Origin of the sequence: Phycicoccus sp. Root101 (genome assembly GCF_001426245.1) — a bacterium.
Classification (GTDB): Bacteria; Actinomycetota; Actinomycetes; order Actinomycetales; family Dermatophilaceae; genus Pedococcus.
In genome coordinates, this window is the sequence record NZ_LMCM01000005.1 from 168,312 (window position 1) to 225,508 (window position 57,197).

51 protein-coding genes (2 of these 51 cut by a window edge) are annotated in these 57,197 nt (G+C 71.3%); 28 read left to right on the forward strand and 23 right to left on the reverse strand.

Translation table 11 applies throughout. From position 1 onward, the window contains the following. The 4 genes in view from ASC58_RS05600 to ASC58_RS05615 are tightly spaced (at most 51 nt apart) and all read left to right on the forward strand, a layout consistent with a single transcriptional unit that may run on beyond the window. On the forward strand, positions 1–905 hold the 3' portion of the coding sequence (locus ASC58_RS05600; RefSeq protein ID WP_056918633.1) for an FdrA family protein. The gene continues 601 nt to the left of window position 1, outside the view; 905 of the gene's 1,506 nt are visible here — the last part of the coding sequence; its start codon lies off the left edge, out of view; its stop codon occupies positions 903–905. A 1-nt stretch (position 906) separates the two neighbouring features. Then, the gene (locus ASC58_RS05605) at positions 907–2,331 is read left to right on the forward strand and encodes a DUF1116 domain-containing protein (protein ID WP_056918634.1); all 1,425 of its coding nucleotides are present in this window, start codon (positions 907–909) and stop codon (positions 2,329–2,331) included. Positions 2,332–2,382: 51 nt separating this feature from the next. Then, positions 2,383–3,243: a bifunctional methylenetetrahydrofolate dehydrogenase/methenyltetrahydrofolate cyclohydrolase gene (locus ASC58_RS05610; RefSeq protein WP_056918635.1), complete on the forward strand. Its 861-nt coding sequence runs from the start codon at positions 2,383–2,385 to the stop codon at positions 3,241–3,243. A gap of 4 nt (positions 3,244–3,247) precedes the next feature. Then, positions 3,248–3,517, forward strand: a complete 270-nt coding sequence (locus ASC58_RS05615) for a DUF3017 domain-containing protein (RefSeq protein ID WP_200947742.1) — start codon at positions 3,248–3,250, stop codon at positions 3,515–3,517. Between the two features lie 111 nt (positions 3,518–3,628). Here ASC58_RS05615 and ASC58_RS05620 read toward each other — a convergent pair whose 3' ends face one another. Then, positions 3,629–4,621, reverse strand: coding sequence for a malate dehydrogenase (locus tag ASC58_RS05620; RefSeq protein ID WP_056916719.1), 993 nt, complete (start codon positions 4,619–4,621; stop codon positions 3,629–3,631). Positions 4,622–4,712: 91 nt separating this feature from the next. On the opposite strand from ASC58_RS05620, the gene ASC58_RS21930 reads away from it, so the two are divergent. Beyond that, positions 4,713–6,239: a DUF6855 family protein gene (locus ASC58_RS21930; RefSeq protein ID WP_369796208.1), complete on the forward strand. Its 1,527-nt coding sequence runs from the start codon at positions 4,713–4,715 to the stop codon at positions 6,237–6,239. Positions 6,240–6,278: 39 nt separating this feature from the next. Here the strand turns inward: ASC58_RS21930 and ASC58_RS05630 are convergent, their stop codons facing one another. Beyond that, positions 6,279–6,746, reverse strand: coding sequence for a DUF2867 domain-containing protein (locus ASC58_RS05630; protein WP_056918636.1), 468 nt, complete (start codon positions 6,744–6,746; stop codon positions 6,279–6,281). Positions 6,747–6,764: 18 nt separating this feature from the next. Here ASC58_RS05630 and ASC58_RS05635 point away from each other — a divergent pair, with 18 nt between their 5' ends. Next, a complete protein-coding gene (locus tag ASC58_RS05635; protein ID WP_235529115.1) occupies positions 6,765–8,327 on the forward strand; it encodes a cryptochrome/photolyase family protein in 1,563 nt (520 codons plus the stop codon). An 88-nt stretch (positions 8,328–8,415) separates the two neighbouring features. On the opposite strand, the gene ASC58_RS05640 is transcribed toward ASC58_RS05635, so the two are convergent. The 5 genes from ASC58_RS05640 to ASC58_RS05660 form a co-directional block, all read right to left on the reverse strand. Next, the gene (locus tag ASC58_RS05640; protein ID WP_056918637.1) at positions 8,416–10,632 is read right to left on the reverse strand and encodes an NADP-dependent isocitrate dehydrogenase; all 2,217 of its coding nucleotides are present in this window, start codon (positions 10,630–10,632) and stop codon (positions 8,416–8,418) included. Between the two features lie 124 nt (positions 10,633–10,756). Continuing rightward, entirely contained in the window at positions 10,757–11,548 is a 792-nt protein-coding gene (gene aqpZ / locus ASC58_RS05645; RefSeq protein WP_056916724.1) for an aquaporin Z, read from the reverse strand. A gap of 449 nt (positions 11,549–11,997) precedes the next feature. After that, positions 11,998–12,282 (reverse strand): PqqD family protein, encoded by a 285-nt coding sequence (locus ASC58_RS05650; RefSeq protein WP_056916725.1) that lies wholly within the window; start codon positions 12,280–12,282, stop codon positions 11,998–12,000. Further along, positions 12,279–13,073, reverse strand: coding sequence for a hypothetical protein (locus ASC58_RS05655; RefSeq protein WP_056918638.1), 795 nt, complete (start codon positions 13,071–13,073; stop codon positions 12,279–12,281). The genes ASC58_RS05650 and ASC58_RS05655 overlap by 4 nt, the downstream gene beginning before the upstream one ends. Before the next feature lie 7 nt (positions 13,074–13,080). Further along, on the reverse strand, positions 13,081–14,619 hold the full coding sequence (locus ASC58_RS05660) for a S10 family peptidase (RefSeq protein ID WP_082552996.1): 1,539 nt from the start codon (positions 14,617–14,619) through the stop codon (positions 13,081–13,083). A gap of 73 nt (positions 14,620–14,692) precedes the next feature. Here ASC58_RS05660 and ASC58_RS05665 point away from each other — a divergent pair, with 73 nt between their 5' ends. After that, entirely contained in the window at positions 14,693–15,496 is an 804-nt protein-coding gene (locus tag ASC58_RS05665) for an exodeoxyribonuclease III (RefSeq protein ID WP_056918639.1), read from the forward strand. A 195-nt stretch (positions 15,497–15,691) separates the two neighbouring features. Here the strand turns inward: ASC58_RS05665 and galK are convergent, their stop codons facing one another. From galK to ASC58_RS05685, 4 genes are read right to left on the reverse strand one after another with little or no spacing between them, the layout of a single operon-like run. Further along, complete coding sequence (gene galK / locus ASC58_RS05670; RefSeq protein WP_056918640.1) at positions 15,692–16,858, reverse strand: galactokinase; 1,167 nt, start codon at positions 16,856–16,858, stop codon at positions 15,692–15,694. Continuing rightward, complete coding sequence (galT, locus tag ASC58_RS05675) at positions 16,855–17,970, reverse strand: galactose-1-phosphate uridylyltransferase (protein WP_200947743.1); 1,116 nt, start codon at positions 17,968–17,970, stop codon at positions 16,855–16,857. The genes galK and galT overlap by 4 nt, the downstream gene beginning before the upstream one ends. Further along, positions 17,967–18,779: a DeoR/GlpR family DNA-binding transcription regulator gene (locus ASC58_RS05680; RefSeq protein ID WP_056916729.1), complete on the reverse strand. Its 813-nt coding sequence runs from the start codon at positions 18,777–18,779 to the stop codon at positions 17,967–17,969. Before ASC58_RS05680 ends, galT begins: the two co-directional genes overlap by 4 nt. Beyond that, positions 18,780–20,768: a beta-galactosidase gene (locus ASC58_RS05685; protein WP_056916730.1), complete on the reverse strand. Its 1,989-nt coding sequence runs from the start codon at positions 20,766–20,768 to the stop codon at positions 18,780–18,782. 372 nt (positions 20,769–21,140) lie between these two features. Between ASC58_RS05685 and ASC58_RS05690 the strand changes: the two genes are divergently transcribed. Genes ASC58_RS05690 through ASC58_RS05720 form a run of 7 tightly spaced genes read left to right on the forward strand, consistent with a single transcriptional unit; the run spans position 21,141 to position 29,170 of the window. Then, positions 21,141–22,499 (forward strand): ABC transporter substrate-binding protein, encoded by a 1,359-nt coding sequence (locus tag ASC58_RS05690; protein ID WP_056916731.1) that lies wholly within the window; start codon positions 21,141–21,143, stop codon positions 22,497–22,499. 55 nt (positions 22,500–22,554) lie between these two features. After that, entirely contained in the window at positions 22,555–23,445 is an 891-nt protein-coding gene (locus tag ASC58_RS05695; RefSeq protein ID WP_235529116.1) for a carbohydrate ABC transporter permease, read from the forward strand. Beyond that, the gene (locus tag ASC58_RS05700) at positions 23,442–24,377 is read left to right on the forward strand and encodes a carbohydrate ABC transporter permease (protein ID WP_082552997.1); all 936 of its coding nucleotides are present in this window, start codon (positions 23,442–23,444) and stop codon (positions 24,375–24,377) included. Before ASC58_RS05695 ends, ASC58_RS05700 begins: the two co-directional genes overlap by 4 nt. After that, on the forward strand, positions 24,374–26,530 hold the full coding sequence (locus ASC58_RS05705; RefSeq protein WP_056918641.1) for an alpha-galactosidase: 2,157 nt from the start codon (positions 24,374–24,376) through the stop codon (positions 26,528–26,530). The genes ASC58_RS05700 and ASC58_RS05705 overlap by 4 nt, the downstream gene beginning before the upstream one ends. A 4-nt stretch (positions 26,531–26,534) precedes the next feature. Continuing rightward, entirely contained in the window at positions 26,535–27,566 is a 1,032-nt protein-coding gene (trpS, locus tag ASC58_RS05710; protein WP_056916733.1) for a tryptophan--tRNA ligase, read from the forward strand. Between the two features lie 9 nt (positions 27,567–27,575). Next, complete coding sequence (locus ASC58_RS05715) at positions 27,576–28,088, forward strand: 2'-5' RNA ligase family protein (protein ID WP_056916734.1); 513 nt, start codon at positions 27,576–27,578, stop codon at positions 28,086–28,088. Between the two features lie 5 nt (positions 28,089–28,093). Next, positions 28,094–29,170: a YihY/virulence factor BrkB family protein gene (locus ASC58_RS05720; RefSeq protein ID WP_157598377.1), complete on the forward strand. Its 1,077-nt coding sequence runs from the start codon at positions 28,094–28,096 to the stop codon at positions 29,168–29,170. Between the two features lie 93 nt (positions 29,171–29,263). Here ASC58_RS05720 and ASC58_RS05725 read toward each other — a convergent pair whose 3' ends face one another. The 7 genes from ASC58_RS05725 to ASC58_RS05755 form a co-directional block, all read right to left on the reverse strand. Continuing rightward, positions 29,264–30,208 (reverse strand): DUF389 domain-containing protein, encoded by a 945-nt coding sequence (locus ASC58_RS05725; RefSeq protein ID WP_056916736.1) that lies wholly within the window; start codon positions 30,206–30,208, stop codon positions 29,264–29,266. A 1-nt stretch (position 30,209) separates the two neighbouring features. Next, positions 30,210–31,517 (reverse strand): D-alanyl-D-alanine carboxypeptidase family protein, encoded by a 1,308-nt coding sequence (locus ASC58_RS05730; RefSeq protein WP_056918643.1) that lies wholly within the window; start codon positions 31,515–31,517, stop codon positions 30,210–30,212. A gap of 14 nt (positions 31,518–31,531) precedes the next feature. Then, entirely contained in the window at positions 31,532–32,290 is a 759-nt protein-coding gene (locus ASC58_RS05735) for a succinate dehydrogenase iron-sulfur subunit (RefSeq protein WP_056916738.1), read from the reverse strand. Beyond that, positions 32,290–34,074 (reverse strand): succinate dehydrogenase flavoprotein subunit, encoded by a 1,785-nt coding sequence (gene sdhA, locus ASC58_RS05740; RefSeq protein WP_056916739.1) that lies wholly within the window; start codon positions 34,072–34,074, stop codon positions 32,290–32,292. The genes ASC58_RS05735 and sdhA overlap by 1 nt, the downstream gene beginning before the upstream one ends. Positions 34,075–34,102: 28 nt before the next feature. Then, entirely contained in the window at positions 34,103–34,570 is a 468-nt protein-coding gene (locus tag ASC58_RS05745) for a succinate dehydrogenase hydrophobic membrane anchor subunit (RefSeq protein ID WP_056916740.1), read from the reverse strand. 11 nt (positions 34,571–34,581) lie between these two features. Then, entirely contained in the window at positions 34,582–34,959 is a 378-nt protein-coding gene (sdhC, locus tag ASC58_RS05750; RefSeq protein WP_157598378.1) for a succinate dehydrogenase, cytochrome b556 subunit, read from the reverse strand. A gap of 179 nt (positions 34,960–35,138) precedes the next feature. Further along, positions 35,139–36,278: a glycosyltransferase family 1 protein gene (locus ASC58_RS05755; RefSeq protein ID WP_056918644.1), complete on the reverse strand. Its 1,140-nt coding sequence runs from the start codon at positions 36,276–36,278 to the stop codon at positions 35,139–35,141. 110 nt (positions 36,279–36,388) lie between these two features. Here ASC58_RS05755 and ASC58_RS05760 point away from each other — a divergent pair, with 110 nt between their 5' ends. Then, positions 36,389–37,468 (forward strand): mannose-1-phosphate guanylyltransferase, encoded by a 1,080-nt coding sequence (locus ASC58_RS05760; protein ID WP_056918645.1) that lies wholly within the window; start codon positions 36,389–36,391, stop codon positions 37,466–37,468. Between the two features lie 15 nt (positions 37,469–37,483). Here the strand turns inward: ASC58_RS05760 and ASC58_RS05765 are convergent, their stop codons facing one another. Both ASC58_RS05765 and ASC58_RS05770 read right to left on the reverse strand, forming a co-directional pair. After that, a complete protein-coding gene (locus ASC58_RS05765; protein ID WP_056916743.1) occupies positions 37,484–39,067 on the reverse strand; it encodes an ABC transporter permease in 1,584 nt (527 codons plus the stop codon). Then, the gene (locus ASC58_RS05770; protein ID WP_056918853.1) at positions 39,064–39,993 is read right to left on the reverse strand and encodes an ABC transporter ATP-binding protein; all 930 of its coding nucleotides are present in this window, start codon (positions 39,991–39,993) and stop codon (positions 39,064–39,066) included. Before ASC58_RS05770 ends, ASC58_RS05765 begins: the two co-directional genes overlap by 4 nt. A 53-nt stretch (positions 39,994–40,046) precedes the next feature. Here ASC58_RS05770 and ASC58_RS05775 point away from each other — a divergent pair, with 53 nt between their 5' ends. The 12 genes from ASC58_RS05775 to ASC58_RS05830 all read left to right on the forward strand — a co-directional run bounded on the left by ASC58_RS05775 (position 40,047) and on the right by ASC58_RS05830 (position 53,364). Continuing rightward, positions 40,047–40,565: a GbsR/MarR family transcriptional regulator gene (locus ASC58_RS05775; protein ID WP_056916744.1), complete on the forward strand. Its 519-nt coding sequence runs from the start codon at positions 40,047–40,049 to the stop codon at positions 40,563–40,565. Between the two features lie 99 nt (positions 40,566–40,664). Next, positions 40,665–42,260 (forward strand): methylmalonyl-CoA mutase, encoded by a 1,596-nt coding sequence (locus ASC58_RS05780; protein WP_056918646.1) that lies wholly within the window; start codon positions 40,665–40,667, stop codon positions 42,258–42,260. Between the two features lie 168 nt (positions 42,261–42,428). Next, positions 42,429–43,646, forward strand: coding sequence for an amidohydrolase (locus tag ASC58_RS05785; protein WP_056918647.1), 1,218 nt, complete (start codon positions 42,429–42,431; stop codon positions 43,644–43,646). Positions 43,647–43,772: 126 nt separating this feature from the next. Further along, entirely contained in the window at positions 43,773–44,825 is a 1,053-nt protein-coding gene (locus tag ASC58_RS05790; RefSeq protein ID WP_082552998.1) for a BMP family protein, read from the forward strand. 128 nt (positions 44,826–44,953) lie between these two features. Continuing rightward, entirely contained in the window at positions 44,954–46,561 is a 1,608-nt protein-coding gene (locus ASC58_RS05795; RefSeq protein WP_082552999.1) for an ABC transporter ATP-binding protein, read from the forward strand. After that, a complete protein-coding gene (locus ASC58_RS05800; RefSeq protein ID WP_056916748.1) occupies positions 46,558–47,676 on the forward strand; it encodes an ABC transporter permease in 1,119 nt (372 codons plus the stop codon). The genes ASC58_RS05795 and ASC58_RS05800 overlap by 4 nt, the downstream gene beginning before the upstream one ends. Beyond that, a complete protein-coding gene (locus ASC58_RS05805; RefSeq protein ID WP_056918648.1) occupies positions 47,673–48,941 on the forward strand; it encodes an ABC transporter permease in 1,269 nt (422 codons plus the stop codon). The genes ASC58_RS05800 and ASC58_RS05805 overlap by 4 nt, the downstream gene beginning before the upstream one ends. After that, positions 48,941–49,351 carry a cytidine deaminase gene (locus ASC58_RS05810; RefSeq protein ID WP_056916750.1) on the forward strand — a complete coding sequence of 137 codons (411 nt, stop codon included), beginning with the start codon at positions 48,941–48,943 and terminating at the stop codon, positions 49,349–49,351. Before ASC58_RS05805 ends, ASC58_RS05810 begins: the two co-directional genes overlap by 1 nt. 151 nt (positions 49,352–49,502) lie before the next feature. Then, entirely contained in the window at positions 49,503–50,408 is a 906-nt protein-coding gene (locus ASC58_RS05815) for an endonuclease domain-containing protein (RefSeq protein WP_056916751.1), read from the forward strand. A gap of 123 nt (positions 50,409–50,531) precedes the next feature. Further along, positions 50,532–51,821, forward strand: a complete 1,290-nt coding sequence (locus ASC58_RS05820) for a thymidine phosphorylase (RefSeq protein ID WP_056918649.1) — start codon at positions 50,532–50,534, stop codon at positions 51,819–51,821. 8 nt (positions 51,822–51,829) lie between these two features. Beyond that, positions 51,830–52,192 carry a cupin gene (locus ASC58_RS05825; protein WP_056916753.1) on the forward strand — a complete coding sequence of 121 codons (363 nt, stop codon included), beginning with the start codon at positions 51,830–51,832 and terminating at the stop codon, positions 52,190–52,192. Then, complete coding sequence (locus tag ASC58_RS05830; protein ID WP_056916754.1) at positions 52,189–53,364, forward strand: adenosine deaminase; 1,176 nt, start codon at positions 52,189–52,191, stop codon at positions 53,362–53,364. Before ASC58_RS05825 ends, ASC58_RS05830 begins: the two co-directional genes overlap by 4 nt. A gap of 18 nt (positions 53,365–53,382) precedes the next feature. Here the strand turns inward: ASC58_RS05830 and ASC58_RS05835 are convergent, their stop codons facing one another. Next, a complete protein-coding gene (locus ASC58_RS05835; protein WP_056916755.1) occupies positions 53,383–54,198 on the reverse strand; it encodes an RDD family protein in 816 nt (271 codons plus the stop codon). 41 nt (positions 54,199–54,239) lie between these two features. Between ASC58_RS05835 and ASC58_RS05840 the strand changes: the two genes are divergently transcribed. Then, positions 54,240–55,235: a stage II sporulation protein M gene (locus ASC58_RS05840; RefSeq protein WP_056916756.1), complete on the forward strand. Its 996-nt coding sequence runs from the start codon at positions 54,240–54,242 to the stop codon at positions 55,233–55,235. 94 nt (positions 55,236–55,329) lie between these two features. Here the strand turns inward: ASC58_RS05840 and ASC58_RS05845 are convergent, their stop codons facing one another. Both ASC58_RS05845 and ASC58_RS05850 read right to left on the reverse strand, forming a co-directional pair. After that, complete coding sequence (locus ASC58_RS05845) at positions 55,330–55,899, reverse strand: dihydrofolate reductase family protein (RefSeq protein ID WP_056918650.1); 570 nt, start codon at positions 55,897–55,899, stop codon at positions 55,330–55,332. Between the two features lie 80 nt (positions 55,900–55,979). Next, positions 55,980–57,197 carry the 3' portion of a DUF58 domain-containing protein gene (locus tag ASC58_RS05850; protein ID WP_056918651.1) on the reverse strand. Its footprint extends 75 nt past the window's final position, so the window shows 1,218 of its 1,293 coding nt (coding positions 76–1,293); its start codon lies off the right edge, out of view — the gene reads right to left on this strand; it ends in the stop codon at positions 55,980–55,982.

A 57,197-nucleotide genomic window follows, 5' to 3' on the forward strand; every position in this document is an offset into this window, starting at 1 on the left:
GGACAGGAGCCCAGCAGGTGATGGCCCTCCTCGACGCCGCCGGTGTCGGGGTGAGCCACTGCCTGGGCGTCGGAGGGCGCGACCTGTCGTCCCGCGTCGCCGGGCGGTCCACCCGGCAGGCGCTCGCCGCCCTCGCCGCCGACGAGGGGACGGACACCATCGTCGTCGTCTCCAAGCCGCCGGCCCCGGAGGTGCTCGCCGACCTCGAGGCGTATGCCGCCGGGCTCGGCACCCAGGTCCACTGGGCGACGCTGGGGGCCGGTCGGCCCGACCTCACCACCTCGGTCGAGAACGTGCTCGCCGCCCTTGGCAGGTCGGTACCCACGTGGCCGGTGTGGGACGTCCCGCAACAGCCCGTGGCCCGGGGGTCCCTGCGCGGGCTGTTCTGCGGCGGCACGCTCGCCGACGAGGCGATGCTCGTCGCGGGGGAGGAGCTGGGGGACGGCCGGGGCGACATCCGTTCCAACATCCCCCTGCGACCCGAGCTCGCGGTGGGTGACGACCTGCGCGCCGACGGGCACGTCGTGCTCGACTTCGGTGACGACGGGCTGACGCGCGGGCGCGCCCACCCGATGATCGATCCCAGCCTGCGGCTCGAACGCATCCACACCGAGGCCACTGACGCGGGTTGCGGCGTGCTGCTGCTCGACCTCGTCCTGGGTCACGGGGCCCACCCCGACCCTGCGGAGGAGCTCGCCGAGGCCGTGCGCTCGGCCCGCGCCTCGGCCGCAGCCTCGGGCCGCGACCTCCCGGTCGTCGTGTCGCTCACCGGCACCGACGGCGACCCGCAGGGGCTGACCCGCTGCGCCGAGGCGCTGCGGTCGGCCGGTGCGGCGGTGTTCCTCTCCAACGCGGCTGCCACGAGGCGCGCCGTGTCCCTCCTGCCGACCACCGAGGAGGCCTGACATGGCCGGGCACGTCGACCTGCACGGGTTGCTGACCACCGACCCGGTCGTCGCGACCGCCGGCGCGGGGTTGCTCAGCGACGCCTTGCGCGACCAGGCCGTCGTCGTGGGGGAGGCGCAGTGGCAGCCACCGCCGGACGGCTCCGTCGACCCCCTCGTCCGGGTGATGGCTGACCGCCGCCGACGTGATGCGAATGCCCTTGCCCTGCAACGGATGACCGCAGCGGGTGCCGACCTCGTCGACGTCCGACCGGCCCACGAGGTGCTCGGGCTGGAGCGCGGCACCTTCCTGCACGCCGGCCCGCCGCTGGAGTGGGAACGTGCCTCGGGCCCGATGCGCGGTGCCCTGATCGGGGCGATGCTCTTCGAGGGGATGGCCGACACCCCGGAAGCCGCGGAGACGGCCCTCGCCGCCAGCCACGTGGCGCTCGAGCCCTGCCACCACCGCGATGCGGTGGGCCCGATGGCCGGAGTCATCTCACCGTCGATGTGGCTGTACGAGCTGCGCGACGAGGTGCACGACCACACGTCCTGGTGCTCGCTCAACGAAGGCCTCGGCAAGGTCCTCCGGTACGGCGCGTACGGCCCGGAGGTCGTCGACCGCCTGCACTGGATGAACTCCGTCCTCGGCCCGCTGCTCCAGCAGGCCGTGCGGGCTGCCGGGCCGATCGACATCAAGGCGATCATCGCCCAGATGCTCCAGATGGGCGACGAGGGGCACAACCGCAACCGTGCCGGCTCGCTCATGCTGCTGCGTGAGCTCCTGCCGTCCCTCATCACGGCCGACGGGTCGTCCACCGACATCGCGGAGGCGGTGCGCTTCTCCGGTGCCAACGAGCACTTCTTCCTCAACCTCGGCATGCCGGCGTGCAAGCTGTCGGCCCTTGCGGCGGAAGGAATCCCGGGCTCCACCGTGGTGACGACGATGGCTCGCAACGGCACCGACTTCGGCATCCGCACGGCCGGGACCGGCGACCGCTGGTTCACCGGTCCGGCGAACACCCCGGAAGGGCTGTTCCTCGGCTCGTACGGCCCGGACGACGCCAACCCCGACATCGGCGACTCCGCGATCACCGAGACCGCGGGGATCGGGGGGTTCGCGATGGCGGCAGCCCCGGCCATCGTGAAGTTCGTGGGCGGCGACGTCCCGTTCGCCCTCCGGACCACGCGCACCATGTACGACATCACGGTCGGTGAGCACACGGCATACCAGGTGCCGATCCTGGAGTTCCGCGGAACTCCCACCGCCATCGACGTCACCGCGGTGGTGCGGACCGGGATCCTCCCGCAGATCAACACCGGTATGGCGGGCCGGGTCGCCGGGACGGGTCAGGTCGGGGCCGGGCTGGTCACCCCGCCCGCGCAGTGCTTCACGCAGGCGCTCGACGCCCTCGCCGACGCGCTGCCCACCCCGGCCGCGGGCTGAGCCGTGGGTGGTCCGGGGACCGCTCGGACCGGCGTGGCAGGATACGGGACCGTGAGCGCGCGCATCCTGGACGGCAAGGCAGTACTCGCGACAATCAAGGAGGAGCTGCGCGGCAGGGTGGACGTCCTGCGCGAGCACGGAGTGGTCCCCGGACTGGGCACCGTGCTCGTCGGCGACGACCCCGGCAGCCACTGGTACGTCAACGCCAAGCACAAGGACTGCGCCGAGATCGGCATCACGAGCATCCGTCGCGACCTCCCCGCCACCGCGACGCAGGTCGAGGTCGAGGCGGTCATCGACGAGCTCAACGCCGACCCCGACTGCACGGGGTTCCTCGTGCAGCAGCCCACGGGCCTGGACGAGATGGCCCTGCTGTCGCGGGTGTCCCCCGAGAAGGACGTGGACGGGCTGCACCCGACCAACCTCGGCTGGCTCGCCCTGGGCAAGGCGGCCCCGCTGCCCTGCACGCCGATGGGCTGCATCGAGCTGCTGCGCCGCCACGACGTGACCATCGCCGGTGCCAACGTCGTGGTCATCGGCCGCGGGCTCACCGTCGGGCGACCGCTCGGGCTCATCCTCACCCGCAAGAGCGAGAACGCCACCGTCACGCTCTGCCACACCGGCACCCGTGACCTCGCCGCCGAGGTCATCCGGGCCGACATCGTCATCGCCGCGGCCGGTGTGCCCGGAATCGTCACCAAGGACATGGTCAAGCCCGGTGCCGCGGTGCTCGACGTCGGCGTCAGCCGGGTCGACGGGAAGATCGCCGGGGACGTCGCCCCCGACGTCGCGGAGGTGGCCGGCTGGATCAGCCCCAACCCCGGTGGTGTCGGTCCGATGACGCGAGCCCTGCTGCTGTCCAACATCGTGGGTGCGGCCGAACGCCGGCTCGCGGCCACGGCCACGGCCTGACCTCGTGGTCATCCCCCGGTTGGGCTGGTGGTGGGTCGCCACGCCGGTCCTCGCGCTGGGGGTGGTGGCCTTCGCAGCGGGTCACGTCCGACTGGCCGGGTTCGTGCTCGCCGGGGGGCTGCTGATGGCTGCCCTGATCCGGGCGGTCCTGCCGACCGCGCTCAGCGGCGGCCTGGTCGTGCGCTCCCGCGTCGTCGACGTCGCGACGATGGCGCTGCTCGGGGTGACCCTGGCCGTGATCACGGCGAGCCTGGACCTTCGCCCCCGCGGCTGATCGGGCCGTGGCCGACCGGTCACCGTGTCCAGGTGCCGCGTGCGCAGACACGCAGCGGCCGGTCCCGGGTGACCCGGGACCGACCGTTCGCCGTGCTGTGAGGGGAGTGCGTCAGCCGATGAGGCCCAGGCCCTTGACGGCCTCGCGCTCCTCCTCGAGCTCCTTGACCGACGCATCGATCTTGCCGCGGGAGAACTCGTCGATCTCCAGGCCCTGGACGATCGACCACTGGCCGTCCTTGACGGTCACGGGGAACGAGGAGATCAGGCCCTCCGGGACCCCGTAGGAGCCGTCGGAGCAGACCGACATCGACACCCAGTCGCCGTCCGGGGTGCCGAGCGTCCAGTCGCGGGCGTGGTCGACGGTGGCGCTCGCGGCGGAGGCGGCCGAGGACGCGCCCCGGGCCTCGATGATCGCGGCGCCGCGCTTGGCGACGGTCGGGATGAACGTGCCGGCCAGCCACTCCTGGTCGCCCACGGCCTCGGCGGCGTTCCGGCCGGAGACCTCGGCGTGGAACAGGTCGGGGTACTGGGTCGCGGAGTGGTTGCCCCAGATCGTCATCTTCCTGATCTCGGTCACCGGCACGCCGAGCTTGGCCGACAGCTGCGAGATGGCGCGGTTGTGGTCCAGACGGGTCAGCGCGGAGAAGCGCTCCCTACCGATGTCGGGCGCGTTGCTCATCGCGATGAGGGCGTTGGTGTTGGCCGGGTTGCCGGTCACGGTGACACGGATGTCGTCCGCGGCCACCTTGTTCAGGGCCTTGCCCTGCGGGGCGAAGATGCCGCCGTTGGCCTCGAGGAGGTCACCACGCTCCATACCGGGGCCGCGCGGGCGGGCGCCGACGAGGAGGGCGTGGTTGACGCCGTCGAAGATCTTCTCGGCGTCGTCACCGATCTCGACCTTGGCGAGCGTCGGGAACGCGCAGTCGTCGAGCTCCATGACGACACCCTCGAGCGCCTTGAGCGCGGGGGTGATCTCGAGCAGTCGGAGCTCGACCGGGGTGTCCGGGCCGAACAGCGAGCCGCTCGCGATGCGGAAGAGGAGGCTGTAGCCGATCTGGCCTGCGGCGCCGGTGACGGCGACCTTGACGGGGGTAGTGCTCACGGTGGGCCCTTCACGTCGGTGGGGTGGGACAGCTGTGCACGACGCTAGCAGGGGTGCGGAGCACGGGTTCCCGGTGGTTAGGGTCGAGGCCATGCCCACCCCGGACTTCATCCTCGCCCTGCGCGACAAGGTCGGCACCGACCTCCTCTGGCTCACCGGCGTCACTGCCGTCGTGCGCAACGACCGCGGTGAGGTGCTCCTCGGCCGCCGCACCGACAACGGCCAGTGGGCCCTGGTGAGCGGCATCCTCGAGCCCGGCGAGCAGCCGGCGGTGGGCCTCGCCCGCGAGATCGAGGAGGAGACCGGTGTCATCGCCAGGATCGAGGCACTGACCTCGGTCTGGACGCTGCCGGAGCAGGGCTACCCCAACGGCGACCGAGCGCAGTACCTCGACCTGTGCTTCCTCGCCCGCCACCTCTCCGGCGAGGCGAGGGTCAACGACGACGAGTCGCTGGAGGTGGGCTGGTTCGCTGTGGACGCCCTGCCCGAGCCGCTCATGGACCGGGCCCGCGTCCGGCTCGAACGGGCCCTGGCCTTCGACGGCACCACGTGGTTCGACACCGACGAGGCAACGAGTGCCGCAGGGACGACCGGGGACCCGTATGCCGCCGTTCCCGGCCCGGGGGACCCAGCCCGGCGCCCGCTCGCGACGCTGCCCGCCGGCGCCGGCGAGGTGGTCCTGCGCCGAGCCGTCCGGACCGACGTTCCGGCCATCGTGAACCTCCTCGCCGACGACGAGATCGGCGCCGGTCGCGAGGACGGCCACGACCTCACGGGGTACCTCGCGGCCTTTGACGCGATCGACGCCGACCGGGGCCACCTGCTCGTCGTCCTGGAGTCGAAGGACACCGTGGTGGGGACGATGCAGCTGACGTTCCTGCCCGGGTTGTCGCGCGGGGGTGCGTGGCGCAGCCAGGTCGAGGCGGTGCGCGTCGCCGCCTCCCAGCGCGGCCATGGCCTCGGGGAGGCCATGCTGCGCTGGGGGATCGAGGAGTCCCGGCGACGGGGCTGTGCGGTCGTCCAGCTGACCACGGACAAGCGGCGCACCGACGCCCAGCGGTTCTACGTCGAGCGGCTGGGGTTCGCCAGGTCGCACGAGGGCCTCAAGCTCGCCCTGGGCGACCCCGGGAGCCCGGAGGGGAGTAGAACTGGACTGGTATCGGGTGGTCGACCGGGTGGACGATCACGTGCACGACCGAGGACGAAGGTGGACGTGATGGGTGCTGGCACCAAGGACGACCCGTGGACGCTCAGGACGCCACCGGGCAGCGGTGACTACACGATGTACCGCGACGACGACACCGACCCGCCCCAGCTGGTCTGCCAGGTCGGTTCGACGCGTCTGACCTACGACGCCCGTGTCATCGATGACCTGCACGCCTGGTTGCGGGAGCAGGGTGACTGGGTGCCGCTGGGTTCGGCCGACGAGCAGAAGCCGGCCAAGGACGGGACCGTCGAGGCCTGGGCCCGCTCGGAGGGCAACCCGCTGGGCGGGTGGTACGGCCTGCGCAAGGGCTATCGCGGCCGGGTCGGCATGTACCTGCCACCTCTGCTCGAGGAGCTGGGCCTCGCCGAGGTCGAGCACCAGCCGCGCAACAACCGGATGCGCGCGATCTGACCCGCGCTCGCCGGCCGAGGTCCTGGGTCGGCGGGACCGTCAGCCGGCGAGGTCCTCGGCAGCGAGGACCATCCGTCGGTGCATCCAGGCGTAGAGCGCGACGTCCCCGAGGCGGGTCGCCTCACCGTAGAGGCGACCGGCCAGCCCGTCGGGGACGAACCCGTGCCGCAGCGTGAGCCGGGAGCCGTCCCGGTCCGGCGCCACGTCCAGCTCGAGGAACGCGCTGCCCGGCAGCCGGGTGTCCGGTGACAGCACCAGGTGCCGGCCCGCCTCGATCGCCGTCACCGTCCAGAAGTCGACCTTGTCGCCGAGGCGCAACGGCCGGTCCGGCCGCTTCCGGCGGCGCCCGGGGCCGCCGAGGACCCGGTCCACCCCGCAGCGTGCCGCCCAGACGGCCTCGGGCGTGAACCAGCCGGTGTCCCCACCGACCGAGGTCACCACCTGCCACAGGACCTCGGGCGGTGCGTGGACGTGCGAGGTCTGGGTGCCGCCGATGACTGGGTCCACCCAGCCACCGTATGCGGCGTGGCACCGGACCGCCCGGCTCGCCGTGGCACGCGGGGTCGCCCAGACTGGCTGGGTGACGATGCCGGTGGGGAACCCGTGACGCGGCGCTGGCTGTTCGCCGACCAGCTCGGGCCGCACTTCGACGTGGGCCGCGGCGGGGTCCTGCTCGTCGAGAGCCGTGAGGCACTGGGCCGGCGCCGCTACCACCGTCAGAAGCTGCACCTCGTGCTGTCCGCCCTGCGCCACCGCGCCGCGGAGCTGGGCGACTCGGCCGTCCTCCTGCGGACCGCCACCTACGGCCAGGCCCTGCGCGAGCTCGACGAACCCGTCCGCGTCTACGAACCGACCTCGAGGAGGGCCGCCGACTTCGTCGCCCGTCAGCTCGAGACGGGCAGGGTGGAGGCCGTCGACCCGACACCGGGGTTCTCCCTGCCCCGCACCGACTTCCAGCGCTGGGCCGGCGACCGGCGACGGTTGCGGATGGAGGACTTCTACCGGTTCCAGCGCCAGCGGCTCGACCTGCTCGTCGAGGGGGACGGCCACCCCGTGGGTGGCCGGTGGTCGTTCGACGAGGACAACCGGGAGCCACCGCCCAAGGGGGCGGACCGCCTGGACGTGCCCGCGCCATACCGGCCGCGCGAGGACGACGTCGACGCGCAGGTGAGGGAGGACCTCGACCGGTGGGAGCGCGACGACGGGTTGGTGACCGTGGGGAGGGACGGTCCGCGGCTGTTCGCCGTGACCCGCCGCGAGGCGCTCGCGGCGCTCGACCGGTTCGTCACGCACCGGCTCGGGGCGTTCGGGCCGCACGAGGACGCCATGCTCCGCGGCGACTGGGCGATGGCCCACAGCCTCCTGTCGGTGCCCCTCAACCTCGGGCTGCTCGACCCCGTGGAGGTCGCCGAACGGGCGGTCCGCGCCTACCACGACGGTGACGCACCGCTGGCCTCGGTCGAGGGGTTCGTGCGGCAGGTCGTCGGGTGGCGCGAGTACGTCTGGCACCTCTACTGGCACTTCGGGGGCCAGTACCGCAGCCGCAACGCCCTCGCGGCCCGCGAGCCGCTGCCACGGTGGTTCGACGAGCTCGATGCCGACGCGGTGGAGGCCGCGTGCCTCAAGGACGTCCTCGCCGGTGTGCGCGACCGGGGGTGGGTGCACCACATCCCGCGGCTCATGGTGCTCGGCAACTGGGCGGCGGAGCGCGGGTACGACCCCGACGCGTTGACCGAGTGGTTCCAGACGCGGTTCGTGGACGGCTACGACTGGGTCATGCCCGCGAACGTCGTGGGCATGAGCCAGTACGCCGACGGTGGCGCCATGACCACCAAGCCCTACGTGTCCGGCGGCGCGTACCTGAACCGGATGTCGGACTACTGCGGCGGCTGCCGCTACCGCCCCACGGTCAGGGTCGGCGAGGACGCCTGCCCCTTCACCGCCGGCTACTGGGCCTACCTCGACCGCACCGCCGACCGCCTGGACGGCAACCCCCGTATGGCGCGTCCGCTCCAGCAGCGGCACCGTCTCACCGACCTCGAGGCGACCGTCGACCAGGAACGGGCCAGGGGAACAGACGCCCCCTGACTCGACCTGACGTGACGTGACCGGAAAGGCCGGTGCCGCAAGGGAATCCCTGCGGCACCGACCTCTCGGGCCCGTCAGCCCTTGTGGCTCAGCGCAGGGCGGCGAGCGCCTCGTTGAACGTGGCGCTCGGGCGCATGACGGCCGACGCCTTGGCCTCGTCCGGGCGGTAGTAGCCACCGATGTCCGCGGGGTGGCCCTGGACGGCGAGCAGCTCGGCGTTGATGGCGTCCTCCTGCTCGGTGAGGGTCTTGGAGACCTGGCCGAACGCCTCGGCCAGCGCGGCGTCCTCGGTCTGCTGCGCGAGCTCGTTCGCCCAGAACAGCGCGAGGTAGAAGTGGCTGCCGCGGTTGTCGATCTGGCCGACCTTGCGGGCCGGGCCCTTGTTCTCGTTGAGCAGCCGCTCGGTCGCCTTGTCGAGCGCCTCGCCCAGCAGCGCGGCGCGCGCGTTGTCGGTCGTCGTGGCCATGTGGCGCAGGCTCTCGGCCAGGGCCAGGAACTCGCCGAGGCTGTCCCAGCGCAGGTAGTTCTCCTGGAGCAGCTGCTGCACGTGCTTCGGGGCGGAGCCACCGGCGCCGGTCTCGAAGAGGCCGCCACCGTTCATCAGCGGCACCACCGAGAGCATCTTGGCGCTGGTACCGAGCTCGAGGATCGGGAAGAGGTCGGTGTTGTAGTCACGCAGCACGTTCCCGGTGACGGAGATGGTGTCCTCGCCCTTGCGGATGCGCTCGACGGAGAACTTGGCCGCCTCGACCGGCGAGAGCACCTGGAGGTCGAGCCCGTCGGTGTCGTGCTCGGGCAGGTAGGCCTCGACCTTCGCGATGAGGTTGCGGTCGTGCGCACGGGTCGCGTCGAGCCAGAAGACCGCGGGGGTCTTCGAGGCGCGGGCACGAGTGACGGCGAGCTTGACCCAGTCGCGGATCGGGGCGTCCTTGGTCTGGCAGGCGCGCCAGATGTCACCGGGCTGCACGTCGTGCGACATCAGCACCTCGCCGGAGCTGTCGACGACCTGGACGGTGCCCGCCTCGGCGATCTCGAACGTCTTGTCGTGGCTGCCGTACTCCTCGGCCTTCTGCGCCATCAGGCCGACGTTGGGGACCGAGCCCATCGTCGTGGGGTCGTAGGCGCCGTGCTCGCGGCAGTCGTCGATGACGGCCTGGTAGACGCCGGCGTAGGAGCTGTCGGGGATGACGGCGAGGGTGTCGGCCTCCTCGCCGTCCGGGCCCCACATGTGGCCGGAGGTGCGGATCATGGCCGGCATCGAGGCGTCCACGATGACGTCGCTCGGGACGTGGAGGTTCGTGATCCCCTTGTCGGAGTTGACCATCGCGAGCTTCGGGCCGTCGGCGAGACCCTGCTGGATCGCCGCACGGACCTCGTCGCGGGTGCCCTCGGGGAGGGCGTCGAGCCCGTCGAGGATCGAGCCGAGGCCGTTGTTCGCGGACAGGCCCGCAGCGGCGAGCTCGGCGCCATACCGGGAGAAGACGTCCGGGAGGAACGCCCGCACGACGTGGCCGAAGATGATCGGGTCGGAGACCTTCATCATCGTGGCCTTGAGGTGCACGGAGAAGAGCACGCCGTCAGCCTTGGCCCTGGCGATCTGCTCGGTGAGGAACGCGTCGAGGGCGGCGGCGCTCAGCACCGTGGCGTCGACGACCTCGCCCTCGAGGACCTTCAGGCCCTCCTTGAGGACCGTGGTGCCGGCGTCGGTGACCAGCTGGATGGTCAGGGTGTCAGCGGTGGGGAGGACGACCGACTGCTCGTTGGACCGGAAGTCGTCGGAGCCCATGGTGGCCACCGAGGTGCGCGAGTCGGGGCTCCAGGCGCCCATGGAGTGCGGGTGCTTGCGCGCGTAGTTCTTCACGGCGGCAGGCGCCCGGCGGTCGGAGTTGCCCTCGCGCAGGACGGGGTTGACTGCGCTGCCCTTGACGCCGTCGTACCGCGCACGGGCGTCCTTCTCCGCGTCGTTGCTCGGCTCGTCGGGGTAGGCGGGGAGGTCGTAGCCCTGCGACCGGAGCTCGGCGATGGCTGCCTTGAGCTGCGGCAGGGAGGCCGAGATGTTGGGGAGCTTGATGATGTTGGCCTCGGGCGTGGTCGCGAGCTGCCCGAGCTCGCCGAGGGCGTCGCCGATGCGCTGGTCCTCGGGGAGGAGGTCGTCGAAGGCCGCGATGATGCGCCCCGACAGGGAGATGTCACGGGTCTCGACGTCGACGCCCGCGGTGGACGCGAAGGCCTCGATCACCGGCAGGAAGGAGTAGGTCGCCAGCATCGGCGCCTCGTCGGTGAGGGTGTAGATGATCTTGGCCATGTCGGCGGCTCTCTCCCTGGGCTCGTCGTGCTCGCAGCGTTCGTGCGCAGCGTTGCTCAGGCTATCGAACCGTCCAGGACCCGATGGGGTGGGCCGTGGCCGTCTCGGGACGGCTGCGTCGGGATCAGGTGGGCGAGGGGGCGTCCTCGGGCTCCACCATGCCGGTGATGTCCTCGTCGCGACGGTCGATGCCGGTGACGAGGTGGTAGGTCGCCCCGGCGATCGCGGCGCCGACGATGGGCGCGACCCAGAACGCCCAGAGCTGTCCGGGCGCGCCGTTGCCGTTGAAGAAGGCCACGGCGGTGGAGCGGGCGGGGTTCACCGAAGTGTTGCTGATCGGGATGGAGATGAGGTGGATCAGCGTCAGGCCCAGGCCGATGGCGATGGGCGCGAACCCGACGGGCGCCCGCTCGTCGGTGGCTCCGAGGATGATGTAGAGGAAGAACGCGGTGAGGATGGCCTCGGCGACGAGGACCGCGACGAGGGTGTACCCGCCCGGGGAGTGGTCGCCATAACCGTTGGCGGCCAGGTTGCCGGTGACCTTGAACCCTGCCGAGCCCCGCGCGACGCCCCACAGGGCCAGCCCGGCGAGCAGGCCGCCCACCACCTGGGCCACGACGTAGGCCGGCACCTCGGCCCAGGGGAACCGCTTGGCCACGGCGACGCCGATGGTCACCGCGGGGTTGAAGTGCGCGCCGGACACGTGCCCGACGGCATACGCCATCGTCATCACGGTGAGCCCGAACGCCAGGGCCACGCCGAGGAAGCCGATGCCGAGCTGCACCGACTGGCCGGACGGGACGTCGGGGGCCAGGTACTTCGCCGCGAAGACGGCACTGCCACAGCCCCCGAAGACGAGCCAGAAGGTGCCGAGCGCCTCGGCGCCGAGCCGGGACGGGAGTGGGGGAGTGCGCATCGGACGCTCCTGGGTGCATGGGGGTGCGTCGGAGGCCCCCCGGGTCGTTCCATGGTGGAGGCACCGGGCAACCGGGGCAAGACCCGTCCGTGGGCGGTGGGGCGGCGGGATGGACGTGTTCTCATCCGTTCGGACGAGGTGGGACTCAGCCGTTCGACTGCACGAAAGCGGCAATGCTCACGACCCGGGAAACGCGCACCACCCGACTTGACCAAACACTGGTGCAAAACCTGTCGTTCCTTTACGTTTCAGGTGTGCAGAGCGGGCCGCAGGGGCTCGGGATCGCAAGTTGTCGAGGACTCCGCACTGGACGACCGTCCTCGGCCGCTGGGGGCGGCTGAGGACGGTCGGGGGGCCAGCTCAGGCGACGGCCGGGGGTGTCGGCACGACGGGTTCCACCCGGCGTGCGGCAGGCCGCGTCCTGGGCGGACCCACCGGGCGACGAGCCGTCACGCCAGCTCCAGCAGGCCTGCTCCGGCCAGCGTCTCCACCAGCGACCGCAGGGCCACGTCGGCGTCGCCGTCGGGGGCCCCGAACCGCGCGCGGAGCATCGCCGAGAGCTCTGCCGGGTCGGTCCACGTGTCGGCGCACCCGTCGAGGACGGCGACGGCGACGGCCGAGAGCCGCAGCACCGAGGTGCCGACCAGCGCGATCGCCTCACCGTCGCGGTCGAGCCGCTCCCTCGGCGGGACGGCCCGGACGCGGACCCCGGTATGGCGTGGGCCGCCGCTCACGTCGCAGCCTCCAGGAGGGGTGCGAGGTCGGCCGCCTCCGAGTAGCTCACCCGCGCGGCCCCGCCGATGCGTTCGAGCAGGGCGGCCAGCCGGTGCAGTGGTTCGTCGAGGTCGAGGAGGTGCGAGGTGTGGGGGACCAAGGCGTCGATGGCGTCCAGGGTCCCCAGCGGTGACACGTGGAGGTGGCCGGGCGGACCGTCCTCCCGCTCGAGCAGGAGGACCTGGGCCAGCGGGAGCCGAGCGGCGGCAGGGGCGGGGTCGAGCCCCAGCGACCGTGGTGAGGTCTCGTCCTTGTGGTCGCTCGCGGGGGACCGTCGCAGCGACAACGGCTTGGGGTAGGGCACCACGGTGCCGTCCGACCGCACGGCGACGGTCTCGTCGGTGACGTACCAGCGGCCCGGTCCGAGCGTCCGGGCGAGGGTGGTCTTGCCCGTCCCCCCGGAGGCTACCAACGCCGTCGCGCGGCCGGTGTCCCTGTCGGCGAGGCAGGCAGCGTGCAGCAGCACGTGGTCCCCGCCCATGGCGTCGATGGCGGCGACCGTCACCTCACGGGTGATGACCTGCAGCAGGTCGTCCAGGCGCGGTCGGCTCGCGAGCCCGTCAGCCTCGGCGGCCGCACCGACGGCAGGGTCGCTGTCGAGCACCGCCCCGACCCGCGCCACGACGTCGGTCCCGGGGGGAGCGACGCAGGGTGCCCATCGTCCGGCGAGGGCTGCGTGCAGCTCCTGGGCCCGGTCGCCGCCCACGTCGACGGTGACGCCGACACCGAGGGCCAGGACGGTGAGGGACACGCCGACGCTAGGACCGACCGCTGGCCCTGGTGACGAAGTCCGCGAGGTCCGCGCTCTGCTGCAGCCGGGACGGCTCGTGGACGTACATCATGTGACCGGCCTCGTAGTAGGCGTGCTCGAGGTTGTCGTGGAGCGAGGCGGGGACCTGCAGGTGCGCGACGACGTCCTGGGCGCCGTAGTAGGGCGTGGCTCCGTCGAAGTACCCGTAGGCCACGTGCACCTTGAGGTGCGGGTTGGCCCGCATCGCGCGCGCCAGCTGGGCGCTGACGTCGACCGGCTTGCCCTCGAACTCCTTGTAGGACCAGTCCTTCGAGGCCAGTGGCGAGAGCACCGTGTAGGGGAGGTCGCTGCTGTAGCCCAGCTCGTCGCGGACGTAGTGGTTCCATGCCGACGCGTAGGGCCCGAGGATCGCGTCCATGGAGGGGTCGGCGTCCCACGTCTCCGCGTTGCCCGCGGCCAGCGGGCCGGTGAACCGGCTGTCGAGCCTCCCGACGGAGAGCTGCTGGTCGCGCAGCAGCTCGGTGAAGAACCGCACGTGCTCGATCCGCAGGTCCGCCCTGTCGACGTACGCCTCGGAGAGGCCGGTCAGCGCGGCGAGCCGGGTGACGTGCTCGGCCCGTTCCTCCGAGGTCAGCCGGGAGCCACGGGACAGCGCCCACGGGTAGTCGCGGGCGGCATACTCCTCCGCCTCCGCGAGCACGGTCTGAAGCGACTTGCGTCCGTGCTTGCCGTGGAAGTGCGCGGTCGCGGCGTAGGTCGGGAGGTAGTCGACGTGGGCGCGGTCGTTGCTGAACTCGAAGTCCACGGTGGCGAGGTCGAGCACCGAGCTGATGAGCATGAGCCCGTTGAGGTAGAGGCCGTGGCGCGTCTGCAGGTGCTCCGCCAGGGCCGCCGCACGGACCGTGCCGTAGGACTCGCCGGCGATGAACTTCGGTGACAGCCAACGGTTGTGGCGGGTCGTCCACAGCCGGATCAGCTCGCCGACGCTCTCGATGTCGGCGGTGAAGCCGTGGTAGTCGTTCGCCTTGCCGCCCTCGACCGCGCGCGAGTAGCCGGTGGAGACCGGGTCGATGAAGACGAGGTCCGACACCGCCAGCAGCGACTGCGGGTTGTCGAGCAGGCCGTACGGCGGCGGGGTGAGGGCGAGGGCGTCGCCGGAGTCGACCCGCCGCGGCCCGAGCAGCCCGAGGTGCAGCCAGACCGAGGCCGAGCCCGGGCCGCCGTTGAAGGCGAACGTCACCGGTCGCTGGGTGGTCCCCGGGGTGTCCACCACGTATGACGTGATGCTCAGCTCCGCCTTGGCGTGGTGGCCCTTGAAGACGTGGTCCTCGAAGACCTCCTCACGCAGCACCACCCGACCCGTGGTCGCGGTGTAGCGCAGGCGACGGCGCCCGATCACGAGGGTGTGCTGGGTCTCGACCAGGTCGTCCTTGGGCGGTGCCGGGGCGGTCGTCACGGTCGTGGTGTCCGTGGACGTCGTCACCGTCTCGCCCGGTTCGGGCGTGTGCGGGGTCGTGCTGGTCGTGGATGCGGACTCGTCGGCCATGGCGTCACCCTATGCGTGGGGACGGGCCGGGGGCGGTCGAATCCAGGTGTGAGGCAGTCGGCAGAATGGCTGGATGCGTCTGATCACGGCCAACGTCAACGGCATTCGGGCCGCCGCCCGGCGCGGGGGTGTGGCGTGGCTGGCGGAGCAGGAGGCGGACGTCCTGTGCCTCCAGGAGGTCCGGGCGAGCGACGACCAGCTCGCGCAGTGCCTGGCCGAAGGTGGCTTCGGCGACTGGCACGTTGCCCACACGGAGGCTGCCGCCAAGGGACGCGCCGGGGTGGCCGTCCTCAGCCGGGAACCGCAGGCGCGGGTGTCGACGACGGTCGGCGCCGCGGAGTTCGACGGGGCCGGCCGTTGGGTCGAGGTGGACCTCGCCACGCCGTCCGGGACGGTGACGGTGGCGTCGACGTACGTCCACACCGGTGAGGCGGGCACCGAGCGCCAGGCGGAGAAGCTGCGCTTCCTCGACGCCATGGGGTCGCGTCTGCGCGAGTGGTCCGCCGCCGGCCGGCTCGCCGTGGTGACCGGCGACCTCAACGTCGCCCACCACGAGCACGACCTCAAGAACTGGAAGGGCAACCTCACGAAGTCGGGCTTCCTTCCGCAGGAGCGGGCCCACCTCGACGACTGGTTCGCGGACGGGGCGTGGGCCGACGTCCATCGCGACCTGCACGGGCCGGGGCCCGGTCCGTACACCTGGTGGTCCTGGCGGGGGAAGGCGTTCGACAACGACTCGGGGTGGCGCATCGACTACCAGCTGGCGAGCCGTCCCCTCGCCCGATGGGCGGTGCGGGCCACCGTCGGGCGCGCGCCGTCCTACGACCAGCGCTGGTCCGACCACGCGGCCGTCACCGTCGACTACGACCTCGGCTGACGGCAGGCCCCGGCCGCGGCCGCCGGACGGCGCGGGCGTTCGGCGCGAGCGGCGGCGGGGCGATCGGTGCCGTTTGCTGCACGAATCGCCCCGGTCCTCGTCGGGCAGGGGCGATTCGTGACGGATCCGGCGCACATGGCCGTGATGGGGAGCAGGTCGCGTCCGAGCCAGGGGCAGTCGGACGCGACCCGCCGTCTAGAGGTCGCGCCCGGCCGGGCCGGCAGCGGACACGACGAAGCACTCCGGGGCCCGGAACCCCTTGTCGGCGAACGACTTCTCCACGGTCGCCCGGACCTCGTCGGCGGACTCGCGGCGCACCAGGGCGATCGCGGACCCGCCGAACCCGCCGCCGGTCATCCGGGCGCCCAGGGCGCCGGCCGACGTGGCCGACGTGACGGCGGTGTCGAGCTCGTCGACGGAGATCTCGAAGTCGTCGCGCATGGAGTCGTGCGAGGCGAGGAAGAGCTCGCCGAGGCGGGCGAAGTCGTCAGCGCGCAGCGCCTCCCGCGCCTGCTCCACCCGGGCGATCTCGGTGACGATGTGCCGCGCGCGACGACGCAGCAGGTCGGAGGAGAGGCGCTCCAGGGCCGCATCGAGGTCTGCGACGTCGACGTCGCGCAGGGTCTCGACCCCCAGCTCGCGGGCCGCCTGCTCGCACGAGTCGCGACGCTCGGCGTACTGCCCGTCGACCAGCTCGTGGACGGCACGGGTGTCGACGACGAGCAGGGCCAGGTCGTGCGCGGCGAGGTCGAACGGCACCTGCTCGGTCGAGAAGTCACGGCAGTCGAGCAGCAGCGCGTGCCCTTGCTGGGCGAGGAGCGAGGCCGACTGGTCCATGCCGCCGGTCGGCGCCTTGGCCACGGTGTTCTCGGCCTCCACGCAGACGGCGGCGAGGTCGACGCGACCGGCGGGAGAGTCGAGCAGGACGAGGTCGAACACGTCGCTCAGGGCTGCCGCGACCGCGCACTCGAGCGCTGCCGAGCTGGACAGCCCGGCGCCGAGGGGCACGCGGCCCTCCACTGCCACGTCGAACCCACCCACCGGGTGGCCGGCCCGCTCAAGGGACCACGGGACGCCGGCGACGTACGCCGCCCACCCCTGCGGGCTGCCGGGGCCGACGTCGTCCAGGTCGAGCTCCACCACGCCGTCGCCCTGGGCCGAGACGATCCGCAGGTGGCGGTCGTCGCGGCGCCGCAGCGCGGCATACGTCCGGTGGGGGAGGGCGATGGGCATGCACAGGCCACCGTTGTAGTCGGTGTGCTCGCCGATGAGGTTGACGCGTCCGGGCGCCGACCAGACACCGTCCGGCTCCTCGCCGAAGGTGTCGCGGAACAGGCGGGCCGCGGTGTCCGGCCCCGTCACGGGGCGACCTCGCGCAGACGCGCCGCGATGCGCTCCGGTGGCACGTCGTTCACCCAGCCACCGACGCCGGACTCGGAACCGGCGAGGTACTTGAGCTTCTTGGGCGAGCGCAGGACCGACATCACCTGGAGGTGCAGGCGCGAGACGTCCCGCCCCTGCTTGGCCGGCGCCTGGTGCCAGCCGGCGATGTACGGCAGCCGGATCGGCGCGCCGTCCTTGGCGACGTAGTACCGGTCGAGGCGGCGCAGCAGGTCGAGGTAGACGCGGGCGAGGTCGTCGCGCTCGTCGTCGGTCAGCGATGCGAGGTCGGGCACGTCGCGGTGGGGGGCCAGGTGCACCTCGACCGGCCAGCGGGCGGCGTAGGGGACGTAGGCCGCCCAGTGCTCGGTGTCGATGACTACGCGCTCCTTGGCGTGCAGCTCCGCCGCGAGGATGTCGGCCCCGAGGAGCCGGCCGGTGCGGGCGTGGTGCGCGGTGGCCTGCTCGAGGATCGTCCTGCTGCGCTCGGGCAGGTAGGGGTAGGCGTAGATCTGGCCGTGCGGGTGGTGCAGGGTGACACCGATCTCCTGCCCGCGGTTCTCGAAGCAGAACACCTGCTCCACCTCGGCCACGGCGCCGAGCTCCGCGGTGCGGTCGGCCCACGCGTCGACGACCGTGCGCGCACGCTCGGGGGTCAGGTCGGCGAACGTGGACTCGTGGTCGCTCGTGAAGCAGACGACCTCGCACCGGCCGAGGGCCGGCCTGCTCTGGATGAGGTCGCCGTCCTCCTGCTCCGCGTGGGAGTGCGCCGAGACGGGGGCGTAGCTGGGGAAGCGGTTCTCGAAGACCACGACGTCGTAGGCCGCCTCGGGCACCTCCGACGGCACGCTGCCCGTGCCGGTGGGGCACAGGGGGCACTCGTCCTTCGGGGGCAGGAAGGTGCGGTTGCTGCGGTGGCCTGCCACCGCCACCCAGTCGCCGACGAGGGCGTCGTAGCGGATCTCGCCCGAGGCGGCCCGGTCCCCGAGGGGGCGGGTGTCCTCGGCGGTGCGCTCGGGCGCGTCGGGGGAGTCGTCGAAGTAGATGATCTCGCGTCCGTCGGCCAGCCGCCGGCTCGTGCGCCGCACCGTCATGCGTGGCTCCTGCTCGTGCGGGCCGTGCGGACGACGCCGGGGGTGGCGAGCACCACCTCGACCCCGGCTTCGCTCACGGCGGTGCGGGCCCGTTGGCCGAGACCTGCATCGGTGACCAGGAGGTCGACCGACGACAACGGGATGATCGTGCTGAGCCCGACCGTGCCCCACTTGGTGTGGTCGGCGAGGACGCACACCTGGCGCGCGGTCTGGACCAGCGCCTGGTTGGTCTCCGCCTCGACGAGGTTGGGGGTGGTCAGGCCGGCCCGGGCGTCCATGCCGTGCACACCGAGGAACAACCGGTCGACGTGCAGCATGCGCAGCGCCGCGACCGCGACCGGCCCGACCAGCGCGTCCGAGGGGGTGCGGACACCACCGGTCAGGACGACCGTCTGCCCGGGGGTCCCGGACTCGTGCAGCAGCTGGGCGACCGGCACCGAGTTGGTGACGACGGTGAGGTCGGGGACGGAGCGCACGGCACGGGCGAACTCGTAGGTCGTCGTGCCGGCCGAGATGCCGATGGCGGCGCCCGGCTCGACGAGCTGGGCGGCGGCCTGGGCGATGGCGTTCTTCTGCGACTGCATGAGGGCGGACTTCGCGGTGAAGCCCGGCTCCTCGCTGCTCCTGCTCCCGACCGCGAGTGCGCCACCGTGCACGCGCTCGACGAGTCCCTCCGTGGCCAGCTGCTCGATGTCGCGCCGCACCGTCATGTCCGAGACGCCGAGCTGGTCGACGAGCTCGGACACGCGCACCGCACCGTTGTCCTCGACGAGGCCGAGGATGGTGGCGCGACGCTGGCTGGCGAGCAACTAGGCCTCCCTGATGACGGCGACGGCGCCCGCCGCGAGCGGGGTCCCGGGGGTGAAGGGGCGGTCCGCGACCAGGTCGTGCCCGGTCACGGGAACCTGCTGGTCGGTCGTCGTGTCGTTGACGAGGAATAGCCAGGAGCCATTCTCGCCACGACGTCGGACGGCCTCGACACCGGGCGGCACCGTTGCCGCGGGAGCGACCCCGCCGGCCTCGGTGAGGCGGTCGAGGAGGCTGCCGAGCGCGTCGTCGTCGAGGAGGGTGCTGAGGTACCACGCCGCGCCCGTCCCCGTGCGGCGCCGGGTCACGGCGGGCCGACCCGTGAGGGGACCTGCGGCATACCGGTCGAGGACCTCGGCGTCGACGGCCGTGACGTCCTCGCTCCACAGGGTGCCGGTGCCCCCGCCCTCGAGCATGCTCTGCTGGTCCGCCAGGAGCGGGAAGAACTCCTCGACGCGGACCCCGAGCAGGTCGCGGAACGCCCCCGGGTAGCCCCCGAGGCGGACGTGGTCGTCGCTGTCACTGATGCCGGAGAAGAACGTGACGAGGACCTGCGCGCCGGCCTCCGCGGCCGCCGCGACCGCTGCCGCGTGCTCGTCCGTGACGAGGTAGAGCGTCGGGACGACGACGACCTTGTATGCCGTGAGGTCGGCGCTCGGGTGCACCACGTCCGCGGTGATGCCGCGGTCGCGCAGCACGCGGTGCACCGCGTGGGCGGTCGTGGGGTACCTCAGCTCGCTGGACGGCATCGCCGGACCGTGGGCGGCCCACTGGGCCTGGTAGTCCCAGAGGATGGCGACGTCCGCCTCGACCCGGGAGCCGAGCAGCTCGCCGAGCCGCTCGGCGACCTGACCGAGCTCCACGACCTCGCGGAAGCGCGCGCTGTCGCGGCCGGCGTGGGGGACGAGGGCGGAGTGGAACTTCTCCGAGCCGGACAGCGACTGACGCCACTGGAAGAAGCCGAGGGTGTCGGCGCCACGGGCGACGTGGGCGAGGCTGTCACGCAGCGTGCCGCCGGGGAGCTTCGCCGGGTTGACGGGCTGCCAGTTCACGGCGCTCGTCGAGTGCTCCATCAGCAGCCACGGCCGGCCACCGGCCAGGCCACGGGTGATGTCACCGCTGAAGGCCAGCTCGGCCTGCGGGTGCTCGAGGGCCGCGACCACGTAGTGGTCGGTGCTGACGACGTCCTGCTCGGCGGCCCACTGGTGGTAGTCGAGGTGGTCGAAGTGCGCGAGCGTCATGAAGTTCGTCGTCACGGGGATGCCGGGCGACAGGTCCTCGAGGATGGCCTTCTCGCTGCGGAAGAAGTCCAGCAGCGTGTCGGACTGGAACCGCTTGTAGTCGAGCACGTGCGTGGGGTTGGCGAACGTCGTGGTCAGCCGCGGGGGGAGGACCTGCTCCCAGTCGGTGTAGCGCTGGCTCCAGAAGGCCGTTCCCCAGGCGTCGTTGAGTCGCTCCAGCGTCTCGTGGCGGCGACCCAGCCAGACGCGGAAACCGGCCGCGCACGTGTCGCAGTAGCAGGGGATGTTGTGGCAGGCGTACTCGTTCGAGACGTGCCACATGGCCAGGGCGGGGTGGTCGTGGTACCGCTGGGCCAGCTGAGTCGTGAGGGCGAGGGCGTAGTCGCGGTAGACGGGCGAGCTCGGGCACCAGGCCTGGCGGCTGCCCGGCCACAGGGTGTGCCCCTCGTGGTCGACGGGCAGGATCTCCGGGTGCGCGGCGGACAGCCACGGAGGAGGGGTCGCCGTCGCCGTCGCGAGGTCCACCGCGATGTCGTTCGCGTGGAGCAGCTCCATGATGTCGTCCAGCCAGGCGAAGTCGTACTCGCCCTTCGCCGGCTCGAGCCACGACCAGGAGAAGACCCCCAGGGTGACGAAGGAGACCCCGGCCTCGCGCATGAGCTCCATGTCCTCGGACCAGACCTCGCGCGGCCACTGCTCGGGGTTGTAGTCGCCACCCAGGGCGATCCGACGGTTCGGCCATGAACGCATGGCGGACAGTGTTGCGCCGGTTTGATGAAGATGTCAACAAAAACCAACAGATGGCTGCAGCCTCGTGTGGAGGACCTCCGGACCGTGGCCCCTTCCGCCGGGTGGGCTGGGAAGCCGGCGCCTCGATCAACAGCCTGTGTCCTGCCTGTATGGCGTGGTTGAGCCGAATTCGTCATCCGCCTGTGCGCGGAGGGCGAGGCGTCCGCGAGGTGGAGGGCGGATGGATGCGCGACCATTTCGTGATGAGCAGACTCTTGACAGGTGTTGGTTCCTAGGCCCATCCTCGGGACTTGTTGATGGTTTTTGATCGAATCTGTCGGATGATGGGTTCGGCCATCGCGCCGGTGCAACCCGTGTCAAAGGAGACCCGTCATGACCCGCCCGACCTCTGAGGCCGAGTACCTCGCCAGCCTCGTTCCTGCCTCTGTCCGCGGTGTCAGCCGTCGGACCCTGCTGCGCGGCGCCCTGGGCGCCGGCACCCTGCTCGCGGCCCCCTCGCTCCTCGCGGCGTGTGGTGGTGGCGGCAGCGGCTCCTCTTCCTCCGGCGGTGCCGCGACCGGCACCGTGACGGTGGGCTCCAACCAGTCCGACGCCGTGCCGAAGGCGGCCATCCAGTCGGTCATGGACGCCTTCCAGAAGGCCAACTCCGGCCTGACGACCAAGATCAACACGATCGACCACAACTCCTTCCAGGAGAACATCAACAACTACCTCCAGGGCTCGCCCGACGACGTGTGGATGTGGTTCGCCGGCTACCGGATGCGGTTCTTCGCCTCCAAGGGCCTCGCGGGCGACGTCTCCGACGTCTGGAAGGACCTGTCCGGTGCCGGGATGTCCGACGCCCTCAAGAAGTCCTCGACCGGCGACGACGGCAAGCAGTACTTCGTCCCCTCGACCTACTACCCGTGGGCGATGTTCTACCGCAAGAGCGTCTTCGAGAAGTACGGCTACACCGAGCCCAAGACCCTCGACGAGTTCAAGACCCTCGGCACGCAGATGAAGAAGGACGGACTCGTCCCGATCGCCTTCGGCGACAAGGACGGCTGGCCCGCCATGGGCACCTTCGACCAGCTGAACCTGCGCGTCAACGGCTACGACTTCCACGTCAACCTGATGGCCGGCAAGGAAGCCTGGAACAGCCCCAAGGTCAAGGCCGTCTTCGACACCTGGGCCGGGCTGCTGGACTACCACCAGGCCGACTCCCTCGGTCGCACCTGGCAGGAGGCCGCCCAGGCCCTCCAGCAGAAGAAGGCCGGCACCTACCTGCTCGGGTCGTTCGTGGCCCAGCAGTTCGGCAAGGGCGCGGAGCAGGAGGACCTGACGTTCTTCAACTTCCCCGAGATCGACTCGAACGTCGGCGCGGACGCCATCGAGGCGCCCATCGACGGCTACATGATGGCCAAGCGTCCGAAGAACGAGGCCGGTGCCAAGAAGCTCCTCGCCTACGTGGGCTCCGCCGACGCGCAGAACATCGTCGTCAAGGCCGACCCCAGCGTCATCGCGACGAACGACAAGGCCGACCAGGCGGCATACACCTCGCTGCAGAAGAAGTCGGTGGAGTTCGTCAGCCAGGCCAAGTCCATCGCGCAGTTCATGGACCGCGACACCCGTCCGGACTTCGCCTCCACGGTGATGATCCCGGCCATCCAGTCCTTCCTCAAGAACCCGAAGGACATCGACGGGCTCGTCAACGGCATCGAGAAGCAGAAGCAGAGCATCTTCGCGAGCTGACGCACCGACCACGCCGACGTCGACGACGACGACGCCCGCCCACCGAGGAGCTCCCGTGGCACGCAAGTACAAGGGAATCGACCACCTGACACCTGTCGACCGGGTGGTGGTCGGCCTGATGATCGCGGTTCCGACGCTGTTGGTGCTGTGGCTGGTCTGGGTGCCGGCGATCGGGTCGGTCCTGCTGTCCTTCACGAACTGGGACGGGATCGGCCCGATCTCCTCGGCGAAGAACGTCGGCCTGAAGAACTACACGGACGTCCTGACGATCTACCCGCCGTTCGTCCCGGCGCTGCAGCACAACCTGATCTGGCTCGCGGTGATGTTCCTCATCGCGACCCCGATCGGGATGTTCCTCGCCGTCCTGCTCGACCGGGAGGTACGTGGCTCGCGGGTCTACCAGACCGCCATCTACCTCCCGGTCGTGCTGTCCCTCGCCCTGGTCGGCTTCATCTGGCAGCTCATCTACAGCCGCGACCAGGGCCTGATCAACAGCGTCACGGGCAGCAGCATCGACTGGTACGGCGACCAGCGGTACAACCTCTGGGCCGCCCTGATCGCGTCGAGCTGGCGACACGTCGGCTACATCATGCTGCTCTACCTGGCCGGGCTGAAGGGCGTCGACCCGACGCTGCGCGAGGCCGCCAAGGTGGACGGCGCCAGTGAGCGCCAGACCTTCTTCAGGGTCGTCTTCCCGGTGATGTTCCCGATCAACATCATCGTCCTGGTCGTGACCGTGATCGAGTCGCTGCGGGCCTTCGACCTCGTGTGGGTCATCAACAAGGGGCGCAACGGGCTCGAGCTCATCTCGACCCTGGTGACGAGCAACATCGTCGGTGAGGCCAGCCGGATCGGCTTCGGCTCGGCGCTGGCCACCTTCATGCTCGTCATCTCCTCGATCTTCATCGTCATCTATCTACGCATCGTCATGAGGGAGCAGCGATGACTGCCGGAAGCGACCTTCCACTGGTCTCGGTCCCCAGGTCCAAGAACCCCCTCGCCAGCCGGCGGGCCGAGTCGAGCGGGGCGAAGAAGCAGCGCAACCGTGGCATCCAGGTGTTCCTGGCCATCGTCGCCCTGGTCTGGATCTTCCCCGTCGGCTACGCCTTGCTGGGCAGCTTCCGTGACTACGCGTACACCGCGAAGAACGGGTACATGTCCTTCGGCGGGTTCACCCTCGACAACTACAAGAACGCCTGGCAGCAGGCCAACTTCTCCCACACGATGCTCAACTCCGCCTACATCACCATCCCGGCGGTGCTGCTGACGCTGTTCCTGTCGTGCTGCGTGGCCTTCGTCGTGTCGCGCTTCTCGTTCAAGTTCAACCTCGCGCTGCTCGGCATGTTCACCGCGGCCAACCTGCTTCCCCCGCAGGCCCTGCTCATCCCGGTCTACCGGATGTTCCGCGCCATCGAGGTGCCCTTCTGGTTCAGCGACTCGGGCACCCTGCTCAACTCCTACTGGGGCCTGATCCTCGTCAACGTCGCGTTCCAGACCGGCTTCTGCGCCTTCGTCCTCTCGAACTACATGAAGACGCTGCCGCGCGAGCTCTACGAGTCGGCCGTGATCGACGGAGCCGGAGTCCTGCGCCAGTTCTTCACGCTGACCCTGCCGTTGTGCCGGCCGCCGCTCGCAGCGCTGGCGACCCTCGAGGTCACCTGGATCTACAACGAGTTCTTCTGGGCGACGGTGCTGCTCCAGTCCGGCGACAAGTTCCCCGTGACGAGCTCGATCAACAACCTGCGTGGCCAGTTCTTCACCGACAACAACCTCGTGGCGGCCGGGTCGGTCGTGATCGCCCTGCCCACCCTCCTCGTGTTCTTCCTCCTGCAGAAGCAGTTCGTCGCAGGCCTCACCCTGGGAGCCACCAAGGGATGACCATCCCCACCACCACCCTCCGGTCCGCAGGCACCTGCCTGGTCATCGAGCTCCCCGAGGGCGCGCTCCCCCGTGTGCTGCACTGGGGGAGCGAGCTCCCCGACGGGGTGGCCGGCCAGCTGGCCGCCGTCACCACCGGCCCCGTGGCCCACAACGCCCTCGACGAACCGTGGCCCCTCACCGTGCTCCCCACGGGCGGCGACGGCTGGCTCGGCACCCCGGCGTATGCCGCACACCGTGCCGGTGGTTCGGCCGCCCCCCGCTGGGTGGTCACGACCGAGCAGGACGGCGAGCGCTCGCTCACCGTGACGGCGGTCGACGGCCCCACTCGAGTGCGGGGCACGTGGTCCCTGGACGAGCACGGTGTGCTCCGGGTGTCGAGCTCGGTGACGAACGTCGGGGAGGGAAGCGATGCCGCCACCCCCCTCGACCTCGGCGCGCTGCGCGCCATCCTGCCGCTGCCCAGCAGGGCCACCGAGGTCCTGGACCTCACCGGTCGCTGGTGCCGAGAGCGCTCACCGCAGCGCTCGACGCTGCAGGACGGCACCCACCTGCGTGCCTCACGCCGCGGTCGTACCGGCCACGACGCGACCCTGCTGCTCACCGTCGGCACGCCCGGCTTCGGCTTCCGCACCGGCGAGGTCTGGTCGGTCCACGTCGCCTGGAGCGGCAACCACGAGCACCTGGTCGAGCGGCTGCCCGAGGGGGCGGGCGTCCACTCCGCCGTCCTGGGTGGCGGCGAGCTGCTCGAACCCGGCGAGGTGCGTCTCGCCGCGGGGGAGACCTACACGGCTCCCGACGTCGTCTTCGTGCACTCTGCCGACGGCCTGGACGGGATCTCGCGCCGCCTGCACCGTCGCCAGCGCGCGACCGCACTGCACACCAACGAACCCCGGCCCCTGGTCCTCAACACCTGGGAGGCCGTCTACTTCGACCACGACCTCGACCGCCTCAAGGCCCTGGCCGACACCGCCGCCTCCATCGGCGTCGAGCGCTTCGTGCTCGACGACGGCTGGTTCGGCAGCCGTCGCGACGACCACAGCGGCCTCGGCGACTGGGTGGTGTCGACCGACATGTGGCCGCAGGGTCTCGCGCCGATCGTCGACCACGTCAAGGGCCTCGGGCTGGAGTTCGGCCTCTGGTTCGAGCCGGAGATGGTCAACGTCGACTCCGACGTCGTCCGGGCACACCCCGACTGGGTGCTGGGGCCGCGCGCCGGACTGCCGCGCCCGTCACGGCACCAGCACGTCCTCGACCTCGCGAACCCCGACGCAGCGGCGCACGTCGAGGGCCAGATCAGCGCCCTGGTCTCCGAGCTCGGGATCGACTTCATCAAGTGGGACCACAACCGCGACCTGCACGAGGCCGTGCGGTCCGACGCCACGGGCACCGACCGCCCTGCCGTCCACCTGCAGACCGAGGCGTTCTACGCCCTGCTCGACCGGCTGCGCGCCACCCACCCCGACCTCGAGATCGAGTCCTGCTCCAGCGGTGGTGCCCGCGTCGACCTCGGCGTCCTCGCCCGGACCGACCGCATCTGGACCAGCGACTGCAACGACGCCCTCGAGCGGGCCGCCATCCAGCGGTGGACCTCGTTGCTCGTGCCGGCCGAGCTCATGGGCACGCACGTCGGTCCGGCGACCGCCCACACGACGCACCGCACCCTGGACCTGTCCTTCCGCATGCTGCTGGCCCTGCAGGGCCACGCCGGGCTGGAGTGGGACATCACCACCTGCAGCCCGGAGGAGCTGGAGAGCCTGCGCGCCTGGTCCGCGCTGTACCGCGAGCTGCGCCCGCTGCTGCACACCGGCGACCTCGTGCGCGCCGACCTCCCCGAGGAGCAGGGCCTGCTGGTGACGGGGACCGTCTCCGCGGACGGTGGGCAGGCGGCATACAGCGTCGTGCGGACCGTCACCGGTCCAGCTGTCCGGCCGGGCCTGCTCACCCTCCCGGGGCTCGACCCCGACCGCACCTACACGGTGCGGGTGCGGGCGGAGGCGGGCCTGCCCGCCGTCACCCAGGTGCGCGGTCCGCAGTGGTGGGAGCAGGCCCTCGGTGACGGGATCGGCGTCAGTGGCGCGGTCCTCGCTCGGGTCGGGTTGGCGCTCCCGGTGCTCGACCCCGCCCAGGGATTCCTGCTCCACCTCACCTGACACAATGGCGGGCATGTCTGCGTCCCCCGCTCCCGCTGCGCTGCCCCGGATCCTGTCCGGGATGCAGCCGACCAGTGACTCCCTGCACCTCGGCAACTACCTCGGGGCGCTGGTCAACTGGGTGAAGCTGCAGGACGAGTTCGACGCCTTCTACTTCGTCGCCGACCTCCACGCGCTGACCGTCCCCACCGACCCCGCGGTGCTGCGCCAACGCACCCGCGTCACCGCGGCGCAGTTCCTCGCCGGTGGGGTCGACCCGAAGCGTTCCGCGGTCTTCTGCCAGAGCCACGTCACCGAGCACGCCGAGCTCGGCTGGGTGATGAACTGCCTCACCGCCGACGGCGAGGCCCGGCGGATGACCCAGTTCAAGGACAAGACGGCCAAGGGGCAGAACGCCAACGTCGGGCTGCTCACGTACCCCATGCTCATGGCGGCCGACATCCTCATGTACGACGCGGCCTACGTCCCGGTGGGGGAGGACCAGCGCCAGCACCTCGAGATCACCCGTGACCTCGCCGAGCGGTTCAACCACCGGTTCGGCGAGGCCCTGGTCGTGCCCGAGCCCTACATCGTCAAGGGCTCGGCCAAGATCATGGACTTGCAGGACCCCACCTCGAAGATGAGCAAGACGGGGTCCTCCCCGAAGGGCCTCATCGACCTCATGGAGGACCCGGCGCGGATCGCCAAGAACATCCGCTCCGCCGTCACCGACACCGACGCCGAGGTGCGCTACGACCCCGAGGCCAAGGCGGGGGTGTCCAACCTGCTCGTCATCCACTCGGTGCTCTCCGGCCAGTCCGTCGAGGACGTGGCCGCCTCGTTCGCGGGCCGTGGTTACGGCGACCTCAAGAAGGAGGTCGCGGACGTGGTGGTCGACGCGCTGACGCCGTTCCAGCAGCGGATGTCCGAGCTGCTCGACGACCCGGCCGAGCTCGACCGCATCCTCGCCGACGGCGCCGACCGCGCACGGGAGGTCGCCCGGACCACCATGGCGCGGGTCCGCGACCGAGTGGGTCTGCTCCCGAGCGTTCGATAGGGTCGATCAGTGCCCACCATTGGCGTCTCGATCGCCATCCCCTCGCCGTACGCGGAGATGCTCCAGGCCAAGCGGGCCTCGTTCGGTGACCCGCTCGCCGACTCGATCCCGACCCACGTCACGCTGCTGCCCCCGACCGGGGTCGGCGACGAGGAGCTCGCGGTCGCGGTGAAGCACCTCGAGGAGGTCGCCGCCGACAAGGAGTCCTTCCGGATGGTGCTGCGCGGCACCGGCAGCTTCCGGCCGATCTCCCCGGTGGTCTTCGTCCAGGTGTCCGGAGGCCTGGCCGACTGCGAGCTCCTGGAGAAGGCCATCCGCCGCGGTCCGCTCGACCGGACCCTGGAGTTCCACTACCACCCGCACGTCACGGTGGCGCACCACGTGCCCGAGGAGGCCCTCGACCGGGCCTTCGGCGAGCTCTCCGACTTCGAGTGCGAGTTCGTCGTCGACCAGTTCCACCTCTACGAGCACGGCACCGACGGCGTATGGCGCCCGGTCCGCTCCTTCGCGTTGGGCGGCTGACGAGCGTGCAGACCCTCAAGCAGTGGTGGACCCGTCTGCAGGCCACCACCGCGTGGCAGGCGTGGAAGCGCTACGGCGACGCCCGGGGCAACGTCCTCGCCGGCGGGGTGGGCTACTTCGCCTTCTTCTCGATCTTCCCGGCGGTCGCCCTCGCGTTCACCATCGGCGGGATCGTGCTGCGCGACCGGCCCGACCTGCTCGACAACGTGCGGCAGTACGTCGACCAGACGCTCCCGGGGTTCGTGTACGACGAGCAGACCAAGAAGGGGATCATCCCGATCACGATCCCCGAGAAGAACGCCCTGACCATCACCGGCCTCGTCGGCCTGGCCGGCCTGGTGCTCGCCGGACTGGGGTGGCTCTCGGCGCTGCGTGACGGCATCCGCTCGGTCTTCGGCGTCCCGGGCGAGCCGGGCAACCCGATCATGCTCAAGCTGCGCGACCTCGGCGTCATGGTCGTCCTCGGGCTGGGCGTGCTGGTCTCGGCAGCCGTGACCGTCGTCGCCGGGGGGATCACCCACACGGTGTCGTCGTGGATCGGCCTGGGGTCGCAGACGTGGATCGTCGGCGTCGTCGGGTTCCTCATCGGGGTCGTGCTCGACACCGGTCTGGTCGCCCTCATGCTGCGGGTCCTCAGCGGGGTCGCCATGCCGTGGCCCGCGCTGCGCAACGGCGCCCTGTTCGGGGGCATCGGCCTGACCGTGCTCAAGGTCGCCGGGTCACGGCTCATCGCCGGGACCACGAACAACCCGCTCTTCGCCTCGATCGCCCTCGTCGTCGGCCTGCTCCTGTGGCTCAACATCATCTCGCGCGTCATGCTCGTCGCCGCCGCGTGGGCCGCCAACGACGTCGACCACGCGACGGAGGGACTCACCACGGCGCAGAAGGACAAGCTCACCGAGGGCCCTGCGCCGGAGCCGGTGGACATCGTCCGGGAGCGTACCGACGCGGGGTTGCCGACCTTCGGGCAGCGCGCCGCGGACCGGACGTCCGTGGCAGCCGGTGCGGTGCTCGGCGCGGTCGGTGCGGTCGCGGTCGGGTCGCTCGGTCGCGGCATACGGGCGCTCGTCCGCCGCCGCTGACCGAGCCGGGGTCCACCCCGTCACGGTGGTCGGCCGGCGTCGGGTGCGCCGACCGCGCGCGGCACCCCAGTCACGACGATCAGCCGGCGTCGCTCACGCCGGGGTGGGCTGACGCCGCCGGTGCAGGCGGCCCCACAGGGCTCGCTGGGCGAGCAGGGTCAGCACGCCGGCGACGGTCATGCCGAGCAGGTTGATGCCGAGCTGGGCCGCGGCGCCGCCGAGCTGGCTCCACGCCCCGGTGGCCAGCGCCACGGAGAAGTCGCCCGCGGCCGGAACCGTCGTCACCGAGATGAACACCCCGACGAGCGCGTTGCTGCGCCCGGCCGTCGTCGAGAGCACCCCGGCCGCACCGGCCAGCACCGCCACCACGACCGACCAGTGGTCGGGGCGCCAGATGAAGCCGGTCAGCGGGCGCGGCGCGGCCACCGTCGACGCGTCGAACCAGCCGACGGCCACCGCGAGGAGCGACAGCAGGGTGGTCACGGCGATGGCCAGGGCGAACCCGCGCACGAGCAGGCCCATGGCGCGGAGCGACAGCCGGGGCCGGCCGAGGGCGAGCCCGACCGCCAGGGCAGCCACCGCGCTGAACTCCGGCCCCACGACCATGGCCCCCACGACGAGGATCGCCGAGTCGGTGACCACGGCGACCGACGCGATCAGCGTGGCGAGGCAGAGGAAGGCGTAGTACGACCACGACCCGTGCGACTGTCCCTCCGCGCCGTCCAGCACTGCGTCCCACACGACGGCGTCGTCGGGCGCACCCGGTGCGTGGCGTTCGGCCGCGACGGCGTTGCGCGAGGGAGCGGCCTCGATGGTGAGGATGGTGATGCCGCCCCGGTCGTGCAACCCGAGGTCGCGCAACCGGCCGAGCACCGCGTCGGTGGCCTCGCGGGCGATGTCGGCCTCCACGAGGTCGCCCACGGGCTTGAGGCTGCCGCCGCGCGTGACCGCGAGGTTGCAGACGGCGTCGTCGGGTTCGAGGACGGCCAGGACCTGTTCGGACAGGTCGCCCGGGACGGCGAGGCGCAGGTGCAGCACGTCAGTGGCGGGCGTGGTGGCGGCGGCGGGCCGAGGCTGCCCGCGAGCCCAGCCACAGCAGGAGCCCCGCGATGACCGCGAGGGTGCCGATGCCGACCCAGGGTGCGGACGTGTGGTCGATCCCTCGGGGGAGGGCAGCCGCGGCCGCGGTGGCGCGCGACGCCTGGTCCTGCGGGGCGTCGAGGGGAGCCACCGTCGAGTTGTCCTTCAGCGGCGGGAGCCGTGGAGGGGCGGTCACCGTGCCCGGCGCGACGAGGGTGCCGACGGGGCGCGCCCTGGAGCCGTACCGGAACGCCCAGTCGTACATCGCGGCCTGCGGTCGCCAGGACCCGTCGAGGCCGTACATCTCGGTCAGCAGGTAGGTCTTCCCACCCCGGGTGACCGCCGAGATGAAGGTGCGGTGGGCCGCCACGGTGTAGCCGTTCTTGATGCCGATCGTGCCGTCGTAGTTGTAGAGCAGCTTGTTGTGGTTGTTGATGACGTAGGTTGCACGCTTCTTGGTCTTCGGGTCGGTGCGTCCCGGGAACTGCGCCTGCTTGGTCGTGACGTAGCGGCGGAACTCGGGGAGCTGCATCGCGGCCCGCCCGATCAGGGCCAGGTCGTAGGCGCTGGACGTCTGGCCGCGGACATCGAGCCCGGACGGGTCCTTGGCCACCGTGTCGTGGGCGCCGAGGTAGCGCGCCTTGGCGTTCATCGCCGCCAGCGTCGCGGCCCGCCCGCCGCCGGCCCCCGCGAGGGCGTAGGCCGCGTCGTTGCCGGAGGACATGAGCAGCGCCTCGAAGAGCTGGCGCGAGGTGTAGGTCGCACCCGGCACGATCCCGACGCGGGTGCCGTCCGCGTTCGCGTCGGCAGCGGTGGCCGTGATCACCCGATCCGGCCCGACCTTGGGGATCAGCGTCAGGGCGGTGAGCGTCTTCAGGGTGCTGGCCGGCAGGAGGCGGGCGTGCGGTGCCTTGGCGGCGACGACCTCGCCAGTGTCCATGTCGGCGAGCAGCCAGGCGACGTTCTTGAGCGCCGGGGGAGCAGGCACCCCGGCAGGGAGGTCGGTGACCAGACCGGTGCTGGCCAGCCTGGGCCCACCGATCGACAGCTCGGGACGCACCGTCGCCCTGGGGACCGGGAGCTTCAGGAGGCTGGGTGAGGGCTTGGGCTTCGCCGCGGCGACCTGCGCCGACGTGAGCCCACCCCGGGACGCCGGGGCGCTGGCCGGCGCTCCGGCGACCGCGGGCGCGGTGGGTCCGAACACGACGGCGCCGCCGACCGCCAGCACGAGGCTGGCAGCGGCGGCGGACGCACGTCGTCGGGGCACGCGAAGAGTGTGCCCTAGAACCTGCTCGTGAGCAGTGCCCTCTTGACCTCTTGGATCGCCTGGGTCACCTGGATGCCGCGCGGGCAGGCGTCGGTGCAGTTGAAGGTCGTGCGGCAGCGCCACACGCCCTCCTTGTCGTTGAGGATCTCCAGGCGCTGGCTGCCACCCTCGTCACGGCTGTCGAAGATGAAGCGGTGGGCGTTGACGATCGCGGCCGGGCCGAAGTACTGGCCGTCGTTCCAGAAGACGGGGCAGCTCGTCGTGCACGCGGCACACAGGATGCACTTGGTCGTGTCGTCGAACCGGTCGCGGTCCTTCTGGCTCTGGATGCGCTCGCGGGTCGGCTCGTTGCCCGTGGTCACGAGGAACGGCATGACCTCGCGGTAGGCGTCGAAGAACGGCTCCATGTCGACGATGAGGTCCTTCTCGAGCGGAAGACCCTTGATCGCCTCGACCGTGATCGGCTTGTCGGGGTTGACGTCCTTGATGAGCGTCTTGCAGGCGAGCCGGTTCTTGCCGTTGATGCGCATGGCGTCCGAGCCGCACACGCCGTGCGCGCACGAACGCCGGAAGCTCAGCGAGCCGTCCTGCTCCCACTTGATCTGGTGCAGGGCGTCGAGCACGCGGTCGGTCGCGTGCGCCGTGACCTGGTAGTCCTCGAAGTGCGGCTCCGTGTCGGCCTCGGGGTTGTAGCGCGCGACGCGGATGGTCACGGTGAAGGTCGGCACGGCGCCGACCTTGCCCTCGGTCTTCTCTTCGACAGTGGCAGTCATCAGTACTTGCGCTCCATCGGCTGGTAGCGGGTCACGGTCACGGGCTTGTAGTCGAGGCGCACCTCGTCCGAGAACAGCGGGCTGTCCGCCCCGAAGCCCTCGCCGGCGACGGGCGCGCGGTAGGCCATCGTGTGCCGCATGAAGTTGACGTCGTCGCGGGCCTCGTAGTCCTCACGGAAGTGACCGCCGCGGGACTCCTTGCGGGCCAGGGCGCCGATCGTGATGACCTCGGCCAGCTCGATGAGGAAGCCGAGCTCGACGGCCTCGAGCAGGTCGGTGTTGTAGCGCTTGCCCTTGTCCTGCACGACGACGTTCGCGTAGCGCTCCTTGAGCTCCTCGATCACGCCGAGGGCCTCCTTCATGGAGGCCTCCGTGCGGAACACCTGGACGTTGCGGTCCATGGTCTCCTGCAGCTCCTTGCGGAGGTCGGCGACCCGCTCACCGGTGGCCCTGCCGCGGATGCCCTCGACCATGCCGTCGACCAGCGAGGAGGGGTTGGCCGGCAGCTCCACGAACGCGGCGTTCGCGGCATACTCCGCGGCGGCGATGCCGGCGCGGCGGCCGAACACGTTGATGTCGAGCAGGCTGTTGGTGCCCAGGCGGTTGGAGCCGTGCACCGACACGCAGGCGACCTCGCCGGCGGCGTACAGCCCGGGGACGACGTCGGTGTTGTTGCGCAGCACCTCGGTCTCGACGTTCGTCGGCACCCCGCCCATTGCGTAGTGCGCGGTCGGGTAGACCGGCACCGGCTCGGTGTACGGCTCGACGCCGAGGTAGGTGCGGGCGAACTCGGTGATGTCGGGGAGCTTGGCGTCGATGTGGGCCGGCTCGAGGTGGGTGAGGTCGAGCAGGACGTAGTCCTTGTTCGGCCCGGCGCCGCGGCCCTCGCGCACCTCGTTGGCCATCGAGCGGGCGACGATGTCGCGCGGCGCGAGGTCCTTGATGGTGGGGGCGTAGCGCTCCATGAAGCGCTCGCCGTCGGCGTTGCGCAGGATGCCGCCCTCGCCGCGAGCGGCTTCCGAGAGCAGGATGCCGAGGCCGGCCAGGCCTGTCGGGTGGAACTGGAAGAACTCCATGTCCTCCAACGGGATCCCGCGGCGGAAGGCCACACCCATGCCGTCGCCGGTGAGGGTGTGGGCGTTCGAGGTGGTCTTGAAGACCTTTCCGGTGCCGCCCGTGGCGAACACGATCGACTTGGCCTGGAAGACGTGGATCTCGCCGGTGGACAGCTCGTACGCCACGACGCCGGCAGCACGCTCGACGCCGTCCGCGCCGGTGTTCATGAGCAGGTCGAGGACATAGAACTCGTTGAAGAACTCGACGCCCTGCTTGACGCAGTTCTGGTAGAGGGTCTGCAGGATCATGTGACCCGTGCGGTCGGCGGCGAAGCACGAACGGCGCACCGCGGCCTCACCGTGGTTGCGGGTGTGGCCCCCGAACCGGCGCTGGTCGATCTTGCCCTCGGGCGTGCGGTTGAACGGCAGGCCCATCTTCTCGAGGTCGATGACCGCGTCGATGGCCTCGCGGCACATGATCTCGGCCGCGTCCTGGTCGACGAGGTAGTCGCCGCCCTTGACGGTGTCGAAGGTGTGCCACTCCCAGTTGTCCTCCTCGACGTTGGCGAGGGCGGCGCACATGCCGCCCTGGGCCGCGCCGGTGTGGGACCGCGTCGGGTAGAGCTTGGTGAGCACCGCGGTGCGGGTGCGCGTCGAGGACTCGAGGGCCGCGCGCATCCCGGCGCCGCCGGCACCGACGATGACGACGTCGTACTTGTGCGTCTGCATCAGGATTGGTTCCTTCGGTGTTGCGGGGTCATCGTGCCGTGCACACGGACAGGGTGGACGACGGGTCGAGGCACGGGTCGAACGTGAAGATGACCAGCGTGCCGAGGACCAGGACGAGCAGGGCGCTCGCGACCAGCAGCCCCTTGAGGATCCAGCGGGTGCGGTCCTTCTCGGTGTAGTCGTTGATGATCGTGCGGACCCCGTTGAAGCCGTGCAGCTCCGCGAGCCACAGCATCAGCATGTCCCAGGTCTGCCAGAACGGGCTGGCCCACTTGCCGGCGACGAACGCGAAGTCGACGCCGTGGATGCCTTCGCCCAGCATGAGGTTGACGAAGAGGTGCCCGAAGACCAGGACGAGCAGCAGGACGCCGCTGGCACGCATGAAGACCCAGGACCACAGCTCGAAGTTGCCCCGGCCCTTGGAGACGCGGCGGTAGCGCGACGTCTTCGCGGAGACCGCGTCGGGACCGGCGTGGTAGTTGGTGGTGGTGCTCATGATCCGCCCTCTCAGTGCGTGAAGACGATGGTCAGGTGGCGGATCGCGAACGGCGCGAAGAGCACCACGAACCCGACGAGGACGGCCCAGAACATCTGCTTCTGGTACCTGGGGCCCTTGGCCCAGAAGTCCACCGCGATGATCCGCAGGCCGTTGAGCGCGTGGAAGATCACCGCCGCCACGAGGCCGGCCTCGGCGAGCCCCACGACGGGGTTCTTGTAGGCGTCCATGACCTCGTTGTAGGCCTCCGGGGAGACCCGGACCAGCGCCGTGTCGAGCACGTGCGCGAAGAGGAAGAGGAAGATCAGTACGCCGCTGATGCGGTGGGCCACCCACGTCCACATGCCTTCACGGCCGCGGTAGAGGGTCCCGTTGGCTGCCTGCGCCACTGCGCGTCCCTTTCGAAGCAGAGTTGTCACGGCAGCTGCACCAGAACATGGCTGGGCCTGGCTGTCCGTACGTCGACCGTCAGGTTATCCGTACGTGCAGGTGGAGCGCGCACGGCCCTGCTGTGAGAAACCAGACAGGAAGGGTTACCGGCGGGTACCCGACGACCCCTGCGAGGTGGTCAGGCGGCGGGGACCGCAGCCCGGTGGACCGACTCGTAGTGGCCGACCAGCTCGTCGGTGAGGGCGGACCACGACCGGCCCTCGACCCGGAGCCGGCCGGCGGCTCCCATCGCCTCGCGCTTGGTCCGGTCACCGGCGAGGTGGGCGACCGCCTCCCGCAGCGCTGCAGGGTCGTCGGGGTCGAAGAGCAGACCGGTGCGGCTGTGGTCGACCAGGTCCAGCGGTCCACCCCGTGCCGGTGCGACGACCGGCAGGCTGGTCGCGGCCGCCTCCTGGAGGGTCTGCCCGAAGGTCTCCCTGGTCCCCGTGTGGGCGAACACGTCCAACGCGGCATACGCCCTCGCCAGGTCGTCCCCCTCGCGCCGCCCGAGGAGGACGACATCGAGGCCGGCGGCCCCGAGCAGGGCCGAGTCGTCCGCGCGGCTCGGCCCGTCGCCGACGATGACGACCCGCACCCCCGGGAGCCCGGCGACGGAGGCGAACCGGTGCAGCTCCTTCTCGGGTGCCAGCCGACCGACGTAACCCACGAGCACCTCACCATTGGGGGCGAGGCTGCGGCGCAGGGCGCGGGTGCCGGCGTCGGTGCGCCACTCCGGGCGGAACGTCGCCGCGTCCACGCCGCGCGCCCAGCCCCGCACCCTCGGTATGCCGTGCGCCTCCAGCTCGGCGAGCGCCGCCGACGAGGGGGCCAGGGTCAGGTCGGCGAGCTCGTGGACCCGTCGCACCCAGCGCCAGGCAGCGGTCGCCGCACCGCGCCCGAGCGCGCGTGGGGCGTGCTGGCCGAGGTAGCTGGGCATGTCGGTCTGGTAGACCGCGACCGAGGGGACGCCCAGCCTGGCCGCCGCGCCGAGCGCGCTGGCGCCGAGGACGAACGGCGAGGCGACGTGGACCACGTCCGGGGCGAAGCGGCGCAGCAGGGCCTCGACCTCGCCGGTCGGCAGTCCGACGGGGAACTGCCGGACGGGGACGGAGGCCACGGCGTGCACGGGGTACCCGGCCCAGCTCGACGGTGCCGGCCGAGGGGCGATGACCACGACCTCGTGCCCGCCGTCGCGCAGGCACTCGAGCACCCGGCAGACGCTGGTCGTGACGCCGTTGAGGTTCGGCAGGAACGACTCGGTGACGATGGCGATGCGCACACCACCAGCGTGCGGACCGCGGGTGAGGGGACGGCGACGCCCGGGGGTGTGTCAGGTGAGCGCAGGGTGATCACCAGGGGCCGTGGTGGCCGTGGGCTAGCGTTCGCGCCATGTCGAACGAGCACTTCTGGGCCGTCATCCCGGCAGGCGGGGCAGGGACGAGGCTCTGGCCGTTGTCGCGCGCCGGGTCGCCCAAGTTCCTGCACGACCTCACGGGCACCGGGCGCTCGCTGCTGCAGGCCACCTGGGACCGGTTGGAGCCGTTGACCGGTTCGCAGGTGCTCGTCGTCACCGGGGTGGCGCACGCCGAGGCCGTGGCTCGCCAGCTGCCGGGGCTGCCCGCCGACCAGCTTCTCGCCGAACCCTCGCCGCGCGACTCGATGGCCGCCATCGGCTGGGCCGCAGCGGTGCTCGAGGCCCGGGACCCGGAGGCGGTCCTCGGCTCGTTCGCCGCCGACCACGTCATCGGTGACGAGGCGCAGTTCCGCGAGTGCGTCTCCGCGGCCGTGGACGCCGCAGCCGACGGTCATGTCGTGACCATCGGCATCGAGCCCACCCATGCCGCAACGGGTTTCGGCTACGTCGAGCTGGGTGAGGTGCTCGGTGACGGCCCGGCGCATGCGGTGGCGCAGTTCGTGGAGAAGCCGGACCGCGAGCGGGCGGAGGCCTACCTCGCCACCGGCCGGTTCCGCTGGAACGCCGGCATGTTCGTCGTCCGGGCCTCGGTGCTGCTCGACCTCCTCGGCCGGTGGCACCCGGAGCTGGCTGCCGGTCTGCGCACCCTGGCCGCAGCCCCCTCCCGGCTCGAAGAGGTCTGGCCGGGCCTGGAGAAGATCGCCATCGACCACGCCGTCGCCGAGCCTGCTGCCGCCGAGGGTCGGGTCGCCGTGGTGCCCGGGGGGTTCGGCTGGGACGACGTGGGCGACTTCGCGTCCCTCGGCTCGCTGCTCACGGATGCCGACGGCCTGCCGGGGGTTCGCGTGCTCGGGGACGCCGAGCGCGTGCGCGTCCTCGACTCGACCGGTGTCGTGGTGCCGGGGACGGACCGGGTCGTCGCGCTCGTCGGCATCGACGACGTCGTGGTCGTCGACACCCCGGATGCGCTGCTCGTCATGTCTCGCGAACGAGCCCAGGACGTCAAGGGCGTCGTCGACGCCCTCAAGGCGCAGGGCCGCACCGACCTCACCTAGGAGTGCCGAGGATCATCAGTGCAGGTCGCGCCGGCGGAACAGGCTGCCGCCGACGACGACCAGGATCCCCGCGACGGCCACCAGCGCGACGACGGGCGTCGGGTCGAACGCGGCACCGGGCAGCATCGGCACGTGCCGGAACGGTGAGAGGCCCTGCACTGCCGTCGGCAGGGCGAGCAGCTCGCCGAGCTGGCCGATGACCAGGCAGCCGGCGAGAACCACCCAGGCGCCGACGGCCAGCCTCGAGGCGGTGCCGTAGAGCAGCACGGCGACGCCGATGACGACCCAGACGGGTGGCACCTGCACGAGCGCCGCCGGGAGGACCCGGGCGAACGAGTCGCCGAGGTCACCGCGGGTCGCCCCGTCCGCGGCGGCGGCCCCGGCGCCGAGCAGGGCCAGGATCCCGGCGCTGCCGACCAGGGCCAGGCCGACGTGGCTCATCAGCCAGGACCACCGTGACGTCGCCGTCGACAGGGTCAGCTCCGCGCGGGTGGAGGTCTCCTCGCCCAGCATGCGGAGTGCTGCCGCGACGCCGAAGCCCGCCACGACCGCGGCCATGATGCCGAACTCCGCGGAGATGAACGCGTCCGTCAGGGACCCGGTGCCCCCGAGGCTGCGGATCATGTCCCGCGCCTGTGGCGAGTCGAGCAGCGTGGCGGCGCTCGAGGCGAACCCGCCCAGCACCGCTCCCATGAGGACGAGCGCCAGCGACCAGCCGACGATGGCGGAGCGCTGCAGCCGCCAGGCCAGCGCGAGCGGCGAGCCCATCGTCGTGTGGGCCGGTCCCGCACGGTCCGCGAAGAGGCCCGACCCGAGGTCGCGACGGCTGCGCAGGACGTAGGCGAGTGCCGTGGTGGCCGCAGTGAACGCCAGGGCGAGCAGCCCCACCCACCAGCGCTCCCCGGCGTACGGGCGGACCTGCTGGGCCCACCCGAGCGGGGAGAGCCAGACGAGGACGCGGGCCGGCCCGTCGCCGGCCGCGTCACCCACCGCACGGAGCAGGTATGCCGCCGCGACCCCACCTCCCGCGATGGCGGCGACGGTCCGTGCGCTCGAGGTGAGCTGCACGGCCACCGCCGTGATCCCGGTGAACGCGAGGCCGGCAACCAGCCAGGCCAGCCCCAACGCGACCGAGCCCGCGACGGGCAGGCCGGAGGCGGCATACCCCAGGGCGCAGAGCGCACTGGCGAGCAGCACCACCAACGTGGTGTGCAGGACCGCCGCGGTGAGGGGTGCGTGCCGTGACAGGGCCCCGGCCCCGAGCAGCTCGACGCGGCCGGTCTCCTCCTCGGTGCGGGTGTGGCGGCGCAGGAGGAACACGGCCGCCAGCGCGATGGCCACGGCGCCGGTCGAGAGCATCTTGAGGCTGGCCAGGGACCCCAGGGACGCGTGGACCGGTCCGTACAGGGCGACGAGGGCGGGTGAGGCGTTGGCGGCGACGGCCGCCGAGGTCACCTGCGCAGGGTCGGGGTAGAGGGCGACGGTCGCGGCCGCAGTGCTCCATGCCGTGAGACCCAGCAGCAGCACGACCACCGGGGCCAGCACCCGGTCGCGCCGCAGCGCCAGCCGCAGCAGGGTCCCGGTGCCGGAGGGGCTCATGGCCGTGCCCCGACCTCGCGAGCGGTGTCGGCGGGGCGCCGGTAGAGGTCCATGAACAGCTCCTCGAGGCTCGGGGGAGCGCTGGTGATGCGACGGATCCCGCACTGCGTCAACAGGTTCATCACGCTGCCGAGCTCGTCGGGATCGACGCTGAGGTGCACGCGCCGGCCCTCCGTCCGCAGGTCGTGCACCCCGGGGGCCGACTCGAGGGCGACCGGGGAGCGGTCCAGCTCGACGTCGACGGCGGTGCGCGACAGGTGCCGCATGTCGGTCAGGCTGCCGGTCTGCACGGTGCGGCCGGCGCGGATGATCGTCAGGCGCTCGCAGAGGTGCTCCACCTCGCTGAGGATGTGGCTCGACAGGAGCACGGTGCGGCCCTCGTCCCGGACCTCGCGGATGCACTCGCGGAAGACCTCCTCCATGAGGGGGTCGAGTCCGGACGTGGGCTCGTCGAGGATGAGGAGCTCGGCGTCGGAGGCCAGGGCCGCGACGAGGGCCACCTTCTGGCGGTTGCCCTTGGAGTAGGCGCGGCCCTTCTTCGTGGGGTCGAGGTCGAAGCGCTCGAGCAGCTCCGCACGCCGGCCCCCGGCGTGGCGGTCGTCGGCCTGGCCGCGCAACCGACCCAGCAGGTCGATCACCTCTCCTCCCGTGAGGTTGGGCCACAGGGCCACGTCGCCGGGGACGTAGGCGAGACGGCGGTGGAGGGTCGCGGCCTGGCTCCACGGGTCGCCTCCCAGCAGGCTGACGTCGCCGCCGTCGGCCCGCAGCAGACCGAGCAGGACCCTGATGGTCGTGGACTTCCCCGAACCGTTGGGGCCGAGGAAGCCGTGGACCTCGCCCTGCTGGACCTCCAGGTCGAGCCCGTCGAGTGCTCTGGTGCGGCCGAACTCCTTGCGCAGCCCGGCCGCGTGGATCACGGTGGTCATGGTGTCCACGGTACACAGTTTTCAGAAAATACTGAATGTTCTAAAGTGACTGCATGGTCACACGCAGGAACGGCTCGGCACGGGCGGGTTCGCCTCCCGATGCAGTGGGGGAGGACGAGCGGTCGAGGTTCGTCGAGCGGTTCGGCTCGAGCCTGACGGCCGCGGGCTTCCCCCGCCTGCCCGCCCGCGTCTTCGCGTGCCTGCTCGCCCGCGACACCGGGACCCTCACCGCGGCGGAGCTGGGCGAGGCCCTCGCCGTGAGCCCCGCCGCCGTCTCCGGGGCGGTCCGCTACCTCGAGACCACGCGGATGATCCACCGGGAGCGCGAGCCCGGGTCGCGGCGGGACGTGTTCGTCGTGTCCGACGACGCCTGGCACGACGTGATGATCAACTCCGCGGCGACCTACGCCCCGATCACGGCGAGCCTGCGCGAGGGTGTCGGCCTGGTCGGTGGGCGACGGACGGCCGCCGGCCACCGGCTCGCCCTGAGCGTCGAGTTCCTGGAGTTCATCACGGAGGAGATGAAGGGCATCGCCGAGCGGTGGGAGCAGCGCCGCGCCGACCTCGCCTGACGGGGCCGGCCCGGCACCGGCCCGGCACGGCATGCGCCCCTGGTGAGGTTGGCCACGGGCCGTGGGCGGGCGCCATACCTCGCCGTTAGGCTCCGCAGCATGGCCGCAGACGTCCCCGAAGCCCGCTCCGAGTCCGACCTCCCGATCAAGCCCGTGTACGGCGCGGAGGACCTCGCGGACTTCGACCCGGCGGAGCAGCTGGGCGAGCCCGGGCAGTTCCCGTACACCCGTGGCGTCTACCCGAACATGTACACCGGACGGCCCTGGACGATGCGGCAGTACGCCGGGTTCGGCACCGCCAAGGAGAGCAACGAGCGCTACCACGAGCTCGTCGCGAACGGCACGGGCGGACTCTCCGTCGCGTTCGACCTGCCGACCCAGATGGGCTACGACTCGGACGAGGCGATCGCGAGCGGCGAGGTCGGCAAGGTCGGGGTGGCGATCGACTCGATCGACGACATGCGCACCTTGTTCGGCGGCCTCCCGCTCGGCGAGCTGTCGACCTCGATGACCATCAACGCACCCGCCTCGACGCTCCTGCTCATGTACCAGCTCGTCGCGGAGGAGAACGGCGCCGACAGCGCGAAGCTCGCCGGGACGATCCAGAACGACGTGCTCAAGGAGTACATCGCGCGCGGCACCTACATCTACCCGCCGAAGGAGTCGCTGCGCCTCATCAGCGACATCTTCGCCTACTGCGCCAAGGAGATGCCGCGCTGGAACACCATCTCCATCAGCGGCTACCACATGGCCGAGGCCGGGGCGACGCCCGCGCAGGAGATCGCCTTCACCCTCGCGAACGCCAAGGAGTACGTCCGGGCGGCGATCGCCGCCGGCCTCGACGTCGACGACTTCGCGCCCCGGCTGTCCTTCTTCTTCGTCGCCCGCACGACCCTGCTCGAGGAGGTCGCGAAGTTCCGGGCGGCCCGTCGGATCTGGGCGCGGATCATGCGTGAGGAGTTCGGGGCGACGAACCCCAAGAGCCTGATGCTGCGGTTCCACACCCAGACCGCCGGCGTGCAGCTCACCGCCCAGCAGCCCGAGGTCAACCTCGTCCGCGTCGCGCTGCAGGGCCTCGGCGCGGTCCTGGGTGGCACCCAGTCGCTGCACACCAACTCCTTCGACGAGGCGATCGCCCTGCCGACGCAGAAGGCCGCCCGGCTGGCCCTGCGCACCCAGCAGGTCATCGCCTACGAGACCGACGTGACGAAGACGGTCGACCCGTTCGCCGGCTCGTACGTCGTCGAGTCCATGACCGACGACGTCGAGGCCGCTGCCCTCGAGCTGATCCGGGCCGTCGAGGACCGAGGCGGCGCCGTCGCCGCGATCGAGCAGGGTTTCCAGAAGTCCGAGATCGAGCGTTCGGCCTACCGCATCGCGCTGGAGATCGACAACAAGCAACGCACCGTCGTCGGCCTCAACCGCTTCGCCCTCGACGAGGAGGAGCCGTACGAGCCACTGCGCGTCGACCCGCAGATCGAGCACGACCAGCGGGAGCGGCTGGCCGCCCTGCGCGCCGAACGTGACAACGAGGCCGTCGAGCGTGCCCTCGAGGCGGTCCGAGAGGCGGCCCGCGGCACCGACAACCTGCTGTACCCCATGAGGGAGGCGCTGCGGCTGCGCGCCACCGGCGGAGAGGTCAGCCACGCGCTGCGCGACGTCTGGGGCCAGTACGTCCCGCGCGAGACCTTCTGAGCCGCCCGACGCCGGCGCGACCACGCGCCATTCCGGGGTCCCCACGGCACCCCGGCGGGGTCCTCCCCGCAGTCGTTGAGTGATCCGACGGGTCCTGGTCCGTCGGGCCACGCAAGGACCGCAGGTGGCCGGGCGGGGCCGTGACCCGCGAGTAGAGTGCGCCGGGACATGAGCGACAACCACCTGCTGACCGACCTCGGCGAGTCCATCGACGCCCTGGCCCCCGCGCTCCTGGCCCTCCAGCGCGACGTCCACGCCCACCCCGAGCTGTCCCGAGGCGAGGTGCGCACCACCGCCCGCGTGGAGGAGCTGCTCCGCGGTGCCGGCGTCCGCACCCGCGCCCTGCCCGTCACCGGGCTGGTCGCCGACCTCGGTGCCGAGCAGCCGGCCTACCGCGTCGCCCTTCGCGCCGACCTCGACGCCCTGCCCGTGGGGGAGCGCACCGGGGTGGCGTGGGCCTCGACCACCGAGGGCATCTGCCACGCGTGCGGCCACGACGTCCACGTAGCAGCTGTGCTGGGCGCCGGCCTGGCCCTCAAGGAGCACGAGGAGCAGCTCCGTGAGCGGGGGATCGGGGTCCGCCTCCTCTTCCAGCCCGCCGAGGAGGTCATCCCCGGCGGTGCCGTCGACCTCATCGCCCAGGGCGCCCTCGACGGCGTCGACGCGATCTTCGCGGTCCACTGCGACCCGAGCCTGGACGTCGGAAGCGTCGGCCTGCGCGACGGGGCGATCACCGCCGCCGCCGACCGGGTCGTCGTCCACCTGAGCGGTCGTGGTGGCCACACGTCCCGCCCGCACCTCACCGAGGACCTCACCTTCGCCCTGGCCAAGGTCGTCACCGAGCTGCCGGCCGTGCTGTCGCGCCGCCTGGACCCGCGGACGGCGTTCGCGCTGGTGTGGGGGGAGCTGCACGCCGGCCAGGCGGCCAACGTGATCCCGTCCAGCGGGACCGTCGCCGGCACGCTTCGCATGCTCGACGCCACCGCGTGGACCAGCGTCGGCCCCCTGCTCGCCCAGGCGCTGGAGCACATCGTGGCCCCGTATGCCGTGACGGCCGTGCTCGAGCACGCCCAGGGCGTGCCCCCCGTCGTCAACGAGCCCGAGGCCATCGAGGTGTTCCGCCGCTCGGCGGAGGGGATGGGCCTGGCCGCGGTGGGCACGCCGCAGTCCCTCGGCGGCGAGGACTTCGCGTGGTACCTGCGTGAGGTGCCCGGGGCGATGGCCCGGCTCGGGACGCGCACTCCTGGCGGTACGACCTACGACCTGCACCAGGGCGACCTCGTCGTGGACGAGACGTCGGTGGTCCAGGGCGCTCGCCTGCTGGCTGGTGCTGCTGTGGCTGGTGTGGTCAAGAGCGGTTCCGGACGGACAGTCGCGGATCGGTAACGGTTTGCAAGAACTGCGCCAGAAGGCTGACGGGAGCCGCAGTTCTTGCGGCTATCCTCACGCCCTAGTGGCGCACCAGAGCGCCTCATGCATACCTAGGAACAGGAGACAGCCTTGCGTCACGCGATGAAGGTTGCAGCGGTCGTGTCGGTGGCAGCACTGACGCTCGCCGCATGTGGTGACTCGGGCAGCGACCAGCCCAGCGGCAGCGCCTCGAGCTCGGGCTCGGGCTCGACGAAGAAGAGCGACATCAAGGTCGGTATGGCGTACGACGTGGGCGGGCGCGGCGACCAGTCGTTCAACGACGCTGCCGCTGCCGGCCTCGACAAGGCCAAGAGCGACCTCGGTGTCGAGGTCAAGGAAGCCGCAGCCGTCAACGGTGAGAACGAGGCCGCCCGCGAGGAGCGCCTCCAGCAGCTCGTGGACGCCGGCTACACCCACGTCGTCGCGGTGGGCTTCGCCTACGCCGCCTCCGTGGGCAAGGCCGCCAAGGCCAACCCCGACGTGCACTTCGCGATCGTCGACGACGCGTCCGACGACTCCAAGGGCGCCAACGTCGACCAGATCACCTTCGCCGAGAACGAGGGCTCGTTCCTCGTGGGCGCGGCCGCCGCGCTGAAGTCGAAGGCCAAGCACATCGGCTTCGTCGGTGGCGTCAACGTCCCCCTCATCAAGAAGTTCGAGGCCGGGTACATCGCGGGCGCCAAGGCCGTGAACCCCAGCATCAAGGTCGACAGCCAGTACCTCACCCAGCCGCCGGACTTCAGCGGCTTCGGTGACCCGGCCAAGGGCAAGACGGCTGCCGAGGGCATGTTCCAGGGCGGCGCCGACATCGTCTACCACGCTGCTGGTGGCTCCGGTGGCGGTGTCTTCACGGCGGCCAAGGCTGCTGGTGGCCTGGCCATCGGTGTCGACTCCGACCAGGCGCTCACGGCCCCGGCCGACGTCCGCTCCGTCATCATGACCTCGATGATCAAGAAGGTCGACGTCGCGGTGTTCGACTTCATCAAGTCGGCCGCTGACGGCACCGAGAAGACCGGCAACAACGTCTACGACCTCAAGGCCGGTGGCGTGGACTACTCCACGACCGGTGGCCAGATCGACGACATCAAGTCCAAGCTGGACGACTACAAGCAGAAGATCATCTCCGGCGAGATCAAGGTTCCCACCACCCCCTGATCGACCCCCAGATCGATCCTGTGGTGGTCCACACGGCCCGGGCGGCGCGGTAGCGTCTCACCCGGGCCGTGTGCATGTCCCGCACGACCAGCCCGACCCCTCGACCCGTATGCCGGGTCTGCCAGACCATGCGCCGAAAACTGCCTGCACCGTTGCGGGCCCGGACCAGGAGTGTCGCCATCACTGCCTCCCCACCCCTGACGCGGACCACCGCTGACGCAGGCCCCCCAGCCGTCGAGCTCGAGGGCATCACCAAGCGCTTTCCCGGTGTCGTCGCCAACAAGGACGTGACCTTCTCCGTCCGCCGCGGCACGGTCCACGCGATCGTGGGTGAGAACGGCGCCGGCAAGTCCACCTTGATGAAGATCCTGTACGGCGTGCAGCGCCCGGACGAGGGCACCATCAAGGTGGGTGGGCAGCTGGTCAACCTGCACTCCCCGTCCGACGCCATCGCCGCCGGTATCGGCATGGTGTTCCAGCACTTCATGCTGGCCGACAACCTCACCGTCCTCGAGAACGTCGTCCTCGGCGCCGAGAAGCTGCACGGCATCGGCGACAAGGCCCGGCGCGAGATCCAGCGGATCTCCGACGCCTACAAGCTCGACGTCGACCCCGACGCCCTGGTCAGCGAGCTGGGGGTGGGTGCCCGTCAGCGCATCGAGATCCTCAAGGTGCTCTACCGCGGCGCGAAGACCCTGATCCTCGACGAACCCACCGCCGTCCTCGTCCCGCAGGAGGTCGACGAGCTGTTCGACCAGCTGGCCGAGCTCAAGGACGAGGGCCTCACCGTCCTGTTCATCTCGCACAAGCTCGACGAGGTCCTCAAGGTCGCCGACTCGATCACCGTGATCCGACGCGGCACCACGATCGACACCGTCGACCCGAAGTCGGTCAACGCCCGCCAGCTCGCCGAGCTCATGGTCGGGTCCGAGCTGCCCTCGCCCACCACGGAGGAGTCCACGGTCACCGACCGCGTCCTGCTGTCGGTCGAGGACCTCGTGCTGGGCGGAGGCTCGGGACGCCCGCTGCTCGACGGCATCTCGTTGACCATCCACGCCGGGGAGGTCCTGGGGATCGCCGGGGTCGAGGGCAACGGCCAGGCCGAGCTCGTCGAGGTCATCATGGGGATGCGCGAGCCCACCTCGGGCACCGTGCACCTCGAGACCACCGACATCTCCGACTGGGGTACGCGAGAGATCCGTGAGGCGGGCGTCGGGTACATCCCCGAGGACCGCCACCGCCACGCGCTGCTCCTCGAGGCACCCTTGTGGGAGAACCGCATCCTCGGCCACCAGACCGAGTCGCCCAACGTCAAGGGCCAGCTCATCGACGCCGCCGCGGCCAAGGCCGACACCCAGCGCATCGTGGGGGAGTACGACGTGCGCACGCCGTCGATCTTCGTCACGGCCGGCTCCCTGTCCGGTGGCAACCAGCAGAAGCTCATCATCGGCCGGGAGATGAGCCACCACCCGAAGGTGCTCATCGCCGCCCACCCCACCCGTGGTGTGGACGTCGGCGCCCAGTCGAGCATCTGGGACCACATCCGTGCCGCTCGCCGGGAGGGCCTCGCGGTGCTGCTGATCTCCGCGGACCTGGAGGAGCTGATCGGCCTGTCCGACACCATCCGCGTGATCCTGCGCGGCAAGCTGTCCGGCGAATTCGACCCGGACGCGGTGACGGCCGAGGACCTCGGTGCCGCCATGACCGGCGCCGGCGAGAAGGAGCAGACCCGATGAAGGCCCTCAACCCGCGCCGGATCCTGCTCAGCGCAGCAGCCCCGGTCCTCGCGCTCGTGGTGGCCTTCGTCGTCACCTCGCTCGTGCTCGTCGCCGTCGGCGACCCCGTGGCGGAGGTGTGGAAGACGATCCTCGCGGTGCCCAAGCCCCGCCAGGCCGTCAACATCGTCAACGCCGCAGCCGTGTTCTACCTGTCGGCCATCGCCGTCGCGGTCGGCTTCCGCATGAACCTGTTCAACATCGGTGTCGACGGCCAGTACCGCGTCGCTGTCTTCGCCGCCGCCGTCTTCGCCGGCCAGGCGTGGTTGCCCGGCTGGCTCAACATCGTCGTGAGCATCCTCATCGCGATGGTGGCCGGCGGGCTGTGGGCCAGCATCGCGGCATACCTCAAGGTCAAGCGCGGCGTCTCCGAGGTGATCTCGACGATCATGCTCAACGCGATCGCCACCGGCATCGTGAGCTGGTTGCTCCTCAAGGTCGCCGACCGCAAGGCCGGCAGCAACAGCATCGAGACCAAGACCATCCCGGACAGCTCGCAGCTCGAGGGCTTCAAGCTCATCCCCGGTGCCACCAACCGCGTCTACACGCTGCTGATCCTGGCGCTGCTGGTCGGGTTCCTCTACTGGTTCGTGCTGGGGAAGACGCGCTTCGGGTTCGACCTGCGCGCCACCGGGCGCTCCGAGAGCGCGGCCGTCGCCAGCGGCGTCAAGGTCCCGCGCATGGTGATGACCGCCATGATCGCCTCGGGCGCGCTCGCCGGACTGGTCGGCATGCCGCTGCTCTTCGGGCAGGACCACAACTACGGCACGACATTCCAGTCGGGCCTGGGCTTCGCCGGCATCGCCATCGCCCTGCTCGGTCGCAACAACGCGGTCGGCATCGCCTTCGCCGCGCTGCTGTGGGCGTTCCTCGACGTCCAGTCGAACGCGCTGCAGATCCAGGCCAACGTCGCCCAGGAGCTCGTCAACATCATCCAGGGCGTCATCCTGTTCGCCGTAGTCATCGCCTACGAGCTGATCCGCCGGGCCGACAAACGGCTCGAACAGACCCGCGTCGCCCGGGAGCTGGCCGCCCAGCGGCCTGCCCCCGCATCCAAGGAAGGAGCCCCGGCATGAGCGCCGCCGGACTCGAGGTCGGCACCAGGACCGTGCCCGACAGCCCCCGGCGCAAGCGTCGCTACGGGCCCCGCGAGTGGGCCGTCATCGCGATCGGCGCCCTCGCCGTCATCTCCGTCCTGCGCGTCGTCAGTGGTGCGAACGACATCGCGTCCTCGGGCGCCCTGGCCGCGGCCATCGGCCTGGCCGTCCCGATCGGCCTTGCCGGCCTCGGTGGCCTGTGGTCCGAGCGCGCGGGCGTGGTCAACATCGGCCTCGAGGGCATGATGATCCTCGGTACCTGGGGAGCCGGGTTCTTCGGCTACCACATGGGTCCCTGGGCCGGGGTCCTCGGCGCGATCCTCATGGGCATGATCGGTGGTCTCATCCACGCGATCGCCACCGTGACCTTCGGGGTCGACCACATCGTCTCCGGTGTCGCCATCAACATCATCGGCCTCGGTGTCGCCAAGTACCTCGCCGCCCGCTTCTTCAACGGCCTGCCCGGCGGTGGTCCAACCCAGTCGCCGCAGGTCAAGGAGCTGCCGTCGTTCACGCTGCCCGGGATCTCGCCGGCGCTGGGCGACCTGGAGAAGAAGCACTGGTTCTTCGTCAGCGACCTCGCCGCGGTGCTGCGGGCGATCTGCACGAACCTGTCGATCCTGACGATCATCGCGATCCTGCTGTTCGTCGGCACCTGGTGGGTGCTGTGGCGCACGTCGTTCGGCCTGCGGCTGCGCTCCGTCGGTGAGTCGCCGGTGGCCGCCGAGTCGCTCGGTGTCAACGTGCTCCGCTACAAGTTCCTCGCGGTGCTCGTCTCCGGTGGCCTCGCCGGCCTCGGTGGCGGGTTCCTCGCCCTCGTGGCGGCGAGCATCTACCGCGACGGGCAGACTGGTGGCCGTGGCTACATCGGCCTCGCCGCCATGATCTTCGGCAACTGGCGCCCGGGTGGCCTGCTCACCGGTGCCGCCCTGTTCGGCTACACCGACGCCGTGCAGCTGCGCGGTGGCGCGACCGTGCACGCATTCCTGCTGCTGTTCGCGGTGCTGCTCATCGCGGTCGGCATCTGGCAGGTCGTGCGCAACCGTCGCATGGTGCAGGGTGTCCTCGCGATCGTCGTGGGCGTCCTCGTCGGCTGGTGGTACCTCGCCGCGGACGCCGTCCCCGCCGAGCTCACCGGCACCACGCCGTACGTCACCACGCTGCTCGTGCTCGCGTTCGCCTCGCAGCGCCTGCGCATGCCGGCGGCCGACGGTCAGATCTACCGCAAGGGCGAGGGTCACTAGTGGCGAACGAGGTCGACTGGGACGCCCTGCGTGGCAAGGCGATCGAGATCATGGGCAAGGCCTACGCGCCATACTCCCGCTTCCCCGTCGGGGTCGCGGCGATCGTGGACGACGGACGGCTCGTCTGGGGCTGCAACGTCGAGAACGCGGCGTACGGCGTGGGCCTGTGCGCCGAGTGCGGGCTGGTCTCGCACCTGCACGCCACGGGCGGTGGCCGCCTCGTCGCGGTGTCGTGCGTCGGGCGTGACGGTGAACCGCTCATGCCGTGCGGTCGCTGCCGCCAGCTGCTGTGGGAGAACGGCGGGCCCACCTGCCTCATCCTCACCCCCCAGGGCGTCCTGCCGATGAGCGAGGTCCTGCCCCAGGCGTTCGGCCCCGACAACCTCTCGATCGCCGCCCCACCCGCCTGACGCTCGGGCTGTCGCTCGGCCCACTCACGCCGGTTCCTGCACGAATCGCCCCTCGCCGCCGCGGAGAGGGGCGATTCGTGCAGGATCGGGCCTTGGTCGCCCCTGTGGACAACCGCCGGTCGGCTCTGCCTCGGTCGGCGACCCTGTCGGTATGGAGGGCCTGCCGTTCGTCTTCACGCGTACCGAGGCGCGGTCCGCGGGCCTGACCGACAAGGTGCTGCGCGGCCCCCGCGTCCAACGGGTCCTGCACGGCGCGTACGTCCGCGCCGGGGTCGAGGTGGACCTTCGGGTGCGGGCGTTGGCCGCGCTACGGCTTGCGCCCGCCGGTTCCGTCGTCGCCCGGTCGACGGCAGCCGTGCTGCTGGGTGGCATCGTGCCTCCCGACCACCGCATCCACCTACGTGTGCCGCACGGCCAGCTCCGGCTTCGCGAGGTCCAGGCGCGGGTTCGGTCGGGTCCACAGGCCCAGGCTCGGGTCGGCGGCATACCGGTCACGACCGCGGAGGACACGTTCCTCGACCTCACCGGTGAGCTCTCCGTGGTCGACCTCGTGGTACTCGGCGACTCGCTCGTCCGTCGTGGACGCACGTCTCCGGACGCACTCGTCGCGGCCGCCAGCGGGCGCCGAGGTCTCCAGGCAACGGTGGCCAGGCGCGCCGCGGGGCTGGTGCGGGCCGGTGTCGACTCGCCGATGGAGTCGCGGCTGCGAATGCTCCTCGTGCTGGCCGGGCTGCCGGAACCGGTCGTCAACCACATCGAGTACGGAACGGACGGGCGGTGGCTGCGCCGCTTCGACCTGTCCTACCCCGACCACCGGCTGGCGATCGAGTACGACGGTCGCCAGCACGCCGAGAGCACGAGACAGTGGGAGCGTGACGTCGCCCGACGCGAGGAGCTGGACACCGAGGGTTGGCGGATCGTGGTCGTCCTGGCGAACGGGGTGTACGGCGACCCGGAGCGGACCCTGGAACGGGTCCTGGCAGCGATGCGGGCCTGTGGCATGCGGGCCCGCGTCAGGTCACAGGAGTGGCGACGGCACTTCCCGGGACGCGGCTGACGGCGCACTGGGCCGGATCCTGCACGAATCGCCCCGGTAGCGGTGAGGCCCGGGCCATTCGTGCAGGAACCAGCAAGGTTTGCCCCGTGTCGGGTCGCGGTAGGGATCTGACACGATGAGGCCATGAGCGAGAGCTTCGATGCCGTCGACGTCATCATCACCAAGCGGGGCCGGGGCGAGCTGTCCGACGGCCAGATCGACTGGGTGATCGACGCGTACACCCGGGGCGCGGTCGCCGACGAGCAGATGAGCAGCCTGGCCATGGCGATCCTGCTCAACGGCATGAACCGTCGCGAGATCTCGCGCTGGACGAACGCCATGATCAACAGCGGTGAGCGCATGGACTTCTCGTCCCTGTCGCGACCCACTGCCGACAAGCACTCGACCGGCGGGGTCGGCGACAAGATCACCCTCCCGCTCGCCCCGCTCGTGGCCGCCTGCGGTGTCGCGGTGCCGCAGCTGTCCGGCCGCGGCCTCGGGCACACGGGCGGCACCCTCGACAAGCTCGAGGCGATCCCCGGGTGGCAGGCGGCGATGAGCAACGAGCAGATGATGCGCCAGCTCGAGGACGTCGGCGCGGTCATCTGCGCAGCCGGTGACGGCCTCGCCCCTGCCGACAAGAAGCTCTACGCCCTGCGCGACGTCACCGGCACCGTCGAGGCGATCCCGCTGATCGCGTCCTCGATCATGAGCAAGAAGATCGCCGAGGGCACCGGCGCGCTGGTCCTCGACGTCAAGGTCGGCAGCGGTGCGTTCATGAAGAACGTCGAGGACGCCCGCGAGCTCGCCCGCACCATGGTCGACCTCGGCACCGACGCCGGCGTCAGGACGGTCGCGATGCTCACCAACATGCAGGTGCCGCTCGGCCTCACCGCCGGCAACGCCCTCGAGGTCCGAGAGTCGGTCGAGGTGCTGGCCGGTGGCGGGCCCGAGGACGTCGTCGAGCTGACCCTGGCCCTGGCGCGCGAGATGCTCGCAGCAGCCGGTCGTGGCGACGTCGACCCCGCCGACGCGCTGGAGGACGGCCGGGCGATGGATGCCTGGAAGGCCATGATCCGCGCGCAGGGCGGCGACCCGGACGCGACCCTGCCTGTGGCCAGGGAGACCCACGAGGTCCTCGCCCCGGCCGACGGTGTCCTCACCGAGCTCGACGCCCTCAAGGTCGGCGTGGCCGCCTGGCGCCTCGGTGCCGGACGCGCCCGCAAGGAGGACCCGGTGCAGGCCGGCGCCGGCGTCGAGATGCACGCCAAGCCGGGGGCCACCGTCCGTGCGGGCGAGAAGCTCCTCACGCTCCACACCGACACCCCAGAGCGCTTCGAGCGCGCCCTCGAGTCGCTCGAGGGCTCGTTCACCATCGCCCCCGAGGGCAGCCGCCCCGACCTGCTCCCGCTCGTCATCGAGAAGATCTCCTAGGACCCACCGTGCCCCAGCTCATCACCACGCCCACGACCATCCCCGTCCCCGGCGGCAAGGTCATCGACGAGCACGTCGGTCGTGTCACGACCGGCACCGACGCCGTCTCCGTCGCCCACATGAAGGCACCGGCCGACTGGAGCGAGCCGTTCCAGACGCCGCAGTTCGACGAGATCACCCTCGTCCTCGCAGGCGCGGTCCTGCTCGACCACGACGGCGGCCGGCTGCGGGTCGAGGCCGGCCAGAGCGTCATCACCAGGGCGGGGGAGCGGATCCGCTACTCCACGGGTGAGGACGGGGCCGAGTACGTCGCCGTGTGCCTGCCGGCGTTCTCCCCGGAGACCGTCGGCCGCGAGGAGGAGGGCGAATGATCTTCGGCCGCAAGGACAAGAACGACGACACCACCGTCGCGCCGGAGCCGGGTTCGGTCGAGGACCTCGTGCTGCGCGCGCCGAAGGCGCTCCTGCACGACCACCTCGACGGTGGCCTGCGGCCGCAGACGATCGTGGAGATCGCCGACGAGGTCGGGTATGACGCGTTGCCGGCGAAGGACGCCGAGAGCCTCGGCACGTGGTTCCGCGAGAGTGCGGACTCGGGTTCGCTGGTGCGGTACCTGGAGACGTTCGACCACACGCTGGCCGTCATGCAGACGGCCGACGGTCTGCGCCGGGTGGCGCGCGAGTGCGTGCTCGACCTCGCCGCGGACGGCGTCGTCTACGCCGAGAGCCGGTACGCCCCCGAACAGCACCTGACCGCCGGCCTCGCGCTCGAGGACGTCGTCGAGGCCGTGAACGCGGGCTTCCGCGAGGGCGAGAAGGAGGCGGCCGCGGCCGGGACCCCGATCCGCGTCACCGCCCTGCTGACCGCGATGCGGCACGCCGCGAAGAGCACCGAGATCGCCGAGCTCGCGGTCCGCTACCGCGACCACGGGGTCGCAGGCTTCGACATCGCCGGGGCCGAGGCGGGCTTCCCGCCCACCCGTCACCTCGACGCGTTCGAGTACCTGCGGCGCGAGAACGCCCACTTCACGATCCACGCGGGTGAGGCGTTCGGGCTGCCGAGCATCTGGGAGGCGATCCAGTGGTGCGGTGCCGACCGGCTCGGGCACGGAGTCCGCATCGTCGATGACATCCTCGTCCACGACAAGCCCTTCGCCGACGACCCGGCCAAGGCGCTCGACGCCGACCCGGCCGACATCTACCTCGGGCTGCTGGCGGCCTACGTCCGTGACACCCGCATCCCGCTCGAGATGTGCCCGAGCAGCAACATCCAGACCGGCGCTGCGGAATCCATTGCGCTGCACCCGATCTCGCTGCTCAAGCGGTTGCGGTTCCGCGTCACGGTCAACACCGACAACCGGCTCATGAGCGGCACGTCGATGTCGCGCGAGATGGGCTTGCTGGTCAACGAAGCGGGCTGGACCCTCGACGACCTGCGCTGGGTCACCATCAACGCGATGAAGTCGGCGTTCCTGCCCTTCGACGAGCGGCTCGCCATCATCGAGGACGTCGTGAAGCCGGGATACGCAGCCCTCGAGGCCTGAACCGGACCGGAGGGGAGCTCAGGCGGTCGGGTCGGGGGGCAGGATGCGCGCCCGCAGCGCGTCCTCCCGCTCGAGCCGAGCGGCGTCGCGGCTGCGACGCTCGGCCAGCACCGCCATGAGCACGTACTCCGGGTGGTTGCCCTCGGGAGGCGCGGGCGCGACATACGGGCGGGTCTCCTCGAGGAGCCGCTGACCGAGCTGTTCGCGCACCTCTGGGGTGAAGGTGGCCGCACGGGCCACGAACTGGCGCAGCGCCACCGCGAGCTGGTCGGGCAGCGGTGCGACATCCGCCGTGCGCGCCCACGAGGCGAGGTGCGGCGGCATCTGGACGGGTGGCGGCAGGCTGATCCGGTGGCGGTCGCGCACGACGTAGGTGCCGGCGAGGAGGTCGCCGAGTCGTTTGCCACGCTGGGAGACGCCGGCGCAGATCAGGGCGGGGACGCCGGCGCAGGAGTACAGCTCGATGACACCGAGCAGGGCGCGGGTGAGTGCATGCCGGAACCCGATCGGGCCGGCGTCGTCGCGCACGGTGCGCAGCCCGACGGCGAGGTGCCCGAGGGTCTTGCCGCGGGTCAGCGTCTCGAACGTCGTGGGCACCGCGACCCAGGCGACGATGACGACCGCGATCGACACCGCGGCCTGGATGGCGTCGTCGGCGCCGCCGATCAGGAAGCCGACGGCGAGCTGCAGGCCGTAGAGCAACCCGTACCCCACGAGCAGGTCCAGCAGCCCGGATGCGAGGCGCAGACCGATGCCCGCGTGGGGGAGGTCGAGGGCGACCGCCTCGCCGGTGACGAGGTCGTCGGCACCGACCCCCACGGTGCTGCTGCTCATGTCGGCCACCCTAGCCGCGCCGCGCCGCTAGGGTGGCCGATGTGGACCTGGACGCCTTCGTGGCAGCCCACAGGGGGGACTGGGAGCGGCTCGAGGAGCTGACGCGCCAGCGACGTCTCGACGGTGCCGAGGCCGACGAGATCCTGGACCGGTACCAGCGGGTGGCGACCCACCTGTCGATGATCCGGTCGACCGCCCCCGACGCCTCGCTCGTCGGCTACCTCTCGATGCTGCTGGCGCGGGCCCGCACCCGGTCGGCGGGTACCCGTACCGCGTCGTGGGCCGACCTCGGCCGCTTCTTCGCCGTGTCGTTCCCGGCCGCCCTGTACCGCCTGCGCTGGTGGTGGATCACCACCCTGGTCGTCAACGTGGTGCTGGCTGTCGTCATGGGGTGGTGGCTGCTCGACCACCCGAGGATCGAGTCGTCGATGGCCTCGCCGGAGCAGATCCGCCAGCTCGTGAACAACGACTTCGAGGGCTACTACAGCGAGTTCGCCGCGACATCGTTCGCGCTGCACGTGTGGACCAACAACTTCTGGCTGTCGGCGGTCTGCATCGCGCTCGGCGTGTTCTGCATCCCGGTGGTGTTCATGCTCGCGGGCAACATGCTCAACCTCGCCGTGATCGGCTCGATCATGGTCCGCCACGACCGGGCCGGACTGTTCTTCGGGCTGATCCTGCCGCACGGGATGCTCGAGCTGACCTGCCTGTTCGTCGCGGCCGGGGTGGGGCTGCGGTTGTTCTGGACCTGGGTCTCGCCCGGTGCACGGACGCGGGTCCGCGCGCTCGCCGAGGAGGGGCGAGCGGCTCTCGGCGTCGCCCTCGGCCTCGTCGTGCTCCTGCTCCTCACCGGCCTGATCGAGGCGTTCGTGACCCCGTCGGGGCTGCCCACCTGGGCGCGGGTCGGCATCGGGGTCACCGTCGAGGCTGCCTTCTTCACCTACGTCTTCACCGTCGGCCGGTGGGCCCACCACCGCGGCGAGACCGGTGACGTCGCCGAGGCCGATCGCGGCGCCATGGCCCCGGTCGCCGGCTGACGTCCCTGCTGACACTGTCGGCTGACACTCCGGCTGACGTCCCTGAAGAAGCGCGGGCGGCGTATGCCGCGGACCTCGCCTCTGATGCGCGCAGCTAGGCCGTGGCCCGCGCGGGCCGGTAGTGCAGGGCCACCGCCCCCGACCGGAACTCCCGTCGCTCCACGAGCTCGAGCTGGATGCGCTCGCGCAGACCGGCGAGCAACGTCGGCCCGTGACCGGCGAGGACCGGCTGGACGAGGAACGCGTACTCGTCGATCAGTCCCAGCTCTGCCAACGCCAGGGGCAGCGTCACGCCACCCACGAAGAGTCCCTCACCCGGCTCCTGCTTGAGCCGCTTGACCGCGTGCGCCAGGTCGTCACGCACCAGCTCGGCGTTCCAGTCCACCCCGCCCAGGGTGCTCGACACGACGTGCTTCTCGGCCTTGTCGATCGCCTCGGCGAACGCGATCTCCCGCTCGCCCATCCAGTCGGGCCACCCGCCGGTGGACGGCCGGCGCCACGCCGACTCCATCATCTCGTAGGTCACGCGACCGAACAGCAGGGCGTCGGCCCGCTCCATCTCGGTGGTCCAGTAACGCATCGACTCATCGTCCGGCGGGAGCCCTGCCTCGTGGTGGCAGCAGCCGTCGAGGGTGATGTTGATCGAGTAGCGAAGCGGTCTCATCCCGTTGCTCTCCCCGGGTGCTCGGTGGCTGTCACCTGACCGTACCCAGACCACGGTCTGCGGCACAGGAACGCGCGGGTTCAGAGCAGGCCGCGGGCCTTGAGCATGAGGTAGTGGTCGGCGAGGGCGACGGGGAGCTGTTCGGGGTCGGCATCGAGGACGTCCACGCCCAGCTGGCCCAGGGCGGCAGCGGTGCGTTCGCGCAGCGCGACGGTGCGGGCGGCCGCGGCGGCGTCGTAGACGACAGTCGAGTCGCCGGTGCCCTCGACCATCGCGGTGAGCGCCGGGTCGGCGACGGAGGCGAGGACCACGCGGTGCCGGGCGGCGAGCACGGCGAGCGGCGCGAGCAGCGACTCCTCGATGGCCGAGGGCTCCAGCGGTGTCAGCAGGACGACGAGTCCGCGCTGCCGGCTCACCCGTGACACCTCCGCGGCCAGCAGGTTCCAGTCCGCCTCGAGGAGGGCGGGTTCGAGGGGTGCCATCGCCGTGACGAGGTCACCGAGCAGCGTCGTCCGGCTCGAGCCGACGACCTTGCGGTGGACGCGACGGTCGCCGGCGACCAGGTCGACGCGGTCCCCCGCGCGGGAGGCCAGGGCCGCGAGGAGGAGGGCCGCGTCCATGGCCGCGTCGAGGCGGGGCACGTCGCCGACCCGGCCGGCCGAGGTCCGGGACGTGTCCAGCACGAGGATGATGTGACGGTCCTTCTCGGGCTGCCAGGTGCGGACGACCGTGGAGCGGCGGCGGGCCGTGGCGCGCCAGTCGATGCTGCGGACGTCGTCGCCCTCGACGTAGTCGCGCAGCGAGTCGAACTCGGTGCCCTGGCCACGGACGCGCACGGCCGAGCGCCCGTCGAGCTGGCGCAGGCGGGCCAGTCGTGAGGGCAGGTGCTTGCGGGAGGCGAACGGCGGCAGTGCCCGCACGTGACCGGGGACGACGACCGACTTCTGCCGACCGGCGAGGCCGAGGGGGCCGAGGCGACGCAGGGTCACCCGGTCCGCGAGGCGGTCGCCCCGCCGGGTCGGCCGCAGGGTCGTCGTGACGGCGCGACGCTCGCCCGGGGGGAGCATGATCCGGTGCCGGTTGGTTCCTGCACCGGCCGAGGGCTGCCAGGCGTCGCGGAGCCGTCCGCGGAACGTGCGCCTCCCCCGGTTGGTGACCAGGAGGGTGGTCGTCGTCGCGTCGCCCAGACGCACCTGGGCGCTCGGCACGCGGGTGAGCTCGACGGCGGTGGGCGACCCCGCGAGCAGGAGGTCGACCGCTGCGAGCACGACGACGATGCCCATCCACAGCCACACCGT

Excerpts from the sequence above, each read along its gene's own strand:
- galT (WP_200947743.1), bottom strand. The coding sequence starts at position 17,970 with ATGACGGTGCGGCGCACGAGCCGGCGGCTGGCCGACGGACGCGAGATC.
- ASC58_RS05735 (WP_056916738.1), bottom strand. The coding sequence starts at position 32,290 with ATGACTGCCACTGTCGAAGAGAAGACCGAGGGCAAGGTCGGCGCCGTG.
- ASC58_RS21930 (WP_369796208.1), top strand. The coding sequence starts at position 4,713 with ATGCCCACCCCGGACTTCATCCTCGCCCTGCGCGACAAGGTCGGCACC.
- ASC58_RS05775 (WP_056916744.1), top strand. The coding sequence starts at position 40,047 with ATGGTCACACGCAGGAACGGCTCGGCACGGGCGGGTTCGCCTCCCGAT.
- ASC58_RS05770 (WP_056918853.1), bottom strand. The coding sequence starts at position 39,993 with ATGACCACCGTGATCCACGCGGCCGGGCTGCGCAAGGAGTTCGGCCGC.
- ASC58_RS05690 (WP_056916731.1), top strand. The coding sequence starts at position 21,141 with ATGACCCGCCCGACCTCTGAGGCCGAGTACCTCGCCAGCCTCGTTCCT.
- aqpZ (WP_056916724.1), bottom strand. The coding sequence starts at position 11,548 with ATGCGCACTCCCCCACTCCCGTCCCGGCTCGGCGCCGAGGCGCTCGGC.
- ASC58_RS05660 (WP_082552996.1), bottom strand. The coding sequence starts at position 14,619 with ATGGCCGACGAGTCCGCATCCACGACCAGCACGACCCCGCACACGCCC.
- ASC58_RS05785 (WP_056918647.1), top strand. The coding sequence starts at position 42,429 with ATGAGCGACAACCACCTGCTGACCGACCTCGGCGAGTCCATCGACGCC.
- ASC58_RS05780 (WP_056918646.1), top strand. The coding sequence starts at position 40,665 with ATGGCCGCAGACGTCCCCGAAGCCCGCTCCGAGTCCGACCTCCCGATC.
- ASC58_RS05700 (WP_082552997.1), top strand. The coding sequence starts at position 23,442 with ATGACTGCCGGAAGCGACCTTCCACTGGTCTCGGTCCCCAGGTCCAAG.
- ASC58_RS05790 (WP_082552998.1), top strand. The coding sequence starts at position 43,773 with ATGAAGGTTGCAGCGGTCGTGTCGGTGGCAGCACTGACGCTCGCCGCA.
- ASC58_RS05685 (WP_056916730.1), bottom strand. The coding sequence starts at position 20,768 with ATGCGTTCATGGCCGAACCGTCGGATCGCCCTGGGTGGCGACTACAAC.
- ASC58_RS05830 (WP_056916754.1), top strand. The coding sequence starts at position 52,189 with ATGATCTTCGGCCGCAAGGACAAGAACGACGACACCACCGTCGCGCCG.
- ASC58_RS05795 (WP_082552999.1), top strand. The coding sequence starts at position 44,954 with ATGCGCCGAAAACTGCCTGCACCGTTGCGGGCCCGGACCAGGAGTGTC.
- ASC58_RS05845 (WP_056918650.1), bottom strand. The coding sequence starts at position 55,899 with ATGAGACCGCTTCGCTACTCGATCAACATCACCCTCGACGGCTGCTGC.
- sdhA (WP_056916739.1), bottom strand. The coding sequence starts at position 34,074 with ATGCAGACGCACAAGTACGACGTCGTCATCGTCGGTGCCGGCGGCGCC.
- ASC58_RS05705 (WP_056918641.1), top strand. The coding sequence starts at position 24,374 with ATGACCATCCCCACCACCACCCTCCGGTCCGCAGGCACCTGCCTGGTC.
- ASC58_RS05745 (WP_056916740.1), bottom strand. The coding sequence starts at position 34,570 with ATGAGCACCACCACCAACTACCACGCCGGTCCCGACGCGGTCTCCGCG.
- ASC58_RS05800 (WP_056916748.1), top strand. The coding sequence starts at position 46,558 with ATGAAGGCCCTCAACCCGCGCCGGATCCTGCTCAGCGCAGCAGCCCCG.
- ASC58_RS05815 (WP_056916751.1), top strand. The coding sequence starts at position 49,503 with ATGGAGGGCCTGCCGTTCGTCTTCACGCGTACCGAGGCGCGGTCCGCG.
- ASC58_RS05605 (WP_056918634.1), top strand. The coding sequence starts at position 907 with ATGGCCGGGCACGTCGACCTGCACGGGTTGCTGACCACCGACCCGGTC.
- ASC58_RS05640 (WP_056918637.1), bottom strand. The coding sequence starts at position 10,632 with ATGGCCAAGATCATCTACACCCTCACCGACGAGGCGCCGATGCTGGCG.
- ASC58_RS05820 (WP_056918649.1), top strand. The coding sequence starts at position 50,532 with ATGAGCGAGAGCTTCGATGCCGTCGACGTCATCATCACCAAGCGGGGC.
- ASC58_RS05805 (WP_056918648.1), top strand. The coding sequence starts at position 47,673 with ATGAGCGCCGCCGGACTCGAGGTCGGCACCAGGACCGTGCCCGACAGC.
- ASC58_RS05765 (WP_056916743.1), bottom strand. The coding sequence starts at position 39,067 with ATGAGCCCCTCCGGCACCGGGACCCTGCTGCGGCTGGCGCTGCGGCGC.
- ASC58_RS05835 (WP_056916755.1), bottom strand. The coding sequence starts at position 54,198 with ATGAGCAGCAGCACCGTGGGGGTCGGTGCCGACGACCTCGTCACCGGC.
- ASC58_RS05760 (WP_056918645.1), top strand. The coding sequence starts at position 36,389 with ATGTCGAACGAGCACTTCTGGGCCGTCATCCCGGCAGGCGGGGCAGGG.
- ASC58_RS05665 (WP_056918639.1), top strand. The coding sequence starts at position 14,693 with ATGCGTCTGATCACGGCCAACGTCAACGGCATTCGGGCCGCCGCCCGG.
- trpS (WP_056916733.1), top strand. The coding sequence starts at position 26,535 with ATGGCGGGCATGTCTGCGTCCCCCGCTCCCGCTGCGCTGCCCCGGATC.